Raw genomic sequence first — 57,671 nt, forward strand, 5'->3', positions numbered from 1 at the left:
CGACACGCCGAGACTTGCATGTTTCGATGATTCGCGTATAGTTAAGCGAGTTGTCAAGCGGAAACGCTGAAAGCGCCCCCTTCGTCTAACGGTTAGGACACCAGACTTTCAATCTGACAACGAGAGTTCGACTCTCTCAGGGGGTACTTACCTTGGTAACAAGGTGGCAATGGCCCCGTAGCTCAGTTGGTTAGAGCGCCGCCCTGTCACGGCGGAGGTCACCGGTTCAAGTCCGGCCGGGGTCGCTCGAACAGATTCCTGTTCATGGCTCTGTAGCTCAGTTGGTAGAGCGAACGACTGAAAATCGTTAGGTCAGCGGATCGATGCCGCTCGGAGCCACCATGGTTTGAAACCTCGGAAATCTCCGAGGTTTTTTGTTTTCGTCACATTTTTAATCATATGGGAACCAAAATTGCGGCGGACTGACTGCAGAGAGGCCATGACTTTTTGAAGGGGCAGACGCTTCGGTCATGGCTCTCTGAATCTCGAGTCTTGCCGAATCCGTGATGTGGGCGTATCAATGCCCCGCACGGGTGTGTCATCTTATGCGCTACTTAGCAATGACCAAGAAACCCCCGTTGAGGGGTGCATTTGTCTGTTAGCGGATTACACTGGAATACCGTAAGACGGAAACAATGGAGGGTTTGTGGGCAGAGCTATGCCATAACCCCGTTAAGGGAGTATTCACTGGGGCGGTAGCATGGAAGTGCTTTTGGTAGGTAATACCGATTTCATTACCAAACAGTGGATTCAGCATGCCTTTCCCCGAGACCATGTGGTGATAGCGGAACGAGAAGACACCGTAGACGGCAATGACCGTCTCAGAATCGTCAACATGTCTGATGCCAACACCCTTGCCGAAACCATCACCACATACGAATTTGATCGCATCGTATTCTTTTCCGAAAATCTGACCCCACGCAGCGACAGAGACGGCGATCTGGGAGCATTGCGAAGACTTCTGCATGCCATTCGCAACAGGCAAACGCAAATGCTGATGGTCAGCGGCCCCGAATCCGAGTTCACCTATCCGGAAAACGTCGACGTACGGGATACCAGCAAAAGCCTGATGTCTCGAGCATCGGAAGAACTCTGCCTGTATTATGCGCGTACCTACCGTCTGGAAGCGAAAATCATTCGAAGCCCGTACCTGTATGCGTCGGATCGCAACGGCGTCACCGCATATTTCAATCATCTATTTGAACAGGCGGAATCGGGCACATTGTCGTTCTGCGAGCAAAAGAACCAGCAGACATGCTTTCTCTGCGCCGACGATCTTGCCGAACTGATCTACCGCATGTTCGACGATTGGACCGCCGAAAGCGAAATATTCCATGTGCCCAACGTGTTCAACTTCACATACGGTGATTTGGCTGATGTGATTAGCGCGGCATTTCCCGGATTATCGGTGATTTTTGGCGAAGACAGGACCCAATGTTACCCAGCAGACGATCATGTGCTGCGATTGCGCTATGGCTGGTCGCCGCGATATTCGCTCAAACAGGATCTTCCCCCTATACTTCAGCGCTGGAAAGAGGCACGTGCTCAGGAACAATCCGGAAAGCACCCGATCTGGGATTTTCTGCGCAACCATTCGAAACCATGGATCGCATTCGAAATCTGCGTCACGTTCATACTGGAGGAAATGCTTCGCACCGCGGTACAAGGCAACAGTCAGCTGGGAACCGTGGATTTGCGCCTGTTTTTCGTGGTGATCGTCGGCACGATGTACGGACTGAACGCAGGCGTGTTCGCGGCCGCGCTCGCATGTGCAGGCATGGCGTTGTCGTACGCGTCGAACGGCGCATCATTCGCTCCACTGTTTTACGATACGTCGAACTGGATTACGTTTGTGGTGTATTTCGTTGCCGGCGCAGTATGCGGATACGTGCAGATGCGTAATCGCGAAAACCTGCGATTCATGCGTGACGAAAACGGTTTGCTGCGTGAGCGACTTGCGTTCCTGCGTGACCTGTACCACGATGTGCTTGATGATCGTCGTATGCTGCGCGGGCAGATTATCGGCAGGCGCGACAGTTTCGGCAAAATGTATGCGATGACCCGTGAATTGGACGAGGTGCTGCCTCGAAAGCTGTATCACGCGACCATTCGCATTATGCAAGATACGTTGGGCGGCGATAGTTTCGGTATTTACCGAATCGATAATGGTGGTCGTTTCGCGCGTTTGATGGCCGCGAGTCCGCAGACTGAATCCTTATTCAGCAAGTCGGCGCTGCTTGAGAATTATGCCAACATTGTCACGGCCTTGGATCATGGCGGATTGTGGGTAAACCGCAATCTTGAACAAAACCTTCCAATGTATGCGGCGGGCGTGCATGCCGATGGCAAGCTGGCCGTGGTGATTGTGCTTGCCAAAGCGCAGCCCGATCAAATGAACCTGTACTTCCAGAACCTGTTCACCATCATGTGCGGCTTGGTGGAATCCGCGATGGTGCGTGCCTTCGATTATGAGAATGTTGCGCGGCAGACGATGCTGGTGCCCGGCACGGAATTCTTGAACACTCAGGTGTTCCTGTCCAAAGTGCTGGCTGCAAACGAACTCAAGCATGATCATATGAGCAATCATCTGCTGTTGCGTGTGGAAGACGCCTGGCAAGACGATGGCAGCCGCCTGATGGGAGCCATTCGTCAAACGGATGAGGCCGGTGTACTGCAGGACGGCAATGTGTATGTGCTCATGAATCAGGCCAGTGAGCATGAGCTGCCGATCATCAACAGGCGTTTGATCCAGGCTGGATTGCATGTGAAGTTGGTTTCAGGCCACGAGGAAGATTCGTTGCTGGCTGAGGCTTCGGAACAAGTAGCTATCGAGTCGCAAGCGGATGAAACGCCGCGTAGTAACGTTGCGCAGAATGACTCCGCATCGCATGAAGGCGGCGCAGCATGAATGCGACGGTGATGGCGATGCTGCTTATCGCCGTGCATGTAATGATATGCGTGCTGCTGTGCGTATTGTCTCGCGTTGGCGTGCTTCGTGGGGGGCTGCTTCCCTTCATGCTGTTGGTGCCATTGTGGGGGCCATTATGCGTGCTGATGCTGCATACGCGCACGCTGATTCGCGTTGGTGAGCACACGGCTCCGGGGCTTGAGCAAATGCGTGTGGATGATGAGGAACGTCGAAGCATTCTGGTTGAGGAACGAGCCGATTTCGTCAATACAGTGCCGTTGGAAGAGGCACTGATCGTCAACGATTCGAGTCAGCGGCGTAGTCTGGTGATGTCCATTCTCAACGACAATCCCAGCCGTTATATCGATGTGCTGTCGCAGGCCCGACTGAATGAGGATGTGGAAGTCGTGCATTATGCGGCTACCGCCATGGCACAGATCAGTGCCAAAGAAGACCTTGCATTGCAACGCTGCCGTAACGATTATCTGCAGCATCGAAATTCCGAAACGATGTTGGAACGCTATTGCGATGCGTTGGAACGATATGTCAATTCCGGTATTGCACAAGGATACGCATTGCAGTTGCAGAAGCAGCGATATGCCGAAGTATTGCAGGAACGACTTCGCAAACATGACGATTATTACGTTGCATGCCGTCTTGCGCAAATGCAGATCGATCTTGGACTCTTTGATGATGCCGCACGCACCATTGACGGCGCTATGGAACGGTGGCCGGATCAAGGCGATGTATGGCTGATGCGTCTACGGCTCGATGCCGCACGCAATGATGGCGATGCGTTGCGTCAAACCGTTCAGCAGATTGAAAGCAAGCATATTTATCTCGGTGGCCAAGGAAGACGCACGCTGCGGTTCTGGACGGAAACCAAGGAGGCTGAACGCGCATGATCAGAGGATTCCTGTCAGACGTGTTGGCCAAGTGGAAGCGATTCCGCTGGCAAGGTTTGGTCAAAGTCTGGGCTGTGTTCATGGTCATCGCATTGGTGTTGCTGGTGGAGAGCTTGGGCTTGCATTATGGTGCCACGCGTTTCGACATCACCTACTTGGATCGAGACAAGGCCATTCCTGCAGCCAACGCCATCGCTGGCGAAAAAGCTACGAATCTGTTGGTGGTTGACAGTTCGCAGGAGGGTGTCAGCGATGTCGAAGCCATGCTCGACCAGATTCTGCTTGATATGAAAGTCCCTACCACTACGGTTGACGTGGCTGACGAAAACGCTGAATTTCCAGCGTTGAATCACTACAGCACCATAGTGGTGGCCATGCCTAATCTCGACTGTCTGGGCGAGCATGTGCTGCAAATCATGCAATGGGCCAAAAAGGGCGGCGGAGTCATGTTTGCCATGACTCCCGAAAAAACCGGCTATTTGGACGTGATCGGCCCGCAGATCGGCATTGAATCGTCCACATACGAATATGTGGCGACTGAGGGCATTACACCGTCCAGAGATTTTATGTTGGGTGGCGGCCAGACATACACATTCAGTGACCCGTTCAAATCGTCGCTGAGCGTCGCATTGAATGATCGTGCACAGGTGGAAGCGGTCAGCACCAATGGCAGAACGCCATTGGTGTGGAGGAACGCGGTGGAGTCAGGAACGGCTGTGATGTGCAATATCGGCATTTACGGCAAGGTGTTTCGAGGATTTTACGCTTCGGCGTTCAGTCTGCTCGGTTCTGCCATGGCCTATCCGGTGATTAACAGCGCGGCGTTCTACTTGGATGATTTTCCCTCTCCGGTACCGTCTGGCAATGGCAAATACATCAAACGTGACTACAACATGAATATTTCTGAATTCTATTCTCAAGTATGGTGGCCGGATTTGGTGCGTCTTGCGGAACGGTACGGTATTCGTTTCACCGGTGTGATGATTGAGAATTACGGCGATGACACCAAGGATGATCCGGTACGACAGACGGACAACACACAATTCGAGTATTACGGAGGATTGCTGCTTCGGCAAAACGGCGAAATCGGATATCACGGGTACAACCATCAGCCGTTGGTGTTGCCGAATACGCATTACGGCAAAGAATACGCGTACGTGCAATGGCCGAATCGCAAAGCCATTGTGGCATCATTGCAGGAACTGATCGCATTCCAGAAAGACGTATTGCCGGCCGCAACATCGTCGGTATACGTGCCGCCGTCGAATATCCTCTCCCAAGAGGCACGAAAGATCATAGGCGAGGATGTGCCGCAGATTCGCGCCATCGCCAGTACGTATATGCCCTCCGACAGTTCCTTGCCGTACATACAGGAGTTCGGTGTTGCGGCCGATGGCGTGGTGGAGGCTCCACGTATTGTGTCCGGCGGCATGGTGGGCGACACGTACATGCGTCTTGCCGCGGTTTCCGAATTGAACATGCACTATGTGAGCACGCACTTCATGCATCCCGACGATCTGCTTGATGAAGATCGTGGTGCGAAAGAAGGCTGGGAAACCTATCGCAAGGGATTGGAAGATTATTTGGATTGGTTGGAACAGTCGGCTCCGTCCATTCGCATGCAGACTGGAACGGAATGCGCTGCGGCGGTGCAACGATTCTCAGGATTGACGGTTTCGATGGAAACAACCGATACCAGTTGGGATCTGAAACTTGGCAACCTCACCGATCAAGGGTGGCTGATGTTCCGTGCCAGTAATGGTACGCCCGGCAATGTGCGCGGCGGAAGCCTCACCAAGATGACCGGCAATTTGTATCTGCTCAAAGCCACGAGCGCCACGGTTCATATAGAACGTAAGACTGGGGGGGTGGCATGAGAATCTGCCTGGTTTTGGAAGGATGCTACCCGTACGTGCATGGTGGCGTGTCCACATGGATGCACAGTTATATCGAAGCGATGAAAGAGCACGAGTTCGTATTGTGGGTGATCGGCGCCAAAGCCGAAGACCGCGGCAAATTCGTATATGATCTGCCCAGCAATGTGGTGGAAGTGCATGAGGTGTTCCTCGACGACGCCTTACGTCTGAGCGGTGAACGCGCGCAAGTGTCGTTCACCGAAGAGGAATTGCGGTCATTGCGCGAACTGGTGAATCTTGGCAGCCCGGACTGGGATGTGCTGTTCAACCTGTTCCACACCAAAGGCGTGCATCCGCTGTCGTTCCTGCAAAGCCGTGAATTCATTGACCTGTTCACGCAAATCTGCATGGAAGAATATCCGTATGTGGCCTATGCGGATGCTTTCCATACTGCGCGCTCCATGCTGCTGCCGGTGTTATACCTGATGGGCGGCGAAGTGCCGGAAGCGCAAATCTATCATGCGATTTCCACCGGATATGGCGGATTGCTAGCCTGTTTGGGCGGTTCCATCAACCATGCGCCGGTATTGCTTACGGAACATGGTATCTACACGCGCGAACGTGAAGAGGAGATTATTTCCGCCGAATGGGTGCTTCCGGTTTTCCGTCCGCGCTGGATTCGTTTCTTCTACATGCTTTCTGAACAGATTTACCAGCGTGCATGGCGTATCACTAGTTTGTTCGGTCGTGCCCGTCTTATCCAAATCGGTATGGGCGCTCCCGCCGACGCCTGCCAGGTTATTCCCAACGGCATTCAATACGAACGTTTTTGCGATATTCCTCTAAAACCCGACGATGGTTGGGTTGATATCGGTGCGGTGGTGCGCATGGCGCCGATCAAAGACGTGAAAACCCTGATTCATGCGTTTCATGAGCTTTCATCTCGCGTTGACAATGTGCGTTTGCATATTCTTGGCGGTGTTGACGATCAGGAGTATGCCGACGAATGCTATGAGCTTGTGGAACAGTTGGGCGTGCGCAATCTTGAATTCACGGGCCGTGTGAATGTGGTGGAATACATGCGCAAGCTTGATTTCACCGTGTTGACCAGCATTTCCGAAGGCCAACCGTTGTCGGTGTTGGAATCGTTCGCTGCCGCACGCCCATGCGTGACTACTGATGTCGGCTGTTGCCGTGAGCTGTTGGAAGGTGAGGATGGCGATGATTTCGGCACTGCCGGTTTTTATGTGCCTCCCATGTACCGCGAAGGCTTAAGCGGGGCGATGGAACGCATGTGTTCCAGTCGCGTGTTGCGTGAAACCATGGGGCAGATCGGCCGCGATCGTGTGAATGCCTATTATCGGCATGAGCGCATGCTTGACGATTATCGCAAGCTGTATGCCGATACTGCGGATCAGTTCGGATTGGAGCGCTGATATGGCTGGTATTGGATTTGAACTGAAGAAACTGTTCCATCGTAGGGGCTTGATGGCAATGCTGCGAGCCTACGGCTATGCCGGCGTGATTTGCGCAGGCCCGATGCTGCTGGGCGTGCTTCTGCAGTTTGGCGTGCTGATTGTGAGCGGTTGGTGGCAGGTGGGCCGCCCCGACCGTGATCTGCTCGTATGCATGATCACATACACATTGCTTGCCTCGTTGGTGTTGACAAGTTTTCTGTCGATGCCGGTCACACGTTTTTTGGCGGATATGCTGTTTGATCACGATGAGAAGATGATTCTGCCATCGTTTTGGGGGTCTACCGGCATCATGTTGGTGGTGGGCGCGGTGTTGTACACGGTGTTTCTGCTGTTTTCTGGATCCACGCTGATGCAGGGCGTGTTGTGTTTATGGTTGTTTCTCGAAATGGTCGTCAACTGGAATGCGATGAGTTATTTGACGGCCATTAAAGATTACAAAAGCATTCTGTATTCTTTTGCTGGTGCAGTGCTGGTGGCGTTTATTACGTCATGCGTGCTGCTTGCGTTGGCATGCCCTCCTGTGGAGTCGCTGTTGTTTGCGGTGGTGCTTGGCTATGGTGTGATGCTGGTATGGGATGTACTCCTGTTGCATCGTTATTTTCCGCAAAGTCGTGAGCATCCGTGGCTGTTTCTGCAGTGGGTCGATCAGTTTCTGCCGTTGGCGTTGACTGGATTGTTCACCACTATCGGCCTGTTCGCCCATTTGGTGATCACTTGGTGTGGGCCGCTTGGCATCAAAGTGAAGGGTCTGTTTTACGGTGCGCCATACTACGATGTGCCCGCCATGCTTGCATTTTTGACGATTCTGATCACCACGGTGAATTTTGTGGTGTCGGTGGAAGTGAATTTCTATCCGACATATCGTTCGTATTACAGTCTGCTCAACGATGGAGGCACGGTCAAAGACATTACCGTTGCCGAAAATGAAATGCTGGCTGTGCTCAATCGAGAATTGCATTACACGGCGTTGAAGCAATTGTTGGTGACCGCTGCCGTGATTTCGTTGGAAAAAACAGCGCTGAACGCGCTTCCTTTGGGTTTCAACGATGCGATGCATGGATATTTTCGTGTACTATGCGTCGGATATGCGCTGTATGCGGTCGGCAATACCATAATGCTGATTCTGCTGTACTTCACCGATTATTCCGGTGCGTTGACTGCATCGGCATTATTTGCCGGGTCGACGGTTATTTTCACGGTGATCGGACAGTTCTTCACTACCACACTGTTCGGCTTCGGTTTTCTGATGGGAGCGTCGCTGTTCGCTATTTATGCGACATTCCGGCTTGCCTCATACACCGACAATCTGCCATACCGAGTGCTGGGGCAGCAGCCGATTGTGGCACAGACGAAACGTGGACGTTTCACCGAACTGGGCATACTGCTTGAACACGGCGAACAACGAATCGATCAATCACTGCAGCGCACGGAATATAAGAGGCACGTGCGGCGCGAGTGCGGGACGAACATTACAGAAGCGAGCAATACAATCGGGGAGGAATCGTAAATCATGACATGGTGGAATCGACGCAACACGAAAGCCATTACCACGCTTGTCAAGCAAATAGCGGCATTGACGGCAATGCTGATGGTGCTTTCCTGCGCCGGATGTGCGACTTCATCACCCAGCGATAATGAACAATCGCAATCATCGGATTCAACGCAGACGCATGAGCAAGTCAAGAAAAGCGCTGAACAAAGCATCGACGGCGCACACTTGCGCGACAACCAATCGTTATACAAGGTGTATGACGACAGCGGCGTGGAAACCATGTATCTGACGGTATCGCGCGGTAATTCGTCAGAAGGAACCGACCATAGCTGGAGTGAAATCAACCAGTATTCCGTTGAGGACTATGCGGCAATGGGCGTTGGACGCTACAAGGTCAATGGTTTGCTGCAGGTCGGCGACGAACAAGGGCCGGTTTCCGGGGAGCTTGGTTTTGGCGAAAGCGCGCCGAACGCCACCGTGCAGGTACGTGGTCAGTCATCGAGTAAAAACGAGCAGAAGAATTACAAGATCGAGTTGAAAAGCGGCAAAGGCAAGTGGCGTGGCCAGCGTACCATCGCATTGAACAAGCATATGGGTGAAGGTCTGCGTTTCCGTAACAAAATGGCCTTTGATCTCATCAAAGGCATCGACCAGATGATGGGGCTGCGCACGCAATTCGTGCACTTGTATGTGAAAGACGAGACCAGCGGATCGGATTCCTTTGACGATTACGGTCTGTATACGCAGGTCGAACAGCTCAACAAAACCGCATTGCAAGCGCACGGACTTGATAAGAACGGCCAGCTGTATAAAGTCAATTATTTCGAATTCCATCGAGACGAAGACGTGATCAAACTCGCCGACGATCCCGACTACGATCAGACGAAATTCGAAGAAAAACTGGAAATCAAAGGCGACAACGACCATACCAAACTGATTGCCATGTTGAACGCGCTCAACGATTATTCAGTGCCGATGAGCGACATTCTCGGCAAATATTTCGATACCGAAAATCTCGCATACTGGATGGCATTCCAGCTGTTGACCGGCAATACCGATACGCAAAGCCGCAATATGTACCTGTATAGTCCCACGAATTCTGACACCTTCTACGTGCTCGACTGGGACAACGATGGCATGCTCATGCGCAAGGAATATGAGATCAAACAACGTTCCGACGGCAAAAGCTGGGAGAACGGCATCAGCAACTACTGGGGCAACATGCTGTTTAGCCGCTGCTTGCAGACCAAGTCGTTCCGAACTGCGCTCGACAAGGCAATGCAAGACGAATACAAGTACATGAATGCCAATCGCATCAACTCCATGGTGAAGCATTACCGCAGCATTACGGAACAATATGTGTGGAAAATGCCTGATTCCATGTATGAAGGCGTTACCAAAAGCCAATATGATGTGATCGCGAACCAGCTGCACAGCGAAATCGAACAGAACTACCAGACATACCAAACCGGGTTCAACAAGCCCATGCCGTTCTACATCGGCACACCTACCCCTACCAATGGCAAGCTCAAACTCAGCTGGGATGTCTCCTACGATTTCAACGATGAGGATTTGCGTTATACCGTCACCGTGGCCAAGGATTACGAAGGTAAGGATGTAGTGTTCACACAGAGCAACCTCGTATTGCCGGAAGCCGTGATGGACATGCCCGGTGAAGGCCAGTACTTCATCAAAGTGAGTGTGCGCAACGCATCAGGCGAGACTCAGGACGCGTTTGACTACTACGTCACCGACGGCAACAAGATCTACGGCACCAAGTGCTTCTATGTGAAAGCCGACGGCAGCATTGTGGAGGATGCCAATGTGCAATGACGGTGGCAATCGAGGAACGTCGCTGCTGCAGCGCGTCAAACGTCGAGTCAGCGAAGAATTATCCGTTCCGCCGCGTACAGCCAAGGAACGGTTCCGTCATGAGCTCAAATATCTGATCTCATACGCGCAAAAAGCCGATTTGAACGTGCGTATGGCGCCGCTGCTTGGTCTCGACAAACATGCGAGCAACGGCGGCTATATGATTCGCAGCCTGTATTTTGACGATTATTGGAACACCGCATATCAGGAAAAAGTCGATGGTGTGCTGCTGCGCAAGAAATATCGTATTCGCATCTACGATTACAGCGACCGCGTGATCAAACTGGAACGCAAACGCAAAAGCGACAGTTGGATCTACAAGGAGGATGCGTCGCTCACGCACGAGCAGTTCGACCGTATTCTTGCCGGCGATTACGAGTTTTTGCGTGACAGCGAATATCAATTGTGCCGCGAGTTTTATGTGGAATGCGTGTGCAATGTGTTGCGCCCGCGTGTGATCGTCGATTATGAGCGCGAACCGTGGATTCTTGACGCCGGTACCGTGCGTGTCACTTTCGATATGAACGTGCGTGCGGCGGTTGGAGGATTCGATATTTTCGACTCCACACTGCCGGTACTGCCCGTGCTTGAGCCGGGAAAACTGGTGATGGAAGTCAAATTCACCGAATTCCTGCCGCAGATGGTACGCGATCTGTTGCCTGGCAAAGCTCAGGAGTTGACTTCGGCTTCGAAATACGTGCTCTGTTATGACAAAGCCTCGTATTTGCGGGGATTCGACTACTGGCAGGAAGGTTGGAGCGTGCCGAGCCTGTAAAGACAGTCTGTGATCGGCTGGCATTTCCCGAAATCAAACGTTACGAATCAAGGAAGCAAAGAGAGAAAGAACAGCATTATGAGCGTTAATGACATGATCAAAAAGTCGGTGCTGAAATCCTTCAGCCAATATAATGTGCCCAAAATGGCGCTGGCATTGCTGGTGGCGTTGATCGTTGGCATCGTTATTTGCTGCGTGTACCGCCGTTTCTACACGGGCGTGGTGTATTCGCGCAGTTTCGCGGTCACGTTGGTGGGCATGTGCGTGCTCACCTGCATGGTCACATTGTCCATCAGTACGAATATTGTGATTTCTCTTGGTATGGTCGGTGCATTGTCGATTGTTCGTTACCGTACCGCAGTCAAGGACCCGATGGATTTGCTGTATTTGTTCTGGGCGATTACTTCAGGTATTGCGTCGGGTGCGGGCATGTATGTGCTGGTGATTGTGGCCGGATTGGTGATGATCGGCATGTTGGCATTGTTCTACTCGTATCAAGACAAAGGGCGCGTGTACATTGCGGTGATCCACTATGTGGGCGATATGGCTGGCGATGAGATCACGCGTGCGTTCGGACGTACTAAATTCTTCGTCAAATCCAAAACCATGCGTGGCGAACGCGTGGAAATGGCCGTCGAAGTGTTTTGCGACGACAAGGATATGGCGTTCGCCGAGCGTATCCGTGCGATTGATGGCGTCGAGGACGTAACACTGATACAGTACAACGGCGAATACCACGGATAGTTTTTTCGACGAGAGGGAGACCGCGTGACCGACATGCCGGAAATGGGCGGAATGCCGTCTAACGACGAGCTGGTGCCTTTTTTCACATTCGAAGACATCGATTATGCGCTCGAAAACGGCGAATTCTGCTGTTATCTGCAGCCTAAATGCAATGCGGAGACGGGAACCATTGTAGGAGCCGAGGCGTTGGTGCGCTGGAATCACCCCAAATATGGCGTGATTCCCCCAGGATGGTTCGTCCCGGTATTGGAAAGAGCCGGGCGTATCTGCCATGTGGATATGTTCGTATGGCGTTTCGTGGCTGAGATGCTGGGCAGATGGGAGCGTGAAGGACGCAATCTGGTACCGGTTTCCGTGAACGTGTCCATGATGGATATCAACCAGATGGATGTGGCCGACGTGATTGGCGGGCTGCTGAACGAATATAACGTCGACGCGCGTCTATTGCAGGTGGAAATCACCGAAAGTGCCGTGGCGAAAAACCTGCCCATAGTGGAGGGCACCATCCGCAAACTGCATGCGAGAGGCATCGTGGTGCTGATGGACGATTTCGGTTCGGCATATTCCTCGCTGAACATGCTCAAAGACATTAATGTCGATGTGATCAAACTGGACACGAAGTTCATCGAACTGAGCGATGAGAATGCCGGTAAAGGCATGAAAATCATCCAATCCATGATTGTGATGGCCAAGAAGCTGCATCTGATGATCATCGCCGAGGGCGCCCAAACCAAGGAACAGGTCGATCGGCTGAAAGCACTTGGATGCGGATATATCCAAGGATATTATTTCTACCCTCCACTGCCGGTGAACCAGATGGAAACGCTGTTGGCTGAACGCGCCGACGGTCGGCACTATTGGGATATGTCGTGCGATTACCTGCATCGCAATCATGTGACTGTCAACGGCCGGGTGCTGTTGGGAGTCTCCGCGTTGGCGGCCGACACCTTTGAAATCCTGGCTGATGGTCTGGCGGAAATATCCCGGTTGAATGTGGAGACAGGCGAATACCGTGTCATCAAACGGGATGGGGTGATTCCCGATCCGGAAGTCGACGAATTCGGCGCCTACATGCGTGCGGTGGCCGCCAACCGGGTGGTGCATCCTGACGATGTCGGGCGATTCTTCGCCGATCTGAATCTGACCTCAATCCGGGAACGGCTATACAGGCAGGAAACCGTGCTGGGGATATACCGCAGCGAGGTATTGGCCAAAACCGGCGTAGTTACATTCGCGGTGATTCCCACTCACGTATGTTCCCCATCCGACCCTTGGGCTGTGGTGCTGGTCGGACGGAATCTGTCCATGGAACTATTGACATGCGGCGATGCCGATAATTACCGCAGGGACTCGCTTACGGGGCTGCTCAACCGCAATGCCTACGATGACGACTTGGAGTACATCCAGGCCACGCATGACCAGCCGTTGACGGTGGTGTACGTCGACATGATCGGACTGCATGAAATCAACAACCATTTGGGGCATGCCAAGGGCGATTCGGCGTTGTGCGGACTTGCGAATGCGATGCGTGCCTGCTTTGGTGACGACAGGATCTACCGCGTCGGAGGCGACGAGTTCGTGATTATCAGCTGCAACCATACGGTGAGCCAAAGTATGCGTCGGATGGCGCGTATGCGTCGGGATTTTCTGGAAGGTGATTGGGATATATCCGTAGGCATGGCCGAATCCGATGATGGAGGGGATCTTCCGGACCTCATCAATCAGGCGGAAATCCGTATGCGTCAGGACAAGAAACAGTATTACGTCAATGGCGGAGGCAAACGCCAGCTCCGCATGCTCAACAACCAGCTTGAGGATATTCTGGTGCGCGATGAGGATATGAAAATGCTGCTTGAACATCTGAATGTACGTTATCCGGTGTCATTTATAGTCAATCTGAATACCGATACGCAGCGTTCGATCATGGTGCCCGATTTCTTTCAGCGTATGCTTGATGGTCATGGCGGTTCCTTCCGCGAAGCATTACGTGAGTTTTGCTGTGTGAGGATTGCTCCCGAATATCAAGAAGGTCTCCTGCGACTGCTTGACTACGATGTCGTCCGTAGCCGGCTCAAGTCGGAAGGTGCAGTGCAATGCGGTTACGTGAAGAACGACGGTGAGCGGTTCATGTTGACGATTCTTACCGACAACAGATCCACGGACGAGACCATGTGGGTGTTCGAACGTAAGGACCTGCCGTAGCAGAAGGACAGGTTGTTCGATGGATGATTGCACCCCCCCATCTTATTTTATTTTGTGAGAATGGTCACATAATGTCGTGGTGTCGTTGATCGCATGACAGTTGAAAATGGGTTTATGATAGGAACGTTGGCTTCGGCAAGGTATGGCGAAGCCTGTGAACGCACAGTAGCTTAAAGGAGAGCACTATGGTCTATCGCATGATTTTCAACCAGACGGCGTATTTCGGTCGCGGAGCCATCAAGGAGATTCCGGGCGTTGCCAAGTCGCACGGCTTCACCAAGGCATTCATCGTCACCGATCCGGTGTTGCTTGAAACCGGCACCGTCAAGAAGGTCACCGATGTGCTCGATGAGGCAGGCATGCCGTATGAGGTCTTCGACAACGTCAAGCCGAACCCGCCGGTCGAATGCATTCAGGACGGTGTCGCCAAGTTCGCCGCATCCGGTGCCGACTTCCTGATCGGCTTGGGCGGCGGCTCCCCGCAAGACACCTGCAAGGGCATCGGCATCATCACCGCCAACCCGGAATTCTCCGACGTGCTCTCCCTGGAAGGCGTTGCCGACACCAAGAATCCGTCCGTGCCGATCTTCGGCGTGCCGACCACCGCCGGCACCGCTTCGGAAACCACCATCAACTATGTGGTCACTGACACCGCCAACAAGCGCAAGTTCGTGGCCGTCGACCCGCACGACATTCCGATCGTCGCATTCGTCGACCCGGATCTGACCGACTCCATGCCGCGTGGCCTCAAGGTTGCCACCGGACTCGACGCCCTGACCCACGCCATCGAAGGTTACATCACTCCGGGCGCATGGAGCCTGTCCGACTGCCTGTCCATGCAGACCATCCGTATGATCGCCAAGAATCTCGCCAAGAGCGCAGACGGCGACATTCCGGCAGGCGAGCAGATGGCATACGCCTCCTACATCACCGGTATGGCCTACTCCAACGTCGGCCTCGGCCTGGTGCATGGCATGGCCCACCCGCTGGGCGGCCGTCTCGGCGTGGCCCACGGCGTTGCCAACGGCATTCTGCTGGCTCCGGTCATGGAATACAACAAGGACTACACCGGTGAGAAGTACCGTGACATCGCCGACGCCTTCGGCATCGCGGACGCCTACACCGGCGATATCGAAACCGTGCGCGAAGAGGCCGTCCAGGCTGTGCATAAGCTCACCGTGGATCTGAAGAACCCGACCACCATCTCCGAAGTCGGCGCCACCGAAGCCGATCTTGAGCCGCTGGCCTATGATGCCTTCCACGATGTGTGCACGCCGGGCAACCCCCGTCAGGCCACGCAGGAGGACATCCTCGCCATCTACAAGAGCCTGATGTAATGCGGCAATTCCCACGAACCGGCAATCGTGCGTAACGAACGACGAATCGTGAGAGAACATCGCTGAGAACATAAAAAAATCGTGGCGTGAATCGTAACAAATTCACACCACGATTTTTGTATGCAATTATAATTACGCATGTTGATGAATTGAATACTTCAATTCAATATGAATATATGCGAATTAATCGTTGGAATCCTCGTGCTTTTCACTCCACTCCTCATCAGTAGGGGTGTCGTCATACCATTCACGTCCCTCCTGCTCGGCCAATTCCATCTGCTCGTTGATCCACGCCGCCTCCGCAGGATTGATATCGGCGGTGTCAAGCACCTTCTGCCACACCGGATACAGCAGATGCATCACCGGATACAGCGCGGTGAGCAGAATCTCCGGCTTATGCTTGCGTGAATGCTGTGGATGCGCGTCGAACGTGTTCTTGAAACGACGCATGTAATTATTGAACGACGTGAGCGACGTGTCCATACGGCGGGCGCTGATGCCGGCGATCATGCGCGGGCAGTACACGGTTTTCAAATCCTTGCCCAGCAGATGCAGCGAAATATCGATATCCTCATGCATCACATCGGCCTTGTCGCGGCACACCTCGTCGCAAATTTCGCGCCAAGCTGAAGCACGGACCGCCATATTCGAGCCAAACAGCAATGGCTGGCCGCCGTCGGCCTTGTAAATGCGCTTGCGCGTGGAATTATCCCCACGCAAACCAAAATGGCGGCTCGGCAAATCGTAATACATCACCGGACCAGTGGCACCCATGGCCTCCGGATCCTCAGTGAAAATGCCGGACACCACCTCGACCCAATCCGGGCGAATCATGCAATCAGCGTCGAAACGGCCTAGAATATCGCCGGTGGCGTGATTCAAACCATAATCTCGCGTCGGAATCAATCCCTGCTCCTCATCCTGATGCAACAAGCGAACAGGGGCTTGAGGGTGGTCTTTCATAAACTGCTCCACCACAGCTACCGTCGAATCGGTGGAACGATTGTCGACAACGATCACTTCATGGGGCATCACGGTCTGCCTAGTGGCATTCAACAGGCAATCGTTGATACGCTCCTCTTCATTCCAAGCGGGGATGACAATTGAAACGTTCAGCATAACTACCACAATAGCTCAGCCTGTACACGACGCCTATCGCTACAATGGGAAGCCATGAGCGAAAGCGAACAGCGATTGAACAATACGCAGAGTGAAAACGGTGCGAACACCAGCGAGCAGCGCTGGGATCTCGGCACCTTGTTTCCAGCCAAAGGAGATCCCCGAAAACCGCCGGAATGGTTGGGGCGTGCGCTGCTATACATCGCCATAGCCATTGTGGTGTTTACTTTCTGCTGGCGCAGCTGGGGCAAAATCGAATACCTGGTGATCGACATCATCGTCTCGCTGTTCATCGCGCTCGCGGTGGAGCCGATGGTGGTGCCGCTGGTCAAGCATGGCTGGAAACGTTCGTTCGCCTCGCTGTTCTCGCTGCTGATGCTGGCCGTGATTCTCGGCGTGCTGTTCACGCTGTTCGGCAACCTGTTCGTGCAGCAGGTGATCGCATTGGTGAACGGTCTGCCCGACCTGTACGAGCAGATGTGCCAGTTCGCCAGTCAATACGCGAATTTCCAACTTCCTGAGATCAATAATCTCGGCAATGAGATTCTGAAGAACATTCAAACGTCATGGGTCACCGATTTCGCGGGTACCGCGCTAAATACAGTGTCGGGATTGTTTTCGTTCCTGATCAACCTCATGACGATAATCATGACCACGTATTACATTTCAGCGGCTGGCCCGAAACTGCGTCGTGCCGCATGCCAGTGGATGGCTCCGGCGGCTCAGCGCCGATTCCTGTTCGTGTGGACGGTGAGCCAGAGCCAGATCTCGTCGTTCCTGTTCTCCCGCGCCATTCTCGCGTTGCTGAACGCGTTCTTCACCGGAATCTGTCTGATGCTGCTGCACGTGCCCTATTGGCTACCGTTGGCGCTGTTCTGCGGTATGGTTTCGCAGTTCATTCCTATGCTGGGCACGTATATCGGCGGCGCATTGCCGGTGCTGTTCGCGTGGGGCAGCTGCGGACTGTGGCAGGCCGTGGCGGTGCTGGTGTTCATCTGCGTGTATCAGCAGATTGAGAATCTGATCTTCGCGCCGAAGATCTCCCAGCGCACCATGGATGTGAATGATGCCGTGGCGTTCCTCGCGGTGTTGGCGTTCACTTCGCTGTTCGGCGCGCTTGGCGCATTCCTCGCATTGCCGGTGGTCGCTTCCGTGCAGACGATCTTCCGCACCTATACAAAGCGGTACGAGCTGGTTGACTCCCCGCTGATGGATGATCCGGTGCCTGAAAAGAAGTCGAAGCTGGTGGAAGGTGCCGAAGTCATCAGCGAGCATCTGCACAATATGCCTCGCGCGGTGCAGGGATCCAGTGCGCATGTGCCGATTTCCGACGAAGTGCGGCAGTTACAGGAGCAGGCGTACAATATCACCCGTTCCGAGGAATCGCTGGAATCGGGCGAAACCGTCGCCATTCCGAAGCACGTGTTGGACAAAACGGAACGCAAGCCATTGCAGGGTCTTGAGAGCGAAAACCCATCGCAGGAATCCAACGAAAAATCGGAATCCGGCAATGAACGGAAGAACGGCGAATCGCGGGAAGCTGAAGGAAGCACGAAAAACGCGGATGACAATCCAAGAAGTAGGTGGCGTTAATGGTACTGCTGAGCGTACTTGACATTCTGCTGGTCATCGTCGGCGGCGCAGGTGTGGTCTATCAGGCGGTGTGCATTCTCATCTCCCTGTTCACCAAGCCGATCAAATTTCCCGATGCGCCGATGAACAAGCGTTACGCGGTGCTGATTTCCGCACGAAACGAGGCGAAAGTCATCGGCAACCTCATTACCTGCATCCAAACGCAGACGTACCCGAGCGAGCTGATCGACATTTGGCTCGTTGCCGACAATTGCACCGACAATACCGCCGAAGTGGCGCGCAACATGGGCTGCCATGTGGTCGAACGCTTCAACAAGGAACTTGTGGGCAAGGGCTACGCATTGACGTATCTGCTTGACCAGATGAACGAATCCGGCGCATCCGACCTGTACGACGCGTTCTTCGTGTTCGATGCCGACAACAAGCTCGACAAGCATTACGTCGAAGAGATGAACAAGGCGTTCCAGTCGGGCTTTAAGATTCTCACCAGCTACCGTAATTCCGTGAATTTGTCCGACAATTGGGTCTCTTCCGGTTCTGCATTGTGGTTCATCCGTGAATCTCGATTCCTGTCGGCCTCGCGCATGTGGCTCGGCAACAGCTGCCATGTAGGGGGCACAGGTTTCATGTTTTCGCAGGAGATCATGCGTCGTAATAATGGTTGGAAATTCCACCTTTTGACCGAGGATTTGGAATTCACCATGGATTCCTTGCTACACGGCGACCGCATCGGCTACTGCGGTACCGCGATTCTGTATGACGAGCAGCCTGTCACCTTCGCGCAGAGCTGGCGTCAGCGTTTGCGTTGGAGCAAGGGTTTCCTGCAAGTGTTCCGTTATTACGGGCCGGCTTTGGTCAAACGCGCCATCAGGGAACGCGATTTCTCCGCCGTTGATTTCACACTGTTGTTGTGTCCGTTCACGGTGATCGGTATTGTGCGCGTTCTGCTGGGACTGTTGTTTGCGACCTGCGGATTCGTGACATGGCAGAGCCAGTTGAGCTCGTTGGCCGGTTGGACGTCCGGCATTGTGACGTCGGTGATCGGCATGATGGCGTTGGCCGCGTTGACGATTATTGTGGAACGCGATCAGATTGGTGCCACCAACAAGGAGCTGTTCGCGTATGTGCTGAGCTTCCCGATCTACATGTTCAGTTATGTGCCGATCTCGTTCCAGGCTATGTTCGCCAAGTCGGAATGGAAGCCAATCGAGCATAAGGGATGACGTTTGTTCGCTGGCTTGCGCGTTTCCTGCCTTTTCGTTTTCATTTCGATTTTTCATTTCGATTTCCGCTTATGACTGGAGTGTTGTTGTTCCATGGATGATTCGGCTGAATACCGGCATGTGAAACGCCGTCGATACATCACGGTGGCGCTTTCCGTGGCGCTCACCACGGTATTGTGCGTTGGCTATGTCGTGGCCGACATTTTCGACAAGCTGCCGGGCGTTCTTACCCTGCAGGAGGTCGAACACATCACCGCCAAGACGCCGGGCAACGCCGTTCCTGCGGCAACGGTGGTCGGAGGGCTTGACGCTTCGAAGACCGTGGATGCAGTTGCGGCGAAGGCACTGATCAGCCAATTCGAAACGGCCGCCTCCGACTTCGGTGGCGAATATGCCATCGCCATCGCCGATGCGGCTGGCAATGTGGTGGCCGAACATGATCTCGACAAGTCGTATACTCCGGCATCCACCATGAAAACGTTGACGGCATATGCGGCGGCGACCACGCTCGACATGGGCAAGACGTTGGATACGCAGACCTATCTGGAACAGCGTGAGGACGGCACCGCGCGATTGGTGCTCAAAGGCAATGGCGACATGCTGCTCGGTGCCGGTGCATCGGATTCGGCGCATATCAATGGGCGTGCCGGACTGGGGACGCTTGCCGCAAATACGGCCAAGGCGTTACACCAGCGGGACATCACTTCCGTGACGCTTGTCTATGATGATTCCCTGTTCGGTAACGACCGTTGGCCGAGCGGCATCGCCGAGCTCGACTCGGACCATGTGTACTACGCGCCGACCGCGTCCATGGCGGTAGATGGCGGACGCAATTGGAACGGTGCCAATCCCGCAGATCCCGATATTTTCAGCACATACCCCGCTTTGAGTACGCAGCCTGCCCGCGAGGCCGCGCAGGTGTTCACGCAGCGTTTGGCTGAACAGGGCATTGCCGTGAACTCTTCCGTGGAGCAGGGAACGGTACCCGAAGGCACCAGTCCCATCGCGGACGTGCATTCCGCATCGCTGAATGAGATCATGGCGTTCATGCTTCGGCATTCCGACAATTCCTTGGCTGAGGAATTTGGCAGATTGCTGGCTTTGCATCTCGGCGTCGACAATTCGCCGGCCGGGGCTGTGCGGTCAGTCGAACAGGTGCTGGTTCAGCGGGGAATCTCCACCGAAGGTCTCATCATGCCCAACTGTTCGGGTCTGTCCGAGGAGTCCAAACTCACCGCGCGCACCCTGCTGGAAGTGCAGCAACGCAACCTGACGAGCGGTGCCGGAGCCGCCGCTGCCGAAGGATTGTCGGTCGTGGGATTCGTGGGCACTGCCGCGAATCGTTTGAACGATGCTGACGAGGCTGGTCTCATCCGTGTCAAAACCGGCAGTTTGGGGGATGTGACCTCCATGACCGGCAATGTGTCGCGTCACAACGGAGGTGCGCTGAGCTTTGCCGTGATCGTCAACAATCCCGATGATTTCGAGGCTGCGAAATCTGCTATCGACACTTTTGTGGCCGCACTGCCGAAGCTGTGATGCCATGGTGTATTCGTCTCGTTTGCGTAAGGGTGTCGGCGAGTTGCGGGTCGCGCTGGAATCGGCCGGATTGGGATTGCAGGATGCCCGATTCGCCCGTCATGGCGAGCACACGCCCGATGCGGACGCTCCTCTGATTATGGTGGCCTGTTCCGGTGGCCGCGATTCGATGGCGTTGGCTGCAGTTGCTGCGAAAACATGCGCTTCGTTGGGATTGCGATGCGGGGCGATCATCATCGACCACCAGTTGCAGCAAGGCTCTGCCGGTGTTGCGCGGGCAACCGCCGATCGTTGCGTTGCGTTGGGTCTTGACCCAGTTCGTGTTCGTGCGATTGACGTGCCCGACTCCCGCGGCATCGGTGTTGAAGCGGCGGCGCGTGAAGCGCGCTACCATGCGATTGTCGACGCATGCTCCGACGCTTCGGCCGTGCTGCTGGCTCATACGAAAAACGATCAGGCGGAAACCGTGATCATCGGTTTGTTGCGTTCCGCGGGCCTCGATGCGGTTTGCGGTATGAACGGTTCCTTTATGCGAGACGGGGTGCGTTTTCTACGCCCGTGGCTGAATGTGACCCGCGAAGAAACCACTGGCATCTGCGAGGATCTGCGGCTTGCTTGGTGGGACGATCCCACAAATGGGCCGGATGTGGGGTATTCGGGCGGAAATGAGCCTCTTCCCGCGAACTATCCGCTGCGATCCCGAATCCGGCACGATCTCATGCCATATCTTGAATCGTTCGCGGGAAGTGACGTCGTGTCGAGACTTGCGCTTGGAGCGAGGCTTGCCGAAGACGATCGCGCATATCTTGACGATGTGGCGCAACGCGTGTGCGAGCAAGGCGTAACCGTGAACAACGGCGAGATAATCATCGACGTGCGTGCGTTGCAATCGCAAGATATAGCCATCAGAAGACGGGTGATTGTGCGCTCGCTTGCAGAAGCAGGCATTTCGTGCATGGCACGGCAGGTTGAAGGGATCGACAGGTTGATCTGCGACTGGCACGGCCAGAAAGGTGTGAATCTTCCCAGCGGATATTCAGCATATCGCCAGAAACACGTCATTCGCGTGTGCCAAGATGGTGGGCATGCGAATCGCTGACGTACAAGAAGATATTGATCACGAGCTGATCAGTAAAGAAGAGATTGCCGACATCATCAACCATGCCGCAGCCCAGGCCAGTGAAGACTACTGTGGCAAGAACCCGCTGCTGGTTTGCGTACTCAAGGGCGCAGTGAACACGCTTGCGGCGTTCTCGCAGGCCATGAGCATCCACGCGGAGATGGATTTCATGAGCTTGTCGAGCTACGGTTCCGGCACTCAATCGAGCGGCAAGATCACCGTGCGGCAGGATCTGTCCACCGATGTTCGCGGTCGTCACGTGCTTATTGTGGAAGACATCATCGATTCGGGCGTCACGTTGGCGTGGCTCGTCGATGAGCTTAGGAGCCGTGGTGCCGCTTCCGTGGAGATCTTTGCGCTGTTGGAAAAGCCGGCGCGCCGTAAGGTGGATGTTCCTGTGAAATATAAGGGACGTGAGATTCCCGATGAATTCGTGGTCGGTTTCGGCTTGGATTATGACGAGCGATACCGCAATCTTGATTCGATCGCGGTGCTGAAGCCGGAAGTTTATGAAGGAGGTCAGGCATGAGTTTTCCTGGTCCGGGCCAGTCGCCGAATAACAACGGCGGCGGCAATAACCCGTTCACCAATCCGTTTGGACGCAACAATAACGCCGGCAATGGCAACGATTACAACGGCAAGGGTGACAAGTCCAACGGCAATGGATCCAATGGCGGTCCGCGTCCGTTCTGGCAGTCTCCATGGCTGTGGGTTGTGGTTGTGGCATTGCTTGCCGTGACCATGTTCCAGATTTTCGCCGGAACCGGTTCCCAGACCATCGACACCAAGGATGGTCTGCAGATTCTCAACGGCAACAATGTTGAATACGCGCAGATCGTAGACAACACCCAGCAGGTCAAGCTCAAGCTTAAGAGCGACTACTCCGCTACCGACCCTGATACCGGGCGTATGAAGAACTACGGCAAAAACGTGCAGTTCTACTACACGTACGCGCAGTCCGCAACCGTGGTCAAGGCCGTGCAGAAGGCCGATCCGGTCAAGGGCTGGACGGCGACCATGCAGCAGAGCAGCATTTGGACGTATCTGCTGACCTCGCTGCTGCCGTTCCTCATTATCTTTGGTCTGTTCTGGTTCATGATGAGCCGTATGGGCGGTGCTGGCGGCATGTTCGGTATGGGCGGCAAGAAGAACAGCGGCAAGCTGCTCGAAGGCCAGACCCCGACCACCAAGTTCGCCGACGTGGCCGGCGAAGAGGCGGCCGTGCAGGAAGTCGAGGAAATCAAGGACTTCCTGAAGGATCCGTCTCGTTACAAGGCTTTGGGTGCCCGCATCCCGCGTGGCGTGTTGCTCTACGGCCCTCCAGGTACCGGCAAGACGTTGCTGGCACGAGCCATCGCAGGCGAGGCCGGTGTGCCTTTCTATTCCATGGCAGGCTCCGACTTCGTGGAAATGTTCGTGGGCCTTGGCGCATCCCGTGTGCGCGATCTGTTCGATGAGGCCAAGAAGAACGCTCCGGCCATCATCTTCATCGATGAGATCGATGCCGTCGGTCGTAAGCGTGGCGGTTCCGGTATGAGCGGCGGCCACGACGAACGTGAGCAGACGCTGAACCAGCTGCTAGTTGAGATGGACGGCTTCAATAACGACACCAATCTGATCATCATCGCCGCGACCAACCGCCCCGACGTGCTTGATCCGGCACTGCTTCGCCCGGGCCGTTTTGACCGTCAGGTAGCCGTCGAAGCGCCTGATTTGGAAGGCCGCGAGGCTATTTTGAAGGTGCATGCCAAGGGCAAGCCGTTCGTGCCTGATGTCGATCTGCGTATGATCGCCGTGCGTACGCCGGGCTTTACCGGCGCTGATCTGGCCAATGTGTTGAACGAAGCCGCATTGTTGTGCGCCCGCGCCGGTGCGCAGCTGATCGACAACCGCGCCATCGATGAGGCCATCGACCGCGTGCAGGCGGGGCCGAAGCGCCGTTCCAAGGGCATGGCGCTCGACGAACTGCGCAACACCGCATACCACGAGGGTGGTCACGCGCTGGTGGCAGCTGCCATGAACGATACCGATCCGGTCACCAAGGTCACCATTCTGCCGCGTGGCCGTGCGCTCGGCTACACCGCGGTGATGCCGACGGAAGATCGCTATTCCATGTCGCGTAACCAGCTGCTCGACCAAATGGCGTACGCCATGGGCGGTCGTACCGCGGAGGAGGTCGTGTTCCATGATCCGACCACCGGCGCTTCCAACGACATCGAAAAGGCGACGAACATCGCACGTCAGATGGTGCTCGACTACGGCTTCTCCGACAAGTTGGGTGCCATCAAGTGGTCTGATGATGAGCAGAGCGAACTTGGATCGCTGAACCACAAGTATTCCGCACGCACCGCCGAAATCATCGACGAGGAAGTGCTCAAACTGGTGGAAACCGCGCATACTGAGGCGTGGAATGTCATCAACGAGAATCGTGAGATTCTTGATGAGCTCGTACGTCAGCTGCTCGTCAAGGAAACCCTCAACGAAAAGGAACTCGCGGAAATCTTCGCTAATGTCAAGAAGGCGCCGAAGCGTGAAGTGTGGCTGAGCGACAGCAAGCGCCCGGATTCCGACATTCCGCCGGTTCCGATTCCCGAATCCCTGAAGAAAAGCGCAGGATTGACCAACTGATGAGCGATACCGAAGCATTCGATACCCTCTTCGACGACAAGGCCCGTGCCGCCCATGCGGCCGGGCCTGTCGGCTATGACGAGGAAGGCGTGCGCCAGGCAGTACGCCTGTTTTTAAAATCCATTGGCGAAGACCCGGACCGTGAAGGCCTGCTCGACACCCCAGATCGTATTGGGCGTGCCTGTAAGGAGCTGTTCGCAGGCCTTGGACACGGCCCTGAGGAAGTGCTCAAAACCAAGTTCAAAGTCGATACCGACGAAATGGTGCTGGTACGCGATATTGAACTCTTCTCGGTATGCGAACACCACCTGTTGCCGTTCCATGGCGTGGCCCACGTTGGCTATATTCCATCGAACGGCCAAGTGGCGGGCTTAAGCAAGCTTGCACGACTGGTGGAACTGTATGCCCGCCGTCCGCAAGTGCAGGAGCGTCTCACCCAACAGGTGGCCGACGCGCTGATGGAAGGTATCGAAGCACGTGGCGTGATCGTGGTCACCGAATGCGACCACATGTGCATGGCCATGCGTGGCGTGAAGAAAGCGCAATCGCGTACGGTCACATCGGCGGTACGCGGCTGCATGCGAGACGCGGCGACGCGAGCCGAAGCCATGAGCCTGATTCTGTCGCAGCATGCGTGAGCGACGTATGGCACAGCTTGGCCGCTGACATGACTTGGTGAAGTCGAATCGTAAATAACAATAACCGGATATAGGAGGGGAAACCGGATGACCATTGATATGAAATCGATTCATGATAGTGACCGTACGCTGGTGATGGGCGTGCTCAACATTACGGAGGATTCGTTCTCCGATGGAGGGTTGTGGCTCGATCCTGCGAATGCGAAAGCGCACGGCGAGGCGATGATGAAAGATGGAGCTGACATCATCGACATCGGTGCCGAATCCACTCGCCCCGGAGCCAAACGCGTCAGCGAGGAAGACGAGCAAACCCGCGTGCTAGGTGCCGTGGACGCGCTGATTCCGGAAGGCGCGGTGCTGTCCATCGACACTACGCGCGCATCGGTGGCTCGCATGGCGTTGGAGCATGGTGCGCAGATCATCAACGACGTGTCCGGCGGTCGGCTGGACCGCGAAGTGCCCCATGTGGTGGCCGAACACGCGGAAAGCCTTTACATTGTGCAGCATTGGCGCGGTTGGCTTGCCGGCTCTGCAGGCGACGTGCCTGACGCGGATACGTCCGTGTACGCCAATGGCGTGGTGGATGACGTGTATGACGAACTCATGAAGCAGGTCGACGACGTGCTTCAGGCAGGCGTCTCGCCGTCACAGATCATCATCGATCCGGGTCTTGGATTCTCCAAACCGAGCGTCGAACATAACTTCCCGCTGATGGTGGCATTGGAGCGGTTCAACGCCACCGGGTATCCGGTGCTGATCGGAGCTTCGCGCAAACGATTCGTCGGCGCGGCGCTTGCCGATGCCGGTATCGACGAGCCAGACATGGATAGCAAAGACAATGCAACCGCTGCCATCAGCGCCCTGTGTGCCGAACATGGAGCGTGGGCCGTGCGCGTGCATGACGTGGAGAAAAGCCGCGACGCGGTGGCGATCGGCAATGCATGGTGTGCTTTCGCTAACGACTGATACGCGCCCGACAGCGCAGATATCGCAACGCCGTAAACCACTGGAACTCTTAGGATATGCAAAGAAAGGCTGGCATGGATCAGATTCGATTGACTGGCGTTCGCGCGGTCGGCAAACACGGAGTGCTTGATTTCGAACATGAGCGTGCGCAAACGTTTGTCGTCGACGCCACGTTGTTTCTTGATCTCGCGCCAGCCGGGCATTCCGACGACCTGCGGGACACCGTCGATTACGGTGCTATCGCCAAAGGAATAGTCGCCATCATCGAAGGCGAGCATGTCGATCTCATTGAAAAACTGGCGGATCGCATCGCCAATATGATTCTTGAATATCCTGCCGTGGCACAAACGCAAGTGACCGTGCATAAGCCGAGTGCGCCAATCGTAGTGCCATTCGACGACGTGAGCGTAACCGTGGAACGTTCTCGTGAAACAATTTCGGCTGCATCGCAAGTGCATCATGCCATCATTGCCATGGGTGGCAATCAGGGCGATGTAGTGGCCACCTTGCGTGACGCGGTGCGTTCGATCGACGGACTGACGTCCACTCAGGTTACGGGCATTTCGCCGCTGTACCGTACCGATGCGTGGGCATGCCCGATGGTACCCCCGACTTTTACAATGCGGTTGTTTCCGTGACCACCAAGCTATCGGCAATGGAGCTGTTGCGAGGATTGCAGCGCATCGAAGCCGAACATGGTCGAGTGCGTACCGACCATTGGACCTCACGCACACTTGATCTGGACATCATCGATTTTGACGGTCAGAGCAGCGACGATCCGGACCTGACGCTGCCTCACCCCCGTGCGTGGCAGCGTGCGTTCGTGCTGGGGCCGTGGCTGGCACTCGAACCCGATGCCAAACTGCCGGGCGAACATGCCGGTTCCGTGGCTCAACTCCTCCATGAATCGACCGATCGCGACCATATCGACGAAATCGCAGATGATTGGATGGTAGAAAGCCCGACCGGCTACGGTACCGACGACCTTGCCTGCGATGCCAATAATGCGGGCGATGCGGATGATATGGGCGAAGCGTATGATGCGATCGATTCCAGCGATCTGCCGGAAGGAACCGCCGCAGCCAAAGCGGCCGCACTCGCTTCTGCACAGCCAGAACCCGCATCGAAACGTGCGGTGATCTCACTCGACAGTCCAGCAACCGATGCCGAACAGCAGTTCCGCATGGCCATCGTCACGTTGGACGGCATTCCCGGCAACCAAGTCGAGGGCATCTCACCCCTCTACCATGTGAGCCAACTCGACGGACTCCCCGACAAAATGGCCGCGGTAATCCAGATTTCCACGCGCATGGGCGCCCATGATCTGATTGAAGCATTAGGCAATGTGGAAGCCTCCGTCGGCGAAGACCTCGATCTCGACCTTATCGACATGGAAGGCGTGACGTGCGACGAACCCGACTGCAAGGTGCCGTGGCCCACCGCACGCAACCATGCCGCAGTGCTTGCGCCATGGCTTGACATGGATCCCGATGCGCGACTAGGCAAGGATCCGGTATCATTCCTGCTGGCCATGGCTCCCGATACCGCGCAAGTGGGACTGCTGACCGACAATTGGATCATCGGAGGTACGCTATGAAAGCGCGCAGAACCCCTTGGTGGTGCTACGTTCTTGCTGCCGCATTAGGATTGCTGGCCGGTATAGGATTGGCGAAATATGGCGAGATTTCAGGTTTGCCATTGGTCGGCGCTCCATGGATCGTGCCCGTGGTGTTGGCGATTCTGGGATTCGTCGTGCTGTATATGGCATTGCAGATCCACAAATACACCACCACAGATTCCGAAAAACGCGCGCAGCTGAAACCTTTGGACCCGCAGAAGGCGTTCTCCACACTGGTGTCGTGCAAAGCGTTGGGCGTGGCAGGAGCGGCGTTGGCCGGCTGGTATGGTGGGCAGCTCATCATGAGCCTGCCACATGGCGAAGCAACGTTCTACAGCCAAGCCATACTCGAATGCGCGATCGCGGCAATCGTATGCATAGCCGATATGATCATCGGTATTACGGGGGAGTGGCTGTGCCAAATCCCACCAATCGACGGTCCGGAAAGCCCGAAAATGAAAACGGCCACGCAACGCAATCGTTACGCGGCCGCGGCTACCAAATCAGCGACACAATCGAAAGTCTGATTACCTCACTTCTTCAGATTCTCCTCGGGAACGCGAATCATCACCTCTTGGGTCATGCAGGCGACAAGCTCGCCATCCTGCGTATACACTTTCGCCTGACCTAAGCCACGGCCGTGAGCTGCAGTAGGCGTATCCTGCACATACAAATGCCACTGATTGATATCGATATCGCGATACCACCACATCGAATGATCGATCGAAGCAAACGAAATACCAGGCGTGGCAATACTCAACCCAGCGCGACGTAATACCGGCTCCAACATCACCTGATCGCAACCCATCGCCAGCATCGCACGATGCATAACCTGCGGAACATCAACCGTGCCATCAGCCTTCATCCACACCATCTGCTTGCCGGAATCATTGCTGGCGCTCTTCTTATCGGCACCCAATATGATCGTGCGCGTCACATGACGAATGTCGAACGGCGACTTTTCCGCATAATATTTGGCAAACGAAGACTTCTCGGCAAATGGTTCCATAATCTGCTTCGCACTGGTCAATGTTTCCGGCTCCGGTACACCTTCCGGCATCGGATCGGCGAACTCAACACCCTCCTGACCCTGCTCCTGGAAACTGACGATGGCGGTAAGAATCGAACCCTGAGCCTGCGTGACATTCACACGACGAGCTGAAAACGAGCGGCCATCACGCAGACTCTCCACATCAAACAGCAAATCCTGACGAATATCACCGGCAGAAATGAAATAGCCATGAATCGAATTCGGCAGGCGAGACGGCGACACCGTTTTGGACGCGGCCATCATAGCCTGCGCAATCACCTGACCGCCATACACGCGGCCAGTGGGGAAATACAGGCTTTCACCATTCACGTACGTGTGGTTGCGGTACATGGACGGCGTGCCCAGTTGAAGCACCTTTGCTAACCGTTGCAATGGTGTGATTGCCGTTTCTGTCATGACACTCCTCGATTCTTTTGAGTCGCATAGGTAACGCTTCATTCCGGATTCGAGTCTACGCAAGGGCGGTAAATTCCGCCGGATTGTTTTGTAACGAATGCGTGAGAAGCGTGAACGGCAGGTAATCGTCAACGATTCACATACGGCAAAGCGCCGCACTTCGTAACGAAGCACGGCGCTTTACTGAAATACGGGGTTAACCGGCCCTGCAATGATGGACTTGCTTCGCAAGGCTCATTGTTGCCTTCCTTCGGCTGTCGCCTCACTCAGGCTAAGCCTACAGACTGTCCACAGGACTGTCTGCTTAACGGCTTAGCGCGTTAGCTTGCGATGGAGACGGTGGGGGCGAGCCGCGTCTTCGCCGAGACGAGCGACACGGTTCTCCTGATAGGCCTGGAAGTTGCCTTCGAACCAGTACCACTTGGCTGGGTTCTCATCATCGCCTTCCCATGCAAGAATATGCGTGGCCACACGGTCGAGGAACCAGCGGTCGTGAGAAATCACCACAGCGCAGCCCGGGAAGCCAAGCAGTGCGTTTTCAAGCGATTCAAGAGTTTCGACATCAAGATCGTTGGTCGGTTCGTCGAGCAGCAGCAGGTTGCCGCCCTGCTTCAAAGTCAAAGCAAGATTCAGACGATTGCGTTCACCACCGGACAGCACGCCGGTGAGCTTTTGCTGGTCGGAACCCTTGAAGCCGAAGGACGCCACATACGCGCGGGTCGGCACTTCAACGCCGGCAACCTCAATGAAGTCAAGACCGTCAGACACGGCCTCCCACAGGTTCTTATTCGGGTCAAGGCCAGCACGATTCTGATCCACATAGCTGATCTGCACGGTCTCGCCGATCTTCAACGAGCCAGACGTCAACGGTTCAAGGCCGACAATGGTCTTGAACAGGGTGGACTTACCCACACCGTTCGGGCCGATCACGCCGACAATGCCGTTACGCGGCAGCGTGAAGCTCAAATCGTCGATGAGCACGCGGTCGCCGAATGCCTTGTGAATATGCTCGGCTTCCAGCACAGTAGAGCCCAGACGCGGGCCAGCCGGAATCTGAATCTCGGAGAAGTCAAGCTTCTTGTTGTTACGAGCCTCCTGCTCCATCTGGTCGTAACGTTCCAGACGAGCCTTGTTCTTAGCCTGACGGGCCTTCGGAGAAGAACGCACCCAATCAAGTTCACTCTTCAAACGCTTGGCGAGCTTGGCGTCCTTGGCGCCCTGGATTTCCATACGCTTGGCCTTGGTCTCCAAGTACGTGGTGTAGTTGCCCTTATACGGGTACAGCTGACCACGGTCAACCTCGCAGATCCACTCAGCCACGTTATCCATGAAGTAGCGATCGTGGGTAACGGCGATGACGGCACCCTTGTACTGGTGCAGGAACTGCTCCAACCACAGAATCGACTCGGCGTCAAGATGGTTGGTAGGCTCGTCGAGCAGCAGCAGATCAGGAGCCTCAAGCAGCAGCTTGCACAATGCCACACGACGGCGTTCACCACCGGAGCACACCGTTACCGGAGTATCCGGATCCGGGCACTGCAGAGCATCCATAGCCTGCTCAAGCTGAGAATCAAGATCCCAACCGTTTGCAGCATCGATATCGTTCTGCAGCTTGCCCATCTCATCCATCAAAGCATCGAAATCGGCATCCGGATTGGCCATCTCTTCGCCAATCTGATTGAAACGAGCCACCTTTTCCGCGATCTCGCCGAACGCCATCTTGATGTTCTCGCCAACAGTCTTGGTGTCATCCAGCGGCGGTTCCTGCTGCAGAATGCCGACGGTATAACCCGGAGTCAAAGAAGCCTCGCCATTAGACACGGTGTCGAGTCCGGCCATGATCTTCAGCAGCGTGGACTTACCCATGCCGTTCGGGCCAACAACGCCAATCTTCGCGCCTGGCAGGAAGCTCAAAGTCACGTCATCGAGAATCACACGGTCGCCGTAAGCCTTGCGGGCCTTGATCATCTGGTAAATAAACTCAGCCATATAAATCTACAATCCTGTCTTATCGTTGCAATTCCAACGTTTTGCTGGACCTGATTCCGTAATGACGCAAATGAAGAATGGCACAATCGTCCACGAGGTGTTCCGAACGGCCCGTTTTGTGTCATCCGCCGTTTGTTTTCCCGTGTCATCCCGGTGTCTGTCCACGCAAAAGCACCTTGTGGATTATCCCATATCCCATCGTCATGCCGCAACAGTGGGCTATTCGACGTGTGCTCTGATAGCGGTGCATTCGTGATTGTTGTATGCTGTCATCACGTGTAGGGGGATCCTCGATGCAACAGGATTGTCTGTCATGAAGCAAAACAGCATTTTACTAATGCTTGCCCGTAATTTGTAAGCTCTACCCTAAATTTCCTTATTGAGAGATGACTTCCTTGATCTAGATGCTGTGCAATATCTAGCATGATAGGATGCATGGAAAGTTTTGTGTAATCATAGTTGAGTTGTATAGCTTGCTAATTAAGTTTTATCAGGCTCAGGCGTTGAAGATTGTCGATTGACATTGCCAAATGCATTTCTTCTTCTAGGGTGAATCCTGGCTGCTGGTCAAGATAGTCGAATATGAAAAATCTGTAGTCAGTGAGTTTCTCGTTTGCATCGATTTCTGTGGGTTGGATGCAAGGATATGTGGGGTGCGCTCGGAAAAGATTGGGGAATCGCGCATCACGAGCTTTCGGTATACCTCTCATGAGCCTTAAGGAAAAGAACTTTGCGACGAGCTGGATTTATTTATCACCAGTTCCCATGTGGCGCAGTATCTTTCACCATTGCGAGGGATGTGCAATATATATTTCTCATGGTTCAATGAGTCGGGTCGCTGATTGCATCTATCTTGCATTGCAAAGTAGCGTGTGGTATCTTGGTATGCAAGATAGTTGTGATGGGCGCAACGGTGGCATCGCAAAAGGAGGGAGAGACGGTGCAGGGGAGAATCCCAACGCAGATGCTGAAAGGCGTCATCGCGGGTTGCGTGCTTGCCGTCATCGCGCAGGGAGAAACCTACGGGTACGAGATCTCGCAACGGCTGAACGGCTACGGCTTCGGCGATGTCGCCGAGGGGACTATCTATCCGGTGCTGCTGCGGTTGGAGAAAAGCGGCTGCATCACCGCCACCTATCGTGCCTCGGAACTGGGGCCGAAGCGCAAGTACTACACCATCACCGAGCAGGGGCTGGGTGAACTCGCGGGCTTCCGCGATGAATTCGGCATGCTGTCCGTCGCGGTACAGAACCTGTTCGTCGTCGGAGACACGGGCAACGGTGCAATGAAACCCAAGCAAAGCAAAGGAGCGCCGTCATGAGCAGAGCATCCCGCCGTTTGCGGAAGATCAATAATGAGATGGAATATCGCATCGATCCGATGGATTTCGACGTTATGACCGACATCGAGTGCTACTTGGAGATCACGAGCCTGACCGACATGCAGCGGCAGGAGGTGCGTCGCGACATCATCGACATGCTCATCGACGGCCGCCGTCGCGGGAAGACCGCGAGGGATATCATCGGCCGCGATTACCGCGCGTTCTGCGACGACATCGTGTCGGCCATCGCGCCGGAGTCCTCCTGGCAGCGGATGCTGGGTTGGATGAATTTGGCGTTCGGAATCATGGCAATGATGGGTTGGCTGCTATTGATAATCGGCGTCATCGATGGATGGAAGAGCGGCATGCTGCCGGACGTCCCGGTTCGTGTCGGGATACTTATCGCCTTTGCGATATACGCCGTGGCAGCGGTGGGCTTGGTTAGGTACATCTCGCGCCATAGCTTCGACATGGTGAAAGCCCATCGCAAATTCAACAATCACGATGTGGTGTCCTTGGTGGCGTATGTCCTGGCACTGGTCTCGGGAACCGCTGTATCGACTTTCGTCACCATGTCGTTCCGAATGCCGGCGCTCACGCTTGCGGCAATCACCATCGTTGTCACCGCGCTTGCGGTGTTTCTGGATTATCGCGTCGAATAACGTGCATTGATGCTAAGGCTGAGCCCCGGTGCCTTGAAGTCGATGAAGCCACAACTTGGCATGACAACGAAAGGGGCAGACATGGCACGCAACGATGAATGGTCCGAACCGTCGGACTTGTACGCACAGCATACCTCGCAGCTCGTCGGCGAGGTCATTCACCCCGCAGGACGCTCACCACAGGAGATTTGGACGGCATCTTCGCCGGGCGTCCACTTTCGGAACGGCCCGACAGCGGGCGTCGGTGATATGCAAGATCTACTTGACGTCGGGCATGGCCTCCGTGGCCGACGTCAAGGCTAAGAAGGAATGCCTATCCAAGACCGCCGTGCTGCGCAAAGCGCTGGCGGCATACCTCAACGACTCCGCAACAGTGTAAAAAGTAAGATAGCAGTAAATCGGAGTAAATCGGAATTTTCGGAGGTGCTATATGCTTGATATTCAAGATGATATGAATCAATACCTCGCATTTTCACACTATATCGATTGGAATGAACCGAGTGTGCAAAGAAAAGCCAAGGAACTAAAAGACTCCACTGAAGGCGAAATCGAACTGGCAAAAGCCGCCTACCATTTTGTTAGAGATGAGATCAAGCATTCATGGGATGTCCAAGACAAAAGAGTCACGGCAACAGCCTCAGACGCATTAAGGGAGGGCGTCGGTATTTGTTGGGCAAAATCTAATTTATTGGCCGCCCTATTAAGAGCAAATGGCATTCCTGCCGGAATATGCTATCAAAGGCTTACGTTAGGCAGTACGCCTGAAAGCGGATACTGCATCCATGCCTTGAATGCCATTTATCTGAGATCCATTGACCGATGGATTCGTGTAGATGCAAGAGGGAATAAAGAGGGTGTACAAGCAGACTTTTCTGTTGACGATGAACGTTTGGCTTTCCCCATTCGGAAAGAGTACGATGAGGTGGATTATAAAATTGTGTACGCTGAACCGTTACCACAGACAATGAATATTCTTGAAAATAGTACAGATGCGCTATATATGTATCTGCATTTGTTGCCCGAAAGAATTTGACAAATTTAGTTTTATCAGGGAGATATCGAAGCCAGCCGAGCCAGTCAACGGTCAAGATGAACGGCGCATTTCATGCGCCGCCATTGACGGTCCCGTCCGTTTTTGCCAAAGGGCAATCAAAACAGGAAAGTCCTAAAAATGAACCGCACCTCCAATCATCGAATCTGAATTTCTTCAGTCCAACAATCGGGGTACATTTCAAAAATGTCTTCCCGCCCATTTCAATTTTGGGAGAAGAACAGATTGTATTCAAGTCCGGCCTTATCGACGGTTGGATCGTTCGGTGTGTCGCCGAAGTCGTTTTCTTCGTCCGAACGCTGCTCAAGTATCGCTTGTCATTCGCGGGATATGGCTCGCAATGCGGATGCATTGAACCATCCGGGGGGTCTGTCCACGCCAGACAGCAGATACATAGTGACGCGTTGATGACACGGCGCTTCTGCTCGGAGACTGTCGAGAGGCTGTCGAAATAGGCGGCCTTGTTCCTCGCCGAACGCAGATACATGGGGTTCCTCGCAACAGTCAGTCTTTCCTACTCGTTTTGCGGAACGTCTAGGAAAGCAGCACCGACGGCAACGCGCCACAATGCCTGTTGTTGTTCGGTTTTCTCGGTGGTTTCGGCATTGCCGACGATTTTGGACCACGTGCCTCACATGAGTTTCGACACCACATCGTCATGGGTGATTTCATTTCGCGAAGTTTGCAGTGCTTGCTGAGCCAGATCTCGCGCTTTGTCGGCGGTCATACCCGGGTCCGTTGAATCTCATGGTGCCAACATGGTTCGTCTGCATCTGTTCTGGTGAAGTGGTCATGCTTCTGCCATCGACCATATGTGAGAATTTGTTTATCGCCGGCGCTTGCGGAAGAGGTCGCCGAAGGAACGCCCTCAGAGGCTTGGAAAATTCCTAACGCTGGCTCCTTGTCTTAGACGAAGTGGGGCTCACTGCCGTAAAACCAGCGACAGTTCTTGGCCTAGGCATAATTTGAATCGCCGCAGCTCTGGCATGGGCTGGTCGCTACTCGGTCGACGGATTAGAGTGATTGTTTCTGCTTTCGGACGTTGGCGTGATATTGCGAATTCATTGGCTAAGAAGCTGGACGCGCATGGGCTGGTGTCGTTCGGAGCGTAGGGGATTGCTTGTTCATCTGAACAGAATTATCGTGATTGATGGCGAATAATGACGCAGGTGGGTGACACGGACTGGACACAAGTCCCGACCTTAAACGATGATGACACAAATTTGTGTCACGGGACATGCCGTGGAAACGTTGAAATAGCAAGGATTACAAGGCCTGTTTGATCTGGTATACAAACTCAGCCATATAAATCTACAATCCTGTCTTATCGTTGCAATTCCAACGTTTTGCTGGACCTGATTCCGTAATGACGCAAATGAAGAATGGCACAATCGTCCACGAGGTGTCCCGGACGGCCCGTTTTGTGTCGTCCGCCGTTTGTTTTCCCGTGTCATCCCGGTGTCTGTCCACGCAAAAGCACCTTGTGGATTATCCCATATTCCATCGTCATGCCGCAACAGTGCGGTGGGATCTGATTCAACGGCATGCTCATAAAACATGAGATGGTAGCCATGGTTTTAGCATCGTCTGTTCGCCAGACTGGGCCAATGCTAACTGGGTGGGTCAGTAGTCGAAGTGTTCGAGCTCGGAAGTCAGATATGCCTGTGTCCAGTGATGTGGTTGCAGGTCGTCCAGCCGAAGGAACAGGATGCGTCCGTCGTTTGTGTTATCGGTAATGGCGCATCGAACGTCGTTTCCCCAATATCTCAGTCGCTCTTGGCAGATGCCGCATGGAGAAAGCACTATGAACGGGCTGTTTTCGTTGTCTCTCACCAAGCAGATGGTGTGGGTGATCCGCTGATTGCGTTTCATCGCTTCGCACATCGCGCCCGTCTCGATGCACAGTGATGCCGAGGCGTTTGGCGTCTCGATCGCCACGCTGGTTACGATTCGTGCGGGCGTATTGTCTCTGCATTCCAGTCGCATTGCTGCCGCTCCGCCCCATCCGGAGGGGAAGCGTTGTTTGATAAGTTCCGCAGCGCTTCGATAGAGTTCGTCTTCGATGAGCCGTTCCGTTTCGTCCCAGCGGGGGTGCAGTCCGACTCCGTCCTCGCGGTATGCGACGGGCTTCACGATGCATGCGGCGTCGCGATTGACTTTGAACTCGGGATAACCGTCCGCGCCGACCTTGATTCCGTCGTCCACTTTGGACAGCGGCACGGTGGCGGCATAATCGACCAGCGTCGCGTTGAGCAGGTCGTAGACGCTGCGTCCTTCGCGTGCCGCCGCCACTTCCGCGCGCTCAAAGGTCGCGTTGTCGAAAGTCAATGTAGCCATGTTAATCACCTCGCTTGCCTAGGAACTATGATACAAGTGCGATATATGGCAAATCAACGAGGGTGTTTGACATCTTGCTGGGAGCGAATAGATTACTCGTTGAGAGTTTCACAAAAAGGAGAATATTATGACAATCAGCAATCCCAGCCCGTTTCCACTTGGAGAACCCAACGACGGGTTCGCGCAATACTTCGACGGGCAGAGCTACCTAGCATCGGTGCTCGAATCGTCGGAGGTCTCGATTCACAATGTGACCTTCGAACCAGGATGCCGTAATCACTGGCATATCCATCATCACGGATCGCAAATTCTCATTGCCGTTGGAGGCCGTGGCTACTATCAACTCGAAAATGAAGCGCCAAAGGAGCTGAAGGCCGGACAGGCTGTACGCATTCCACCGGATACCAAACACTGGCATGGCGCGGCGCAGGGCGAATCATTCAGCCATCTGGCGTTCATGATGCCTGACGGCAGTGGCAAGCCAATCGACAACGAGTGGCTTGAGCCGGTGGATCCGGACGAATACGCATCCTTGCGTTGATTCCAGGGATGCTTATATCCAATGAGGTTCAGGCATCTCGTCTTTCAGACGCTTCGTCCAGACAATGGTTTTGTGGAATGAAATGACGGGCGGATGAACGTTCGCCGCATCGCTGCAGACCAATAGCGTCGGCATTGGTCTGGTCTTGGTTTTTTGAATGCATGACGGACTCATCGTAAAACAATCGTTGTCAGTGGAAGCCGCTATGCTCCTTCCATGCGTTTGATCGAGGTATGGTCGGGAGAACCGGAACGGACTTATGCGCTGTTCGATAAGTTCCCCGCGGATGAAAACGGATTCGAGAATCCTGCGTCCGGCATGGACAAGGCCGCTTTCAGGGAATATGTGCGCGATCTTGAAAACGAGGCCGCAGGCATCGGGCTCAAGCCCGGTTGGGTGCCGGCCACCAAATACATCCTTGTGAACGATCACGGCGAATATGTCGGCATCTTCAACCTTCGGCATGAACTCAATGATGCGTTGAAGGAAGGCGCGGGCCATATCGGATACGGCATCGCTCCCGAATGGCGTGGACGCGGATATGCCACCAAGGGATTGAGGTTGCTGCTCGTCAAGGCGCGTGATGAGTTTGGCATCACGGAGGCGTACCTTTCCGTGCATAAGAACAATCCCGCCTCGCTGGCGGTGCAGCGTCATCTCGGCGCCCGTATTGACCACGAATCGGACACTGAGTATTTCACGCGCATTGACACTTCGGCCGCCGTTTAAGTTACAGGACACGGTCTTTGCCGTAGTGCATCTTGCCGAGGCGCTGCACGTTGCGCCTCAGATGATCACGCCGTCACAGTGATCGATCTCATGCTGGATGATCTGCGCGGTAAAGCCAGTGAACGTGGCGTGGCGCTCGCAGAACTTGCGATCCACATATGAGACCTCAATGCGCTGGAAGCGGACCGTGTGGCGCTCGCCTTTGAGGGACAGGCAGCCTTCGGACGCGTCGTAGGCACCGTCCTGCGCGGTGATGCGAGGATTGAACATGACAGTGATACGGCCACCCAAATCCTCGTCCACGAATGCGATGATGCGTTTGGACATGCCGATCATATTGGCCGCCATGCCCACGCAGCCATTGCGATGCGCGTCAAGCGTGTCCTTCAAGTCCTGTGCCACGGCTAAATCCGCTTCGGTATTTTCAGCCTCGACGGACGGTTGGCTCAAAAATGGGATAGACGTCATGATTTCACGCTGCATATGATGTTTCCTCTCGCGGGTTCCTTTGGCTGGTCTGCCAACATTGTATGGCGTTATTGTGCGACGCCGTACGGCGATGGAACGGATGACCGGTTCGCGCCTATCCATTTACGGAATGTCTCGTGGCGATTTTGAAATGTGGAACCGCAATCGACGCAATATGCTTGGAACCATGGATGACATGCCTCAATATCGGAAATACATGACGCAGGCGCTGGAACTGGCCCATAAGGGAGCCGGTTGGGTGAATCCGAATCCGTTGGTCGGCACGGTGGTGGTCCGCGACGGCGAGATTCTCGCAGCCGGATACCACGACCGCTACCGCGGACCGCATGCGGAACGCATGGCCTTCGACTACGCCGACGAGCATGGTATCGACATGCATGGAGCCACGGTCATCGACACTCTCGAACCTTGCTGCCATGTCGGATCGCAGCCGGCATGCACCAATCTAATTCTTTCGCACGGCATAACGCGCGTCGTGGTCGGTTCGATCGATCCGAATCCCATCGTGGCCGGCAAAGGACTTCGCATTCTTGAGGAAACTGGTGTGGAAGTGGTATATGACGTGATGCGGGCGGAATGCGACGCCATCAATCGCCATTTCTTCCACTACATCACCACAGGAATGCCGTACATTGTGGACGGCAGAAAACATGCGGAGGAATCTGATGCCGAATACGCTGTACGTCGACGCGGGCTATATGACACGTATGCGGCGGTGTTGGGCATATGTCCGACTGGTGGCCGTGCGGGTGTCCCGGGTAATTCGAACGGTACGGAAGGGTCGGTGGGAAGTGCCGCACGCCTTCCGGGTCGGACGGATCGGCTGGATGTTTCGGATGGTGCCTTTGCCCATTTCGACGGGCCGGTCCAAGCTGTGGATGCTAACGAGGTGGTGGTCGGAAGGCACAAGCCATTGCATCTCGACATCCGTGCGCTCGCCGATATGGAACCCGACGAATGGCTGCGCGAACTCGGCCGCCGCAAAATCGATAGCCTTGTAGTCGATGATGATGACGTTTTCGAAATGCTGTCTTCGATCTGACGAAAAAGGTGATATGCCTATGCCGTGTTTTCAGTTTGAAATGTCCTATATGTGGCAGTTTTTGGCATTTCAGAAAAATGATTTCCGTTATATGTGGCAGTCTCCCAAGGAAAATCTCGTCTAGGGGGTACTGATTGGGGTCTTTTGAAGCTTGAAACCAGTCTGGTCTGCCACATATAGCGGTTTTGGTTTGTCCGGGGATGGCAAATCTGCCACATATAGTGGCTTTCAGATGAGAATCTTTCTGCTTCCATTGGCGAGAGACGTTATGCGGATGTGTATCCTTCCCGAGGGCATTCTTTGACAGAGCATGATGGGCGTGCTTAATCGTTGGCTCATCCGGTCGGCCACGCGTTGCGCGAGTGCCCGTTCCTCGAAGTCGTTCATAAGGTTTTCGGCGGTCACTTGAATGTATGCCCAACCGTCATCTTCTAAGGCTTCACGTCTCTTGCTGTCGGCGAGCCATTGGCCGGCATGATGTCTTCCGTCGTATTCGATGGCCACTTTTATATCTGGATAGGCCATATCCAAAAGCGCGATTTTCCCATTGTTCAGTCGAACCTTCCAGTTGACTTTCGGGCATGGTAGCCCATTGCGAATCAGAGCAATCCTGCAACGGCTTTCCTGCGAGGAATCCGTGCCTTCGCGCATGAGCTGTAACGCATGTTGCATTTTTCTGATTCCTCGGATGGGACGTTGTCTATTCGCATTCGCGTAGTTGCTGAAATCTTTGAGCCGTTCCAGATATTCATGGAAGTCGTCAATGCAGACTTGGGGAAAACGTTGGTTCCTTCTTAGCATTGAATCGCCAAGCGTTATCAGTTCTTCTTGGGGAAGCCGATTCGCGTGCATTGCCCATGTGGTTACTGGATCCGTATGGCGAATCTTGCCATAATGCGTAGCGGTTTCGATGATTGGTCCTGTCCACAGTTCAAATTGGACGTTTTGAAGATGCGTGCGTGCGTTGTTATCTGTGGCAAGGGCATGCAGAGAAGACAGCATTTGCTGATCGGGATACCTTGGCATCTCGGTTCTTTGCAGGCATAATGCCGTGCTGTGTGTAAACACTAGCTGCTTACCGGTTCGTTGCTGCGCCGCAAGGCATTGTTCGATGGTACGCGCACGCAGCTGCGCGAGACTCTCAGAATATTGTGCTCCATTGTCCATGGAGCAAGAATAAAGGGATTGGCCGGTTTCTGCCATCCGCATTCGAAAAACAGTGGATAAGTGGATAACCGAGGTTATGCGCGAAAAAAATGTGGATAAACAGTCGGCCGCCGGCATGCCTGATTGAGACGAACGTGCGCTACTGCGCTGCTGCGGGATACCATGGCACGGGTAGAACATCACGTTGAAATGAGGATGTATGGGCGAGCCGTGTGTGATTAAAAACGTGTGTTTCGTAGGTTCGGATAAGCCGGTCGACATTGCTGTCGGTCACGGGCGAATAGTTTCGGTGCGGCCTTCGGAAAGACCAACGGATGCTGCTTCGAAGATATGGGTGATTCCCGGATTGTGGGACTGCCACACGCATTTCACGCAGTGGTCGTACACATTGGGACGGCTCGATCTGATTGATGCACGCAGTGCCGGCGAAGCGCTCGACATGTTGCGTCGGCACTTGGAGGAGCGTCGTGAAAGCGGCGCACTCGATCCGAACCAATATGTGGTCGGCATGCGTTTCCGGCATTCCCTGTGGTCCGATGACGCCCAGCCGACCCTGGCCGCGATCGATGCGGTGGCGGGAGACCAGCCGGTGGCGCTGTCAAGTGCTGACATGCATTGCGGTTGGGTGAACTCTGCCGCCGCACGCAAGCTTGGCGTAGATGTGGACGAATCCGGACTCGTCGGCGAGCTTGAGTGGTTCGACGCCTACTGCAAGTTGGACAAAGGACCTGGTGCGGCCAATGAGCTAATGCATCTGTTGCGCAACGCCGAACACGACGCTGCGAGTAAAGGCGTGGTCGGCGTGCGCGACTATGAGATGGCGGAGAACATCGACACGTGGATTAGCCGATTTTCGCAAGGGCTTGATGGTCTGCGTGTCGAGGCTGGCATATATCCCGAGAGACTCCGGCAGGCCATCGACGACGGCTGGCACACCGGAGACGAATTGCCCGGAAGTCATGGTTTGGGTCACGTCGGCGCGATGAAGATGATCTCCGATGGCTCGCTCAACACCCGTTCCGCCTACTGTTCCATGCCATATTCGGGCATCAGACCGGAAACCTACGGCACATTGAGCTATGCCCCTGAGCAAATCGAGTCGTACATGCGACTCGCCGTCGAACATGGCTTCGACATCGCCTGTCATGCCATCGGCGATGAAGCGAACACCATTGTGCTTGATTGTGCCGAACGCACCCATGCGCATGGTTCCATTGAGCATGCCCAAATGCTCAAGGAGTGTGACATTCCGCGACTCGCGCAGCTGGGACTTGCCGCAAGCATCCAACCGCAGCACGCCATGGACGATCGTGACGTCATCGCGCGATTCTGGGGCACCCCCGCCGGAATCCCTTACGCATTCAATAGTCTGCATAAGGCGGGGACCAAACTGCTCATGGGGTCGGATGCGCCGGTCGCGCCGCTGGACCCATGGCTGGCCATCTCCGCGGCGGTATTCGGTACGGAAAGTTCCGACCGCGAGCCTTTTCAACCTGAGCAGTGCCTTGATTTTGAAACGGCGCTCGCTTCGTCCACCGCGGTCGGACGCGTGGCTTTGCGGGACGCAGATGTGGCCGATTTGGTGCTTCTGGACTGTGATCCGAGCATAATCGATTCTCCGGAGGCCATGCGTGCCATGCCCGAGCATGTGCTTGGCACTATGCTTGCCGGTCGCTGGACGTACCAACAGGCTGAATGAAAACCGTTATGTGTGGCAGATTCCACGGTGCTGGAAAAGTCAAAATCGCTATATGTGGCAGACCTGAGATTTCTTAACGGGATTTTTCTATAGATTTATACCCTCGAATGTAGTGTGAATCTGCCACATATAGCGCAAATCGGATTTTGAAGATGCCTTAATCTGCCACATATAAGGGATTTCAGATGATTGGTGTGCCCGTGCAAGATGAGTATGGCGTGCGGGTCCACTCGGATAGGAGGAAGACCGCACCTCTGAGTGGGAGATACGGTCTTCCTGATGTGATTTTGAGTGAGAATCACTGCACGGCGGCGAGTGACTGATCGAGATCAACGATGATGTCGTTGGTTGGATTCTGCAGTCGGGTGTAGAAGTATCCGGATTCGGATAGGTCGAGCAGTCGGCTCATCTGTTCGCTTGACTTGTATTTGAAGGTTGTCGCCTGAATGATCGGGGGTGTGTGGGGTTCACCGTTTTCAGGCTGGCAGCCTCCCTGCACGCAGATGGTGTTGACGTTTTCGCTCATGGTTTTCTTCTTTCGATTGGGCGCTTCATTGCGTAGCGCTGCGGTGCAGCAAACATGTTCGCCTTATCACTGAGTTGACAATTGGCTATTTTTCAATGGAAACGCCGAATAGTTCACTGAATTGACAAACTTAGGAAGTTGATTTTATTATGTACATCAAGACAGGCGGAAATCCGCTTGACGGGAAAATCAAGGTCTTACGAAAGTAAAAACCAATAGCAAAGGAGCAACCCATGGGTCTGTGGGATATTGAAAAGATTCCGTATGTCGGTCGTGAAAAGGGGCCGCAGGAGGGTCTGGCTTTCCATTACTACGATGCCGACAAGGTTGTTGCCGGCAAGAAGATGAAGGACTGGCTGCGTTTCGGCGTCGCTTGGTGGCACACTTTCGATCAGGAGCTGGTCGATCCGTTCGGTACTGGCACCGCCCAGCGTCCGTGGTACGGAAAGTACTCCAATGCTGAGGATGAGGCCTTGGCCAAGGTCGACTACGCCTTCGAGTTCTTCCAGAAGCTCGGCGTCGAGTACTTCTGCTTCCATGATCGCGATATCGCTCCGGAAGGCGATACCCTGCGCGAGACCGACAAGAATCTGGACAAGGTCGTCGACAAGATCGAAGAGAACATGAAGTCCACCGGCATCAAGCTGCTGTGGAACACCTCCTCCCTGTTCACCAACCCGCGCTTCGTTTCCGGTGCTTCCACCTCCCCGTTCGCCGACATCTACGCTTACGCCGGTGGTCAGCTGAAGCACTCCCTGGAGATCGCCAAGCGCCTAGGTGCTGAGAACTACGTGTTCTGGGGCGGACGTGAAGGCTACGAGAACCTGTGGAACACGCAGCTGAAGCGCGAACAGGAGCACATGGCCAAGTTCTTCCACATGTGCCACGAGTATGCTCAGGAGATCGGCTTGGACGCTCAGTTCCTGATCGAGCCGAAGGCCAAAGAACCGACGATGCACCAGTATGACTTCGATGCATCCACCGCCATCGCCTTCCTGAAGACCTATGACATCGACTTCATGAAGCTGAACCTTGAAGGCAACCATGCCAATCTGGCAGGCCACACCTACCAGCACGAGATTCGTACCGCTCGCGAGGCCGGCGTGCTCGGCTCCCTCGACGCCAACCAGGGCGACAAGCTCATCGGCTGGGATATGGATGAGTTCCCAACTGACCTGTACGAGACCTCCACCGTGATGTGGGAAGTTCTCGCCGCAGGTCAGATTGGCCCTCACGGTGGCCTGAACTTCGATGCCAAGCCGCGCCGTACCTCCTTCTATGCCGAGGATCTGTTCCGCTCCCACATCGCAGGTATGGATGCATTCGCCGCAGGCCTTCTGGTTGCTGCCAAGATGCACGAAGACAAGTTCATCGAGAATCTGCAGGCCGAGCGTTACAGCTCCTACGATTCCGGCATCGGCGCAACCATCGAGAACGGCACCGCAAGCCTGGCTTCCCTCGAAGAGTACGCTCTGGACATCCCGCAGTCCAAGCTCATCGAGGCCACCAAGTCCGATCACCTCGAGTCCGTCAAGGCCACGATCAACAACTACATGATCGAAGCTCTGGCCGAGGCCTGATCTCGCGATAGCAGCCTGACCCAGCTGCAAATCGGGTCATAGTACGAGCCGGGGCGCACTCCGTCCCGGCTCGCCTTTTCAGCATCATTCTTTCCTCCTTATCTTTCCTTCCGATTCCTTGCGTGAGCTGTCCGTTGACTGCGTTGTCTGCGGGCGGCTTTCGTATGCTCGAAAATATGGGATAGATAAGGAGGATTTTGCATAAGACGAGGTATGAGCGTTCACGAAGAGATAATACTGAGCATAAGAGGTCACGCCTGTTGATGCCCTCTAACCGATATCTTCATCTCGCGATTCGTAAATTAATAAGAAAGAAGGAATCGTGAGGTCAGATAAAGAGGATTGTGCGACAAAATGAAGAAATCGTGCGGCAAAATGGCTGAATTGTGAGGCTGGGTAATGCGGCTGTAGGACTAACACAACAGGAATATGCGATTAGTGCTGAAGGAGTGGCACATGATCATATGCAGAATACCCCCGAGTTTCTTGGTTTTTATCCATGGTATGATACAGAGAACAAATATGAAGGGGTATTGAATCATATGGGAGCTTTCGCTTCAAATATATTGAAATACGTATCGTGCGCAGTGTTGGTTGGGATGATGGCGGTCTGCGCGGTTTTGCCGTTCGAGGCTTATGCGGATACCTATTCGGATTTGGTTGCGGCGCAGAATTCCCATGCCAGTAGTGTGCAGCGGGAGCAGGTGCTTCGTGAGCAGTTGAAAGGTGTCCAATCCGATTTGCTCGAACAGGTCGTTGAGCTCGACAAACTGACGAATACTCAGATTCCGGTAGCTCAAGAGAAGGCTGCTGCAGCTAATGATGCTGCGGCTCAGGCTCAAAGCGAAGCTGATGCCGCTGCGGACAGGCTTGATGCCGCGCGTAAGGATGAGCAGGATCTCAAAGAGAAAATAGCTCAAACTGGTGCGGATTATGACGATTCACATGCTGCCGTGGCATCAATGGCGCGTGAATCGTTGCATGGCTCGAATACCGCGGATGCGATGGCTGTTGTTACGGGTGCGAAAAGCACGAAGGAATTTGTGTCCGCCATGCAGACGCGAGACGCTTTGGCGCGAACCGAGGCGAATGCCGCCGCTGCGGATGCTGATGATCTGAATGTGTCCATGAATCGTGGCGAGCGTCTGAAGGCCATCGAACAACGCATCGCCAAACTCAAGTCTGATGCCGATACTAAAGCTGCAGCTGCGCTGTCTGCCGCGTCGGAAGCGCAGGATGTTAGAGATTCCTTGGACGCATTGCGTGTGCAAGGCGAGAATCGTCGTGCGGAATTGGAAAGCAAGCAGGATCAGCTGCAATCCGATGCGGCGAAACAGGCCGTGCAAACGGTGCTTCTTCAATCAAAAATCGATGATGCCAACAGACAGTACGCACAGCAACAGGCGGATGCGGCTGGCAGTGCCAATCCCGGTCAGTCCGCTCCGCAGCCTGCAAAACCGGGTAATTCCGCTTCTTCGGGAAATATGACTCCGCAGCAGCCTTCGAATCCAGTTCAGCCGTCTCAGCCGTCCCAGCCAAGTGTGTCCACTACTGGTCAGGGCACGCATAACGGAGATTACGGGAACATGTATCCGGCCGGCCAATGCACATGGTATGCGTACAATCGTCGTGCGGAAATGGGCATCGGCACGCCGTCTTACTTGCATAACGGAGGGGAATGGTATCTGACTGCGCCGGCATATGGTTTGAGAGTCGATCATAACCCTCAAGTCGGATCGGCGATCTCTTTCCTCCCCGGGCAAGACGGTGCCGATGGCTCATATGGTCATGTCGCCGTCGTCGAAGCAGTGTATGGAGACGGCACGTTCCTGATTTCGGAAATGAATTGGGGAGGTCCGTTTCTAATGCACTCGAGAGTGTTGGTGAATAGGGGCCAGTACTGGTTTGTGCACTGAATGGTGTTTCTGAGGATTCTGATTTTAATGCAAATGGGTGCCGTCACGGTTTGGCTGTGATGGCACCCATTTTTATGTTGGATTGTGCGCGGATTCACGATGGCTGATTGATTAGCCGCGTGCTTTTACGTAGGCCTCGTACACGGCTTCGGTCGGTTCGCCGGTTTCCACGCCGTCGATGGTGAGCTGCCATGCGGGCGGTTCCGTTTCGCCGGACAGCACCCAGGCGGCCTGGCGGGCGGCGCCGATGGCAACATACTCGTCGGTGGTCGGGCGGGTCACGTCCATGCCGAACGCGCTCGGCGCGAGCGTGCGGATTGCTTTGGACTTTGCGCCGCCGCCGATAAGTAGAATGCGGGAAATCTCAGCGCCAAGCGAACGAATAAGCTCTAGGCAGTCGCGCTGGGAGCACAGCAAGCCCTCGACGAACGCGCGGGCCATGTTCTCGCGTGTGGTGTTGGCCAGCGTCATGCCGGAAAGGGTTGCGGTGGCGTCCGGACGGTTCGGAGTGCGCTCGCCGTCGAAATACGGCACTAGCGTAATGCCGCCGGCACCCGGTTCGGAAGCAAACGCCAGCTGGGCGAGTTCCTCATAGTCCACGCCGAGGGCCGCGCGACCGGCGTCGAGAATACGCGAACCGTTGATGGTGCAGGCGAGCGGCAGGTAGTGGCCGGTGCAATCGGCGAAACCGGACACTGCACCGGTCAGATCGTAGGTCGGATTTTCGGAAATGGCTGCGGCCACGCCGGAAGTGCCCAATGAAACGGAAACGTCGCCCACGCTCATGCCAAGTCCGAAGGACGCCATGGCGTTGTCGCCTCCGCCCGGTGCGATGATGCAACCGCCCTCAACGTTCTTGCCGGCGATTTCCGGGCTTGCCTTGACTGCGGCGGAATCGTGCGGTCCGAGCACGGTCGGCAGCATGATTGCGTTGACGTGCTCGCGTGCCGCTTCGGTACCTTCCGCTGGCTCAAGCACCATGGCGATCAGATCGCGGCGGTATTCGTTGGAAGCGGCATCGTAATAGATGGTGCCGGAAGCGTCGGAACGGTCGGTGAACAGCGCTTCCAAGTGTGCGTCCTCTCCTTCCGCGACCGGGCCGTAGCCGGCGATACGCCAGCTCAGCCAATCGTGCGGCAGGCAGATCGCGGCAATTTTCTTAGCGTTTTCCGGTTCGTTTTCAGCCACCCACGCCACCTTGGTCAGCGTGAAGGAAGCAACGGGGGAGGAACCAACGGCCTTGACCCAACGCTGCTTACCACGTGCAATCACATCTTCCGGTTCGCCTTCTTCGGCGGGAGCCTCGCCCATCTTTTCGATGAGGGCCGCGGCTTGTGGCGCCGAGCTTACGTCGTTCCATAGCATGGCGTCGCGAATCACGTTGCCTTGCTGGTCGAGAATCACCATGCCGTGCTGCTGACCGCCAACGGCCAGTGCCTCAACATCGTCAAGTCCGCCGGCCTGCTGGGCTGCCTCAAGGAACGCGTCCCACCAGAATTTCGGGTCGATAGACGTGCCATTGAGGTGTTTGGCCTGGCCAAAACGCACCATTTCACCGGTTTCGGCGTTGGTCACGCGCACTTTGCAGGACTGGGTCGAGGTGTCGACGCCGGCCACGAGAGTTCGAGTCATTGTGTCTCCTTGCGGTGAGCTGGCGCAACGAAGTGCAAGGAAGTTGCACCGTCCGCCACCCCATTTAGTTAGATGAATGAACTATAATGTCTAGTGTACCATCATAAAGTGATTTGACTATAGAGACGGTGCGCTTTTCCCGCGAAGACGCGTCGAGAAGGAGGGAACCATGGCTTCACTGCGGAGTATCAATCAAGACGATTTACGAAACCATAATCTTTCCGTGGTGCTCGATTCGCTGTTGCGTGCCACCGAGCCGATGAGTCGCGCTGATCTCGCCAAGAAAACCGGCTTGACCAAAGCCGCCATGTCGGTGCTGGTGTCGTTGATGCTCGACAATGAGATTCTGATGGAGGGCGCGCCATCCGGCCAGTCGCTGTATGGGCGACCTAGCATTCCGCTTGAAATCAAGTCTGGTCGCCTGTGCGGCATGGGATTACAGGCCAACACCGACGGCTACGGCGTGGTGGTGCTCGATCTCGACGGTTCCGTTGTGGGGGAGCAATGGGTTGACGCCGACATGGCCAATGCCGATGAACAGGAGATTTTCGCCCGTCTCGACGAACTGGCTTTGCGGCAGGAAGATGCTCTTGCGAGGAAGGGTTATGTGCTTGCCGGTACCGGTTTGGCATTGCCGGGTCTCGTCACCGATGATTTGCGATTGCTGGGCGCACGCAATCTCGGTTGGGAACGTTTGGATCTCAAACAGTTCAATGTGGTCAAACGACTTGATCCTGTTGCCTGCAATGAGGCCAATGCCGCTGCATTGGCGCAGGTTCCTGGATATGCCACGCAGCGTGAAGGTTCGGGGCAGATCAAGCCGACAGATTCGTTCATCTACATGTCGACCGATGTGGGCATCGGCGGTGCGGTGATCCGTGAGGGACGTGTGGTGAGCGGCGATCACGGTTTTGGCGGCGAATTGGGACATGTTTCCGTCGACATGCGTGGTCCCATCTGCCGTTGCGGCCGTCGCGGCTGCCTTGAAGTGTATGCGGGCAGGCGTTCCATGGTGAGTGCGGCCGGAATCGCCAGCAGCGATGCCGCCGCGACCCGCAGTGCCATCGACGAACTGATCGACCGTTGGCACCAGCGCGACGCGCAAACCGTGGCCGTTGTTGAAAAAGCGTTGGAAGCCATATCTTCCGTAATCGCATCAACCATCAATGTCTGCGACGTTGACGTGGTGATGCTCGGCGGTTTATGGGCGCGTTTCGAGCCTGAACTAATCCGCAGAATCGAACGCATGGTACGCCCGCAAGTGCTGGCATATCCGGAAGTCGAGGCGAGCGTGCTCGTGGCCGATGTCATCGACCGTCCAGCCTTGATGGGTGCGGCCGAGATCGGCTTGCGACGCTTCATCGACAACCCGTTGCGTTTCATGGAGCAAAACTAGTCCACCCATTTGCTAAACTTACCGAGTTGGCATGTTCGCATGTTGCAACGTGGGGCGTTAGCTCAGTCGGTTAGAGCATCGGACTCATAATCCGCCGGTCCACGGTTCAAGCCCGTGACGCCCCACTCTTTTGTAAAGTCAAGGCTTCTGATACAATCCGAAAGGTTATCCGGTTCACGCGATGCCATAGGGGCGTTGCGACCCGGGTCCCCCGAATCTCTAGGAGACAAACTATGAAGCAGGGTATCCATCCTGATTATCACGCAGTGCAGGTTACCTGCTCTTGCGGCAACACCTTCGTCACCCGTTCCACCTACAACGGCGATCACATGACCGTCGACGTGTGCTCCAACTGCCACCCGTTCTACACCGGCAAGCAGAAGATCCTCGACACCGGTGGCCGCGTGGCACGCTTCGAGAAGCGTTACGGCAAGAAGGCCAAGTGAGTCTTATTGCTTAGGCAATGAAAAACGCCAGTCCGATTGTGGGCTGGCGTTTTTCATTATGCAACGGATACGCATGCGCTGGCGTGCATGCGATTGGGATATTCGTAAGATGCGTGGGATACCTGCGAAATACCGCGCTTCGGCAACGTTTCCAAGGCACCTTATATGATGGATAGGTTGAGTGGAGTTCAGCGAAGCGTTCACGCTGAAGCGCAGATTTATAAGCAGATAGAAAAGGCGTACATTGGCAGACGAGCAGTTCCCCGCGGCAGTTACCGCACTTGAGGAATATCACAATATCGAACAGCAGATGGCCGAGCCGGAAGTCGCGTCGGATCCGGATAAGATGCGTAAGCTGGGACGTCGTCACGCCGAGTTGGGCGTTATCGTTTCCGCATACACCGCATACAAGCAGGTGAAAGACGATCTGGAGGCAGCCAAGGAAATGGCTTCCGAAGATCCGGATTTCGCGGAAGAGGCGAAACGTTTGGAAAGCGAGCTTCCAGCGGCGGAGGAAAAGCTGCGTACCGCGTTGATTCCGCGCGATCCCGATGATGCGCGTGACACGATCATGGAAATCAAGGCGGGTACCGGCGGTGAGGAAGCGGCGCTGTTCGCGGGTGATTTGCTGCGCATGTACATGCGATATGCGGAAAAGCGCGGTTGGGCCGTCACTCTGCAAAGCGAAAACACCACCGAGCTGGGTGGCGTCAAAGACGTGCAGCTTGCCATTCGCGCCAAGGGCACTCCCGCGCCGGAAGACGGTGTATGGGCGTCCCTCAAGTATGAGGGTGGCGTGCATCGTGTGCAGCGTATTCCCGTCACCGAATCGCAGGGTCGCATCCAAACTTCCGCGGCCGGCGTCATCGTGTTCCCGGAAGCCGACGAAGACGATGATGAGATTGAAATCGATCAGAAGGATCTGAAAATCGACATCTTCATGAGCTCCGGCCCGGGCGGCCAGTCCGTGAACACCACATATTCCGCCGTTCGTATGACCCACATTCCGACCGGCATCGTGGTGAGCATGCAGGATGAGAAGAGCCAGATTCAGAATCGTGCGGCCGCACTGCGCGTATTGAAGAGCCGCCTGCTCGCCATGAAGCACGAGGAGGAAGCCGCACAGGCCGCAGACATGCGTCACTCCCAGGTGCGCTCGCTGGATCGTTCCGAACGAATCCGCACCTACAATTTCCCGGAGAACCGTATCGTCGATCATCGTACGAACTACAAGGCGTACAACCTTGACGCCGTGCTTGATGGCGATCTGCAGGCCGTCATCGATTCCGACATTCAGGCGGATGAGGCCGATCGTCTCGCCAACCAGAAGTAAGGCGTGGTGTGGCTACGGTATTCGAAACGGTGCGTTCCTCCGCGGCCATATTGAGCGCGGCGGGCGTCGACACTCCGGAACATGACGTCAAACTGCTGCTCGCCGAAGCCTTCCACGTCGATTTGAGGGACGTGGACAAGGCCATGCTTATGGGAGACGATGTCGAGCATCTGAACAGTGCCTTGACGTCCGTTTCTCCAGAATCGGACATTCATAATGCACCTGAAGGCATGTGCGTGTCCGATTCATCAGAATCGGGCGTTTGGACGAATGCGAAAACCACTGGGAATACTGTCGCGGCGGCCATGGAACGGTTCCATTCCATGGTGGATCGTCGATCCAAACGTGAGCCATTGCAACACATCACCGGCCATGCGCCGTTCCGCTATCTCGATCTGAAAGTCGGACCGGGCGTGTTCATTCCGCGTCCTGAAACCGAGTTGGTGGTGCAGGAAGGCATCGAATGGACCACCCGGCATGGCATGTACCGTGCTAAAGTGGTCGATTTATGCGCCGGTAGCGGTGCGATCGGACTTGCTTTCGCCACGGAAGTGCCGGGCAGCGAAGTCTGGGCCGTCGAAAAAAGCGAACGGACCGCGCAGTGGACGCGCCGCAATCTTGACGAAACCACGAAACGGTATCCGGCGATCGCAGGTAATTATCATCTGGAAATCGCCGACGCCACGCAGATGCCGACACTGAACCAGCTTGATGGCACAATCGACATCGTGCTTACCAATCCTCCGTATGTGCCGCTTTTCGACATTCCCGTACAGCCAGAAGTACGCGATTACGATCCCGATCTGGCGCTGTACGGCGGTTCCGCGGATGGTACGCTCATTCCGGAGCGCATCATCTCACGCGCTTCGAAACTGCTCAAGCCAGGCGGGCTCATGGTAATGGAACACGATGTCACGCAGGGGGAGCGGCTTGCCGCTTTCGCACGTACTTGCGATTTCGTCGATGTCGTCGTGCACAACGATTACACCGGTCGTCCACGTTATCTGACGGCAGAAAAGCAAGAAATCGTATAATACAAGACGTTTCACGGCATGCCGGTGAAGATATAGCCGGAAGTTGAGTCTCACTATAAGAACATTTTATGCATGACGTTGTCCGTCGGGCTATAAAGAACAATCGGAATGCACATAAAGAACGGACGGCAGCCATAAGCGGCCGTTGCGGTTCCGCGCACGGGATTGAGATGAACATGAATGGCTTTCATGGTGCGCGTTGAGAGGAATGTGCGGCATTTTCAAGAAAAGAGGAAGAACGGAATGAACGTCAAGTTCTCCGCCAAGTGCGTTGCCGTGATCGCGGCAGGCGCAATGTCAATGTCCCTCGCTGCCTGCTCCGGCGGCAGCATGGACGATTCCAGCAGCTCCAATGGTAGCGCGGCCAACAGCGATACCATCACGCTGGGATCCATCACCACCAACTCCGGCACCGCCGCCGCATACGGCGAGGCCGAAGTCGCCGGCTTCAAGCTGGCAGTGGACGAGATCAACGCCAAGGGCGGTATCAACGGCAAGAAGGTCAAGCTCGAGTCCATGGACGATAAGGGCGACGCCACCGAAGCCTCTAACGCCTTCAACAAGCTCGCCGGCGACGACAGCGTGCTCGGCGTGCTTGGTCCGACCATCTCCTCCACCACCGCGGCAGTGGCTCCGCTGGCCGACCAGGCCAAGCTGCCGGCCATCGCTCCGGCCGCCACCTCCGACTCCATCGAGACCGGTGGCTACATGTTCCGCACCTGCTTCAAGGATTCCTATCAGGGTGAGATCGCGGCCAAGTTCGCAGCCGAGACCCTGAAGGTCAAGAAGGTCGCCGTGCTGTACGGCACCGGCGACCCGTACTCCTCCGGCGTGGGCAAGGCTTTCGCCGATGCCGCCAAGAAGGCCGGCCTTGAGGTTGTGGCAGAGGAGAATTCCTCCAGCGCCGACGACACCGAGTACTCCTCCCAGCTGCAGAAGATCCAGGCCGCTGGCGCCGAGTTCCTGTACGCTCCGTACTATTACTCCGTTGCCGGTCCGTACATCATCCCGCAGGCCCGTTCCGTCGGCTACGATGGTTATGTGATGGGTCCTGACGGCTACGATGGCTTGAAGATGACCGACGATAAGTCGCTGTACAACAAGGTGCTCTACACCACCCATTATTCTCCAGACGACACCTCCAACGCCAAGGTGCAGGACTTCATCAAGTCCTACAAGAAGGCCAACAAGAACGCCGATCCAAACACCTTCACCGCACTGGGCTATGACTCCGTGTACATGATGGCTCAGGCGATCGAGAAGGCCGGCAAGAACGCCACCCGCGAGTCTGTGCGCAACGCCATCTCCGGTATGAGCTTCGAAGGCGTGACCGGCAACTTCACGCTCGACAAGAAGGGCTCCCCGAAGAAGTCCGTCATCGTCCTTGAGCTCAAGGACGGCAAGCCTCAGTACAAGACCACCATCCAGCCGTCCAAGTGATTTCCATCTGCTTGAAGGCAAGGTTTTTGAAAGCCTGAGCATATAAGAGGAGGGGACCGGGAAACCGGTTCTCTCCCTTTCGCGTATCAAGGCGTTTTTATCCATATTCGTCGGGTTCGAGAGCCTGACGGCAGACATTTTTTTGAAAGGAGGAATGATGGGCGATCAGATCATCATGTTCATCAGCCAGATCTTCAATGGTTTGAAGATTGGTAGCGTGTACTCGCTTGTGGCACTTGGCTACACCATGGTGTACGGCATCATTCGTTTGATCAACTTCGCGCACGGCGATTTCATCATGGTTGGCTCCTATGTGCTGATGCTTACCATTCCGGCAATCGTCGCGTTCGGCCTGCCCGCATGGGTGGCCGTCATTCCCGCGATCCTCATGTGCGTGGCGGTGGGCGTCATCGTGGAGAGGGCCGCATATAAGCCGGTGCGTGAGAAGGGCAACAGCATGACGGCCCTCATCACCGCAATCGCCATGAGCCTGTTGCTGGAGAATGGCTCCCAAGCCATCTTCGGCGCCGATTACCAGACTGTGCCAACGATCATCCAGATTCCGACGCTGTCGCTCGGCAAGCTGAAAATCGACGGCGCGACCATCATCACCATCGTGCTCGGCGTCATCATCATGGTCGCGCTGCAGCTGTTCGTCTCCCACACCAAGCAGGGCAAGGCCATGCGTGCGGTTTCCGAAGATAAGGAAGCGTCGATTCTGATGGGTATCAACGTGAACTCCACCATCACGCTGACCTTCGCCATCGGTTCCGGTCTGGCTGCGGTGGCGGCGCTTATGTACTGCATTTCCTATCCGCAGGTGTCTCCGATGATGGGTGCGATGCTGGGCCTGAAGGCATTCGTCGCGGCCGTGCTCGGCGGCATCGGCTCCATTCCGGGTGCCATGGTCGGCGGTCTGGTGATCGGCGTGGTCGAAAGCCTGACCAAGGCGTATATCGGCACCATCACCGGCGGTGTGATCACGTCCGCGTTCTCCGACGCCATCGTGTTCGGTATCCTCATCATCGTGCTCCTGGTCAAGCCGTCCGGCCTGATGGGCGAACCGGAAACAGAGAAGGTGTGATCCCATGAAGAAATCTATGCTTTCCACCAAACAGTCCTATCTGATGTGCGCGATCGGCGTGGTCGTACTGTTCGGCATCCTGATGGGCGTGTGCGAATCCGGCATGGCCAGCGCCTATATCAAAGGCATTATGATGACCAGCTGCATCGCCATCATCATGACCACTTCGCTGAACCTCACTATCGGCGTGCTCGGACAACTCACGTTGGGCTGCTGCGGTTTCGAGGCGATCGGCGCGTATTCCGCCGCTTTGCTGAGCAAGCTGCTCGTCGCCAATGGCATTGCTATGGATCCGACTTTGCGATTCCTGCTTACCACCCTCGTCGGTGGTGTAATCGCCTGCATTTTCGGCATTCTGGTCGGCATCCCTGCATTGCGTCTGCATGGTGATTACCTCGCCATCATCACGCTTGGCTTCGGTGAGATCATCCGCGTGATCATCCAGAACCTGAAGGTCGCCGGCGGCATGGGTCTCGACAAGGGCGCCGCAGGACAGGCGTTGATCGGCATCGACCGTCTCGCCAACCTGTATGTCGTGTTCTGGATCACCGTCGTCACCGTGGTGCTGTTGTTCATGTTCGCCCGTTCCCGTTACGGACGTGCCGTCAAGGCCATCCGCGACGACGAGATCGCAGCCAGCGCATCCGGCATCAACATTACTTACATGAAGGTGCTCGTATTTGCGATTTCCGCGTTCTTCGCAGGTATCGCCGGTGGCATCTTCGCACAGTACATCGGTTCGTTGAATCCGTCCATGGCAGGATGGCTGCAGTCAATCAACTACGTGATCATGGTGGTGTTCGGCGGTATGGGATCGCTGACCGGTTCCATCGTCTCCGCCATCGGTCTGACGATTCTTCCGGAATTGCTGCGCGCCTTCTCCACCTACCGTATGCTCGTGTACTCGGTGGCGCTGGTACTCATCATGATCTTCCGACCGCAAGGCATCTTCGGCAACTGGGAATTCTCCCTGACCAAGACCATCAACAAGCTGTTCTACCCGATGAAGTTCAAGGCACACGGCAAGCCGAAGCAGGCCGAAACCGTTAAAAAGGTCAAAGCGTCCAAGGAATCTGGCAAGAACGCGAAGAAGACGGCTGAAAAGGCCGAAACCGCTGAAAAGGTTGCTGAGACGGTCACCACTACCAAGGAGGCGAAGGCATGAGCGAGCCCATCCTCAAGGCCGAGCATCTCGGCATCACCTTCGGAGGCTTGAAGGCCGTATCCGACTTCAACATGACCATCAACTCCGGTGAGCTCATCGGTCTGATCGGACCGAACGGCGCAGGCAAGACCACTGTGTTCAACCTGCTGACCGGCGTATACCAGCCTACGGAAGGCGAGTTCTTCCTGGACGGCGAACGCATGAACGGTAAGAAGACGTACCAGGTGGTGCGTGCCGGAATCGCCAGAACCTTCCAGAACATTCGTCTGTTCGGTCAGATGACGGTGGAAGAGAACGTGTTGGTCGCGTTCAACGAATCGTTCAGCTACCACATGGGCGGCGCGATTTTCCGTACGCCGAAATTCTGGAAGCAGGAACGCGAGATGCACGCCAAAGCCATCGACCTGCTCAAGATCTTCGGATTGGAAGGTCTGGCGGAAACCGAAGCCGCGAATCTGCCGTACGGCGCCCAGCGCAAGCTGGAAATCGCACGCGCCCTCGCCACCGGCATGAAGCTGCTTCTGCTCGACGAACCGGCCGCAGGCATGAATCCAACGGAAACCGAGGATCTGCTTAACTGCATCAACACCATCCGCGACCGTTTCGGCATCGCCATCCTGCTGATCGAACATGACATGAGCTTGGTGATGAACGTCTGCCAGCGCATCCAGGTGCTCGACTACGGACGCACCATCGCAGCCGGCACGCCGGATGAGATTGCCAACAATCCGCAGGTCATTTCCGCATACCTTGGTTCCGATGACGAAGATGACGAAAGCGAGGAGGAAGCCTGATGCTGGAAGTCAAGAACCTTTCCGTTTCGTACGGTGCCATCGAAGCCGTTAAGGGCATCAGTTTCACCGTGAAGGATGGAGAGATCGTGTCCTTGATCGGTGCGAACGGCGCGGGCAAAACCACCACGCTGCACACCATCACCGGTCTGGTGCCGGCTAAATCCGGTTCCGTGATGTACAACGGCGTGGACTTGCTGAAAACCCACAGCAACAAGATCGTGACCCTCGGCATGGCTCACATTCCCGAAGGCCGTCACGTCTTTACGCGCATGAGCGTTGAGGAGAACCTCGAAATGGGCGCGTTCAGCCTGAAGGACCAGTCGAGCCTCAAGAAGGACCTTGACATGGTCTACGGTCTGTTCCCGCGTCTGAAGGAACGTCGCAACCAGAAAGCCGGCACACTGTCCGGTGGCGAGCAGCAAATGCTCGCGATGGGACGCGCGCTGATGAGCCATCCGAAAACGATCCTCATGGACGAACCGTCCATGGGTCTGTCCCCGAAGCTCGTCAAGGAGATCTTCTCCATCATCCGCAAACTGCACGAGCAGGGCATCACGATTCTGTTGGTCGAGCAGAACGCCAAGATGGCGCTGTCGATCGCAGACCGCGCGTACGTGCTGGAAACCGGCCGTATTACGATGGAAGGCGACGCCAAAGAGCTGTTGAACAACGAGCAGGTGCGCAAGGCGTATCTGGGCGCATAAGGTCAGTTTCAACGCAGTTGAAGAATCCTGCCTTACAATGGTGGGGTCAGCAAGCCGAAAAGGGAGGTGTCATGAGCGAGATTCGCGCTATTTCAGACGAATCCCTTGCCCAGGCTGTCGAAATCGTACGTGAC

The 57,671-nt window shown here is 55.1% G+C and carries 46 protein-coding genes, 4 tRNA genes and 2 pseudogenes (1 of these 52 running past the window's edge); 44 read left to right on the forward strand and 8 right to left on the reverse strand.

Annotation, left to right across the window (positions count from 1 at the left end):
• Positions 1–74 precede the first annotated feature (74 nt).
• The 13 genes from AH68_RS02170 to fucO all read left to right on the forward strand — a co-directional run bounded on the left by AH68_RS02170 (position 75) and on the right by fucO (position 15,569).
• Positions 75–146, forward strand: a tRNA-Glu gene (locus tag AH68_RS02170).
• Between the two features lie 25 nt (positions 147–171).
• Positions 172–245: transfer RNA gene (locus AH68_RS02175), tRNA-Asp, on the forward strand.
• Between the two features lie 21 nt (positions 246–266).
• Positions 267–342, forward strand: a tRNA-Phe gene (locus tag AH68_RS02180).
• Positions 343–700: 358 nt separating this feature from the next.
• Positions 701–2,908: an NAD-dependent epimerase/dehydratase family protein gene (locus AH68_RS02185; RefSeq protein WP_039197248.1), complete on the forward strand. Its 2,208-nt coding sequence runs from the start codon at positions 701–703 to the stop codon at positions 2,906–2,908.
• Entirely contained in the window at positions 2,905–3,813 is a 909-nt protein-coding gene (locus AH68_RS02190; RefSeq protein WP_039197250.1) for a hypothetical protein, read from the forward strand. Before AH68_RS02185 ends, AH68_RS02190 begins: the two co-directional genes overlap by 4 nt.
• Positions 3,810–5,690, forward strand: a complete 1,881-nt coding sequence (locus AH68_RS02195) for a DUF2194 domain-containing protein (RefSeq protein ID WP_039197252.1) — start codon at positions 3,810–3,812, stop codon at positions 5,688–5,690. Before AH68_RS02190 ends, AH68_RS02195 begins: the two co-directional genes overlap by 4 nt.
• Positions 5,687–7,105, forward strand: coding sequence for a GT4 family glycosyltransferase PelF (pelF, locus tag AH68_RS02200; RefSeq protein ID WP_039197255.1), 1,419 nt, complete (start codon positions 5,687–5,689; stop codon positions 7,103–7,105). The genes AH68_RS02195 and pelF overlap by 4 nt, the downstream gene beginning before the upstream one ends.
• A 1-nt stretch (position 7,106) precedes the next feature.
• On the forward strand, positions 7,107–8,654 hold the full coding sequence (gene pelG, locus AH68_RS02205; protein WP_039197257.1) for an exopolysaccharide Pel transporter PelG: 1,548 nt from the start codon (positions 7,107–7,109) through the stop codon (positions 8,652–8,654).
• Positions 8,655–8,657: 3 nt separating this feature from the next.
• The gene (locus AH68_RS02210) at positions 8,658–10,472 is read left to right on the forward strand and encodes a CotH kinase family protein (protein WP_039197259.1); all 1,815 of its coding nucleotides are present in this window, start codon (positions 8,658–8,660) and stop codon (positions 10,470–10,472) included.
• Positions 10,462–11,286 carry a polyphosphate polymerase domain-containing protein gene (locus tag AH68_RS02215; RefSeq protein WP_039197261.1) on the forward strand — a complete coding sequence of 275 codons (825 nt, stop codon included), beginning with the start codon at positions 10,462–10,464 and terminating at the stop codon, positions 11,284–11,286. Before AH68_RS02210 ends, AH68_RS02215 begins: the two co-directional genes overlap by 11 nt.
• 78 nt (positions 11,287–11,364) lie before the next feature.
• Complete coding sequence (locus AH68_RS02220; RefSeq protein ID WP_039197262.1) at positions 11,365–12,030, forward strand: DUF4956 domain-containing protein; 666 nt, start codon at positions 11,365–11,367, stop codon at positions 12,028–12,030.
• Positions 12,031–12,063: 33 nt separating this feature from the next.
• Entirely contained in the window at positions 12,064–14,232 is a 2,169-nt protein-coding gene (locus AH68_RS02225) for a GGDEF domain-containing protein (protein ID WP_052189243.1), read from the forward strand.
• A 185-nt stretch (positions 14,233–14,417) separates the two neighbouring features.
• Positions 14,418–15,569 carry a lactaldehyde reductase gene (fucO, locus tag AH68_RS02230; RefSeq protein WP_033500889.1) on the forward strand — a complete coding sequence of 384 codons (1,152 nt, stop codon included), beginning with the start codon at positions 14,418–14,420 and terminating at the stop codon, positions 15,567–15,569.
• A gap of 183 nt (positions 15,570–15,752) precedes the next feature.
• On the opposite strand, the gene AH68_RS02235 is transcribed toward fucO, so the two are convergent.
• Positions 15,753–16,688, reverse strand: a complete 936-nt coding sequence (locus AH68_RS02235; RefSeq protein ID WP_039197267.1) for a glycosyltransferase family 2 protein — start codon at positions 16,686–16,688, stop codon at positions 15,753–15,755.
• Positions 16,689–16,742: 54 nt separating this feature from the next.
• On the opposite strand from AH68_RS02235, the gene AH68_RS02240 reads away from it, so the two are divergent.
• The 10 genes and pseudogenes from AH68_RS02240 (at position 16,743) to AH68_RS02285 (ending at position 28,540) form a co-directional block, all read left to right on the forward strand.
• A complete protein-coding gene (locus tag AH68_RS02240; RefSeq protein ID WP_039197269.1) occupies positions 16,743–18,281 on the forward strand; it encodes an AI-2E family transporter in 1,539 nt (512 codons plus the stop codon).
• Positions 18,281–19,504, forward strand: coding sequence for a glycosyltransferase family 2 protein (locus AH68_RS02245; RefSeq protein ID WP_039197271.1), 1,224 nt, complete (start codon positions 18,281–18,283; stop codon positions 19,502–19,504). Before AH68_RS02240 ends, AH68_RS02245 begins: the two co-directional genes overlap by 1 nt.
• Before the next feature lie 93 nt (positions 19,505–19,597).
• Entirely contained in the window at positions 19,598–21,043 is a 1,446-nt protein-coding gene (locus tag AH68_RS02250) for a D-alanyl-D-alanine carboxypeptidase/D-alanyl-D-alanine-endopeptidase (RefSeq protein ID WP_039197273.1), read from the forward strand.
• Between the two features lie 4 nt (positions 21,044–21,047).
• Positions 21,048–22,142, forward strand: a complete 1,095-nt coding sequence (gene tilS / locus AH68_RS02255; protein ID WP_039197275.1) for a tRNA lysidine(34) synthetase TilS — start codon at positions 21,048–21,050, stop codon at positions 22,140–22,142.
• Entirely contained in the window at positions 22,120–22,692 is a 573-nt protein-coding gene (hpt, locus tag AH68_RS02260) for a hypoxanthine phosphoribosyltransferase (protein WP_039197277.1), read from the forward strand. The genes tilS and hpt overlap by 23 nt, the downstream gene beginning before the upstream one ends.
• Entirely contained in the window at positions 22,689–24,791 is a 2,103-nt protein-coding gene (gene ftsH / locus AH68_RS02265; protein ID WP_039197279.1) for an ATP-dependent zinc metalloprotease FtsH, read from the forward strand. The genes hpt and ftsH overlap by 4 nt, the downstream gene beginning before the upstream one ends.
• Positions 24,791–25,429 carry a GTP cyclohydrolase I FolE gene (folE, locus tag AH68_RS02270; RefSeq protein WP_039197281.1) on the forward strand — a complete coding sequence of 213 codons (639 nt, stop codon included), beginning with the start codon at positions 24,791–24,793 and terminating at the stop codon, positions 25,427–25,429. The genes ftsH and folE overlap by 1 nt, the downstream gene beginning before the upstream one ends.
• Positions 25,430–25,516: 87 nt before the next feature.
• On the forward strand, positions 25,517–26,395 hold the full coding sequence (folP, locus tag AH68_RS02275) for a dihydropteroate synthase (RefSeq protein WP_039197284.1): 879 nt from the start codon (positions 25,517–25,519) through the stop codon (positions 26,393–26,395).
• 74 nt (positions 26,396–26,469) lie between these two features.
• A pseudogene (folK, locus tag AH68_RS02280) lies at positions 26,470–27,992 on the forward strand (2-amino-4-hydroxy-6-hydroxymethyldihydropteridine diphosphokinase).
• Positions 27,989–28,540 carry a DUF3180 domain-containing protein gene (locus AH68_RS02285; protein WP_039197285.1) on the forward strand — a complete coding sequence of 184 codons (552 nt, stop codon included), beginning with the start codon at positions 27,989–27,991 and terminating at the stop codon, positions 28,538–28,540. The pseudogene folK and the gene AH68_RS02285 overlap by 4 nt, the downstream one beginning before the upstream one ends.
• A gap of 5 nt (positions 28,541–28,545) precedes the next feature.
• On the opposite strand, the gene AH68_RS02290 is transcribed toward AH68_RS02285, so the two are convergent.
• Both AH68_RS02290 and ettA read right to left on the reverse strand, forming a co-directional pair.
• A complete protein-coding gene (locus AH68_RS02290; RefSeq protein ID WP_039197287.1) occupies positions 28,546–29,460 on the reverse strand; it encodes an acyl-CoA thioesterase in 915 nt (304 codons plus the stop codon).
• A 312-nt stretch (positions 29,461–29,772) separates the two neighbouring features.
• On the reverse strand, positions 29,773–31,449 hold the full coding sequence (ettA, locus tag AH68_RS02295) for an energy-dependent translational throttle protein EttA (RefSeq protein WP_003835634.1): 1,677 nt from the start codon (positions 31,447–31,449) through the stop codon (positions 29,773–29,775).
• 901 nt (positions 31,450–32,350) lie between these two features.
• Between ettA and AH68_RS02305 the strand changes: the two genes are divergently transcribed.
• From AH68_RS02305 to AH68_RS02315, 4 genes are all read left to right on the forward strand, one after another.
• Entirely contained in the window at positions 32,351–32,770 is a 420-nt protein-coding gene (locus AH68_RS02305; RefSeq protein WP_236682432.1) for a PadR family transcriptional regulator, read from the forward strand.
• The gene (locus AH68_RS02310; protein ID WP_039197293.1) at positions 32,767–33,432 is read left to right on the forward strand and encodes a DUF1129 family protein; all 666 of its coding nucleotides are present in this window, start codon (positions 32,767–32,769) and stop codon (positions 33,430–33,432) included. The genes AH68_RS02305 and AH68_RS02310 overlap by 4 nt, the downstream gene beginning before the upstream one ends.
• Positions 33,433–33,676: 244 nt before the next feature.
• Complete coding sequence (locus AH68_RS11140) at positions 33,677–33,811, forward strand: hypothetical protein (RefSeq protein ID WP_268871200.1); 135 nt, start codon at positions 33,677–33,679, stop codon at positions 33,809–33,811.
• Between the two features lie 51 nt (positions 33,812–33,862).
• Positions 33,863–34,465: a transglutaminase-like domain-containing protein gene (locus AH68_RS02315; protein WP_039197295.1), complete on the forward strand. Its 603-nt coding sequence runs from the start codon at positions 33,863–33,865 to the stop codon at positions 34,463–34,465.
• A 1,641-nt stretch (positions 34,466–36,106) separates the two neighbouring features.
• Here AH68_RS02315 and AH68_RS02325 read toward each other — a convergent pair.
• Positions 36,107–36,820 (reverse strand): cytidine deaminase, encoded by a 714-nt coding sequence (locus AH68_RS02325; protein WP_081995853.1) that lies wholly within the window; start codon positions 36,818–36,820, stop codon positions 36,107–36,109.
• Between the two features lie 127 nt (positions 36,821–36,947).
• Between AH68_RS02325 and AH68_RS02330 the strand changes: the two genes are divergently transcribed.
• Together AH68_RS02330 and AH68_RS02335 are read left to right on the forward strand one after the other, a co-directional pair.
• Complete coding sequence (locus AH68_RS02330; RefSeq protein WP_039197300.1) at positions 36,948–37,361, forward strand: cupin domain-containing protein; 414 nt, start codon at positions 36,948–36,950, stop codon at positions 37,359–37,361.
• A 216-nt stretch (positions 37,362–37,577) separates the two neighbouring features.
• The gene (locus AH68_RS02335) at positions 37,578–38,090 is read left to right on the forward strand and encodes a GNAT family N-acetyltransferase (protein ID WP_039197302.1); all 513 of its coding nucleotides are present in this window, start codon (positions 37,578–37,580) and stop codon (positions 38,088–38,090) included.
• A 57-nt stretch (positions 38,091–38,147) separates the two neighbouring features.
• On the opposite strand, the gene AH68_RS02340 is transcribed toward AH68_RS02335, so the two are convergent.
• Complete coding sequence (locus tag AH68_RS02340; protein WP_039197304.1) at positions 38,148–38,573, reverse strand: peptide deformylase; 426 nt, start codon at positions 38,571–38,573, stop codon at positions 38,148–38,150.
• Between the two features lie 172 nt (positions 38,574–38,745).
• Here AH68_RS02340 and AH68_RS02345 point away from each other — a divergent pair, with 172 nt between their 5' ends.
• Entirely contained in the window at positions 38,746–39,621 is an 876-nt protein-coding gene (locus tag AH68_RS02345; protein ID WP_236682433.1) for a bifunctional diaminohydroxyphosphoribosylaminopyrimidine deaminase/5-amino-6-(5-phosphoribosylamino)uracil reductase RibD, read from the forward strand.
• 228 nt (positions 39,622–39,849) lie between these two features.
• On the opposite strand, the gene AH68_RS02350 is transcribed toward AH68_RS02345, so the two are convergent.
• The gene (locus tag AH68_RS02350) at positions 39,850–40,824 is read right to left on the reverse strand and encodes a DUF559 domain-containing protein (RefSeq protein WP_236682434.1); all 975 of its coding nucleotides are present in this window, start codon (positions 40,822–40,824) and stop codon (positions 39,850–39,852) included.
• Between the two features lie 163 nt (positions 40,825–40,987).
• Between AH68_RS02350 and AH68_RS02355 the strand changes: the two genes are divergently transcribed.
• A complete protein-coding gene (locus AH68_RS02355) occupies positions 40,988–42,487 on the forward strand; it encodes an amidohydrolase (RefSeq protein ID WP_039197309.1) in 1,500 nt (499 codons plus the stop codon).
• Between the two features lie 334 nt (positions 42,488–42,821).
• On the opposite strand, the pseudogene AH68_RS02360 reads toward AH68_RS02355, so the two are convergent.
• A pseudogene (locus tag AH68_RS02360) lies at positions 42,822–43,013 on the reverse strand (PLP-dependent transferase); the annotation flags it as partial.
• 233 nt (positions 43,014–43,246) lie between these two features.
• Here AH68_RS02360 and xylA point away from each other — a divergent pair.
• Positions 43,247–44,593, forward strand: coding sequence for a xylose isomerase (gene xylA, locus AH68_RS02365; RefSeq protein ID WP_039197314.1), 1,347 nt, complete (start codon positions 43,247–43,249; stop codon positions 44,591–44,593).
• Positions 44,594–45,192: 599 nt separating this feature from the next.
• Positions 45,193–46,509: a CHAP domain-containing protein gene (locus AH68_RS02370; RefSeq protein WP_144245748.1), complete on the forward strand. Its 1,317-nt coding sequence runs from the start codon at positions 45,193–45,195 to the stop codon at positions 46,507–46,509.
• Between the two features lie 111 nt (positions 46,510–46,620).
• On the opposite strand, the gene AH68_RS02375 is transcribed toward AH68_RS02370, so the two are convergent.
• Positions 46,621–48,141, reverse strand: coding sequence for a xylulokinase (locus tag AH68_RS02375; protein WP_039197316.1), 1,521 nt, complete (start codon positions 48,139–48,141; stop codon positions 46,621–46,623).
• A gap of 169 nt (positions 48,142–48,310) precedes the next feature.
• Here AH68_RS02375 and AH68_RS02380 point away from each other — a divergent pair, with 169 nt between their 5' ends.
• The 11 genes from AH68_RS02380 to AH68_RS02430 all read left to right on the forward strand — a co-directional run.
• Entirely contained in the window at positions 48,311–49,537 is a 1,227-nt protein-coding gene (locus tag AH68_RS02380) for an ROK family protein (protein WP_039197318.1), read from the forward strand.
• A gap of 51 nt (positions 49,538–49,588) precedes the next feature.
• A tRNA-Ile gene (locus tag AH68_RS02385) sits at positions 49,589–49,662 on the forward strand.
• A 108-nt stretch (positions 49,663–49,770) separates the two neighbouring features.
• The gene (gene rpmE, locus AH68_RS02390; protein ID WP_003808371.1) at positions 49,771–49,983 is read left to right on the forward strand and encodes a 50S ribosomal protein L31; all 213 of its coding nucleotides are present in this window, start codon (positions 49,771–49,773) and stop codon (positions 49,981–49,983) included.
• A 244-nt stretch (positions 49,984–50,227) separates the two neighbouring features.
• Positions 50,228–51,316, forward strand: a complete 1,089-nt coding sequence (gene prfA / locus AH68_RS02395; RefSeq protein WP_039197322.1) for a peptide chain release factor 1 — start codon at positions 50,228–50,230, stop codon at positions 51,314–51,316.
• 8 nt (positions 51,317–51,324) lie between these two features.
• Positions 51,325–52,350, forward strand: coding sequence for a peptide chain release factor N(5)-glutamine methyltransferase (gene prmC, locus AH68_RS02400; protein ID WP_039197324.1), 1,026 nt, complete (start codon positions 51,325–51,327; stop codon positions 52,348–52,350).
• A gap of 243 nt (positions 52,351–52,593) precedes the next feature.
• Positions 52,594–53,790, forward strand: coding sequence for an ABC transporter substrate-binding protein (locus AH68_RS02405; protein ID WP_039197326.1), 1,197 nt, complete (start codon positions 52,594–52,596; stop codon positions 53,788–53,790).
• A gap of 157 nt (positions 53,791–53,947) precedes the next feature.
• Positions 53,948–54,874 (forward strand): branched-chain amino acid ABC transporter permease, encoded by a 927-nt coding sequence (locus AH68_RS02410; protein ID WP_144245749.1) that lies wholly within the window; start codon positions 53,948–53,950, stop codon positions 54,872–54,874.
• Positions 54,875–54,878: 4 nt separating this feature from the next.
• Positions 54,879–56,039 carry a branched-chain amino acid ABC transporter permease gene (locus tag AH68_RS02415; RefSeq protein ID WP_039197330.1) on the forward strand — a complete coding sequence of 387 codons (1,161 nt, stop codon included), beginning with the start codon at positions 54,879–54,881 and terminating at the stop codon, positions 56,037–56,039.
• A complete protein-coding gene (locus AH68_RS02420; protein WP_039197332.1) occupies positions 56,036–56,833 on the forward strand; it encodes an ABC transporter ATP-binding protein in 798 nt (265 codons plus the stop codon). Before AH68_RS02415 ends, AH68_RS02420 begins: the two co-directional genes overlap by 4 nt.
• Complete coding sequence (locus AH68_RS02425) at positions 56,833–57,537, forward strand: ABC transporter ATP-binding protein (protein WP_039197334.1); 705 nt, start codon at positions 56,833–56,835, stop codon at positions 57,535–57,537. Before AH68_RS02420 ends, AH68_RS02425 begins: the two co-directional genes overlap by 1 nt.
• Before the next feature lie 71 nt (positions 57,538–57,608).
• Positions 57,609–57,671 carry the beginning of an L-threonylcarbamoyladenylate synthase gene (locus AH68_RS02430; protein ID WP_039197336.1) on the forward strand. The gene runs 600 nt beyond the window's last position, so the window shows 63 of its 663 coding nt (coding positions 1–63); the start codon lies at positions 57,609–57,611; the stop codon falls past the right edge of the window.

The organism is Bifidobacterium catenulatum PV20-2 (assembly GCF_000800455.1).
GTDB classification, from domain to species: Bacteria; Actinomycetota; Actinomycetes; order Actinomycetales; family Bifidobacteriaceae; genus Bifidobacterium; species Bifidobacterium kashiwanohense_A.

Coding starts and splice junctions, on each gene's coding strand:
- hpt (WP_039197277.1), top strand. CDS start 22,120: ATGGTGGGCATGCGAATCGCTGACGTACAAGAAGATATTGATCACGAG.
- AH68_RS02240 (WP_039197269.1), top strand. CDS start 16,743: ATGAGCGAAAGCGAACAGCGATTGAACAATACGCAGAGTGAAAACGGT.
- AH68_RS02425 (WP_039197334.1), top strand. CDS start 56,833: ATGCTGGAAGTCAAGAACCTTTCCGTTTCGTACGGTGCCATCGAAGCC.
- AH68_RS02335 (WP_039197302.1), top strand. CDS start 37,578: ATGCGTTTGATCGAGGTATGGTCGGGAGAACCGGAACGGACTTATGCG.
- AH68_RS02325 (WP_081995853.1), bottom strand. CDS start 36,820: ATGGCTACATTGACTTTCGACAACGCGACCTTTGAGCGCGCGGAAGTG.
- AH68_RS02215 (WP_039197261.1), top strand. CDS start 10,462: ATGTGCAATGACGGTGGCAATCGAGGAACGTCGCTGCTGCAGCGCGTC.
- AH68_RS02225 (WP_052189243.1), top strand. CDS start 12,064: ATGCCGGAAATGGGCGGAATGCCGTCTAACGACGAGCTGGTGCCTTTT.
- AH68_RS02340 (WP_039197304.1), bottom strand. CDS start 38,573: ATGCAGCGTGAAATCATGACGTCTATCCCATTTTTGAGCCAACCGTCC.
- AH68_RS02250 (WP_039197273.1), top strand. CDS start 19,598: ATGGATGATTCGGCTGAATACCGGCATGTGAAACGCCGTCGATACATC.
- AH68_RS02330 (WP_039197300.1), top strand. CDS start 36,948: ATGACAATCAGCAATCCCAGCCCGTTTCCACTTGGAGAACCCAACGAC.
- AH68_RS02210 (WP_039197259.1), top strand. CDS start 8,658: ATGACATGGTGGAATCGACGCAACACGAAAGCCATTACCACGCTTGTC.
- rpmE (WP_003808371.1), top strand. CDS start 49,771: ATGAAGCAGGGTATCCATCCTGATTATCACGCAGTGCAGGTTACCTGC.
- AH68_RS02345 (WP_236682433.1), top strand. CDS start 38,746: ATGGATGACATGCCTCAATATCGGAAATACATGACGCAGGCGCTGGAA.
- AH68_RS02220 (WP_039197262.1), top strand. CDS start 11,365: ATGAGCGTTAATGACATGATCAAAAAGTCGGTGCTGAAATCCTTCAGC.
- AH68_RS02350 (WP_236682434.1), bottom strand. CDS start 40,824: ATGGCAGAAACCGGCCAATCCCTTTATTCTTGCTCCATGGACAATGGA.
- AH68_RS02305 (WP_236682432.1), top strand. CDS start 32,351: ATGGGCGCAACGGTGGCATCGCAAAAGGAGGGAGAGACGGTGCAGGGG.
- xylA (WP_039197314.1), top strand. CDS start 43,247: ATGGGTCTGTGGGATATTGAAAAGATTCCGTATGTCGGTCGTGAAAAG.
- AH68_RS02375 (WP_039197316.1), bottom strand. CDS start 48,141: ATGACTCGAACTCTCGTGGCCGGCGTCGACACCTCGACCCAGTCCTGC.
- AH68_RS02290 (WP_039197287.1), bottom strand. CDS start 29,460: ATGACAGAAACGGCAATCACACCATTGCAACGGTTAGCAAAGGTGCTT.
- AH68_RS02405 (WP_039197326.1), top strand. CDS start 52,594: ATGAACGTCAAGTTCTCCGCCAAGTGCGTTGCCGTGATCGCGGCAGGC.
- pelF (WP_039197255.1), top strand. CDS start 5,687: ATGAGAATCTGCCTGGTTTTGGAAGGATGCTACCCGTACGTGCATGGT.
- AH68_RS02195 (WP_039197252.1), top strand. CDS start 3,810: ATGATCAGAGGATTCCTGTCAGACGTGTTGGCCAAGTGGAAGCGATTC.
- AH68_RS02370 (WP_144245748.1), top strand. CDS start 45,193: ATGATGGCGGTCTGCGCGGTTTTGCCGTTCGAGGCTTATGCGGATACC.
- AH68_RS02415 (WP_039197330.1), top strand. CDS start 54,879: ATGAAGAAATCTATGCTTTCCACCAAACAGTCCTATCTGATGTGCGCG.
- AH68_RS02185 (WP_039197248.1), top strand. CDS start 701: ATGGAAGTGCTTTTGGTAGGTAATACCGATTTCATTACCAAACAGTGG.
- AH68_RS02410 (WP_144245749.1), top strand. CDS start 53,948: ATGGGCGATCAGATCATCATGTTCATCAGCCAGATCTTCAATGGTTTG.
- AH68_RS02245 (WP_039197271.1), top strand. CDS start 18,281: ATGGTACTGCTGAGCGTACTTGACATTCTGCTGGTCATCGTCGGCGGC.
- AH68_RS02355 (WP_039197309.1), top strand. CDS start 40,988: ATGGGCGAGCCGTGTGTGATTAAAAACGTGTGTTTCGTAGGTTCGGAT.
- AH68_RS02380 (WP_039197318.1), top strand. CDS start 48,311: ATGGCTTCACTGCGGAGTATCAATCAAGACGATTTACGAAACCATAAT.
- ftsH (WP_039197279.1), top strand. CDS start 22,689: ATGAGTTTTCCTGGTCCGGGCCAGTCGCCGAATAACAACGGCGGCGGC.
- fucO (WP_033500889.1), top strand. CDS start 14,418: ATGGTCTATCGCATGATTTTCAACCAGACGGCGTATTTCGGTCGCGGA.
- AH68_RS02310 (WP_039197293.1), top strand. CDS start 32,767: ATGAGCAGAGCATCCCGCCGTTTGCGGAAGATCAATAATGAGATGGAA.
- AH68_RS02315 (WP_039197295.1), top strand. CDS start 33,863: ATGCTTGATATTCAAGATGATATGAATCAATACCTCGCATTTTCACAC.
- AH68_RS02285 (WP_039197285.1), top strand. CDS start 27,989: ATGAAAGCGCGCAGAACCCCTTGGTGGTGCTACGTTCTTGCTGCCGCA.
- folP (WP_039197284.1), top strand. CDS start 25,517: ATGACCATTGATATGAAATCGATTCATGATAGTGACCGTACGCTGGTG.
- ettA (WP_003835634.1), bottom strand. CDS start 31,449: ATGGCTGAGTTTATTTACCAGATGATCAAGGCCCGCAAGGCTTACGGC.
- AH68_RS02420 (WP_039197332.1), top strand. CDS start 56,036: ATGAGCGAGCCCATCCTCAAGGCCGAGCATCTCGGCATCACCTTCGGA.
- folE (WP_039197281.1), top strand. CDS start 24,791: ATGAGCGATACCGAAGCATTCGATACCCTCTTCGACGACAAGGCCCGT.
- tilS (WP_039197275.1), top strand. CDS start 21,048: ATGGTGTATTCGTCTCGTTTGCGTAAGGGTGTCGGCGAGTTGCGGGTC.
- AH68_RS02235 (WP_039197267.1), bottom strand. CDS start 16,688: ATGCTGAACGTTTCAATTGTCATCCCCGCTTGGAATGAAGAGGAGCGT.
- AH68_RS02190 (WP_039197250.1), top strand. CDS start 2,905: ATGAATGCGACGGTGATGGCGATGCTGCTTATCGCCGTGCATGTAATG.
- pelG (WP_039197257.1), top strand. CDS start 7,107: ATGGCTGGTATTGGATTTGAACTGAAGAAACTGTTCCATCGTAGGGGC.